This is a genomic window from Paraburkholderia solitsugae, assembly GCF_013177695.1.
GTDB lineage: Bacteria > Pseudomonadota > Gammaproteobacteria > Burkholderiales > Burkholderiaceae > Paraburkholderia > Paraburkholderia solitsugae.
On sequence record NZ_WOEY01000081.1, the window covers coordinates 1 to 42,879 of the forward strand.

Below are 42,879 nucleotides of genomic sequence, written 5' to 3' on the forward strand. Positions count from 1 at the left end.
GCGTGGTGCTGCTCGCGCTGGTCGGCATCATCGGTACGGACACCGGCCTTGCCGCGATGTCCTCGCTGCGGCCGACGCTCGGTGTGCGCGGCGCATCGGTGCCTGCCGTGCTGAACGCGGTGCAACTGGTCGGCTGGGGCTCGTTCGAGGTGATCGTGATGCGCGATTCCGCCGATGCGCTCGCCAAGCAAGCCTTCGGTTTCTCGATGCCGCTGATCTGGACCGTGGTCTTCGGCTTGCTCGCGACGCTGCTGGCGATCAGCGGCCCGCTGTCGTTCGTGCGGCGTTTTCTGCGCACGTGGGGCATCTGGCTGCTGCTGGCGGGCGCCGCGTGGCTCTCGTGGAATCTGCTGGCCAAGCATGATCTCGCCGCGCTGATGCGCCGTCCTGGCACCGGCGAGATGTCGTTCGGCGGCGCCATCGATCTGGTGGTCGCGATGCCGCTCTCGTGGCTGCCGCTGATCTCCGACTACACGCGTTTCGGCCGGCGCCCGGGCGAGACCTTCCGCGGCACGCTGCTCGGCTATGGCATTGCGAACATCTGGTTTTATGCGCTCGGCGCGATCTACGGTCTCGCGGCCGGCGGTGGCGACGCGCTGCTGACCGGCGCGCTGGCTCAAGCGGGCGGCGGCCTCGCCCTGCTGCTGATCCTGATCGACGAAGTGGACAACGCGTTCGCCGATATCCACTCGGCTGCGGTCTCGACCGGCACGTTCTGGACGCGCGGCAGTGTGCCGTTGTTGTCGGCGGCATTCGGCGCGTTGTGCACGGCGATCGCCTTGCTTGTGCCGATGGCGAAGTATCAGAACTTCCTGCTGCTGATCGGCTCGGTGTTCGCGCCGCTGTTCGGCGTGGTGCTCGTGGATCACTTCATCGTGCGCAAGCGTCGCATTGAAGCCGCCGTGCTCGGCGATGTGCGCGGCCGATACGGCTTCTCGGGCGGCTGGCATCTGAGCGCGTTCGCGTCGTGGGCAATCGGGATCGTGTCGTATCAGGCGATCAATCAATGGCTGCCGGATCTGGGCGCTACGTTGCCCTCGTTGGCGATTGGTGCGGTGTGCTATCTGGCGCTGGTGTCGGCCCGGAAGACGGCTTACGCGTGAGCTGAGCAAGGGTCATCGCAATACAGAAAAGGCCTGCAAATTGCAGGCCTTTTCTCTTGATGCGTCATCAACCTGAGTCAGTTCAACGCGCAGTCCACTGCGCAGTTCAACGCGTCGAAGCCCGATACTCGACGCCCGGCAACACGCACAGCAATTCGAACGCGAGATTCGCGCCGAGCAGCGCGGTCGTGCCAAACGGATCGTACGGCGGCGCCACTTCGACCAGATCGCAGCCGACGATGTTCAGCCCATGCGAGCCGCGAATGATTTCCAGCGCCTGCGGCACCGTCAAACCGGCGATTTCCGGCGTGCCCGTACCCGGCGCGAACGCCGGATCGATACCGTCGATATCGAACGTGATGTACACCGGACCGTCGCCCATGCGTTCCCGCACGCGCGCCATCAACGGCACCAGCGACTGGTTCCAGCACGCCTCGGCCTGCACGACTTCGAAGCCCTGATCGCGGCACCAGTCGAAATCTTCGGCAGCGTAACCCGTGCCACGCAGACCGATCTGAACGACGCGGTCGCAGTCGAGCAAGCCCTCTTCCACCGCGCGGCGAAACGGCGTGCCGTGTGCGATCTTCTCGCCCATCATCGTGTCGTTGACGTCGGCGTGTGCATCCACGTGAATCAGACCGACCTTGCCGTGCTTGCGATGAATCGCGCGCAGAATCGGCAGCGCGATCGTGTGGTCGCCACCGAGCGTGATCGGCTTGCAGTTGTGCTGGAGGATTTCGTCGTACGCGGTTTCGATGCGCTTGATCGAATCGTGCAGGTTGTACGGATTGATCGCGACGTCGCCGAGATCGGCCACGCGCAGCGAATCGAACGGCGCGGCGCGTGTCGCCATGTTGTACGGGCGAAGCAGCACCGATTCGCTGCGGATCTGGCGCGGCCCGAAGCGCGCGCCCGTGCGGTTCGAGGTGCCGAGATCGAACGGCACACCGACGAAGCAGGCGTCGAACCCTTCAGCCGAGCCGACGTTCGGCAGCCGCATCATCGTCGCAATGCCGCCGCAACGGGGCATGGCGTTGCCGGACAGCGGTTGCGGCCGTTCACCGGCCTCGGGGGAAATGAAGGAGGAAGTATTCATCGTGTCTCGGCAATGAAAAGGGGGACTGTAAGCAAAACCGTGCAACCGGCCGAGTGATCAATAGAAAAGCGCACCTTGCCGGACGAATCTCGATTCTTGAGCAGTTTCCCGCAAGTTAAAATACGAACAGAATAAACTTCACATTGATTCGTAGCGATGTATCCTGACGTATGTTCTCCCAACTCACCGATCTCGACCTGCGGCTAATCCGCGTCTTCCTCGCCATCGTCGACGCCGGCGGCGTCTCGCCGGCCCAGGCCACGCTCAACGTCGGCCAGTCGACTATCAGCACGCAACTCGCCACGCTGGAAACGCGCCTTGGCTATCGGCTGTGCGAGCGCGGCCGTGGCGGCTTCAGCCTGACCGCGCGCGGCGAACAATTCATCGTCGCAGCCCGCGCCCTGCTATCCGCCGTCGACACCTTCGGCATGCAGGCGCGCAATGTTGGCCGCAAGCTGGTCGGCACGCTCGATATCGGCATGATCGGCCACACGCCGGTGTCGGCGAGCGCGCGGATCAGCGACGCGATCGGCCGGTTTCGGGCGCGCGATCAATCGGTGCGGTTTTCGATTCTGGTGCGCTCGCCGGGCGAGCTGGAAGAACTGTTGCTGAACGGCCGGATTCAGGTCGGCATCGGCTATTTCTGGCATCGCGTGCCGTCGCTTGAATACACCGAGGTGTTCGCCGAAGATCAGTTCGCGTATTGCGCGAAGGGGCATCCGCTGTTCGATCAGGCGGGCGAGGTGTCGCCTGCTGAAGCTGCGGCTCACGAATGGGCGTGGCGCAGTTATCCGCTCCCTGAAGCCGAAAGTTCAACCACGCCGCAGAACGTGACCGCCGTCGCGGACAACATGGAAGCGGTCGCGATGCTGGTGCTCTCGGGGCATCATCTCGGCTATTTGCCGGGGCATTTTGCAGCGCCGTTCGTCAAACAAGGTCTGCTCGCGGCGGTGAATCCGGCACAGATGCGTTACCGCGTGGCGTTTCATATGGTCACGCGGGCGCGTCAGCATCGAACGGATATCGTTGAAGCGTTTATCGACGATATGAAGGCCGCGCATCCTGCGCAGGTGCTGGAAGTGGATGTGTAGGGGTTCGGCACACCCGGCGCGCGGCGCGATCGGCGGCCCATCGGCTCTCGATCAGCAATTGAAAAGGCCGCGCTCGATGACGCGGCCTGTCTGCCAATCAAACTGCTACAGCAATCAACTTACCCGTTGATCACATCCGCGCCTTTCGGCACCGTGAACTTGAACGCATCGGCCGGCAGCGGCGGGTTCTTCTGGATGTTCGAGAAAGTCAGCAGCGTCACGTTGCCGAACACATCGTGCAGTTCCATCGCTTCAAGATTGCCATCCTTGAAGCCGATGCCGATGCGCTGAAACTGCGTGTCTTTCGCCTTGGGCGTCAGTTCGAGCCAGTCGATGCCGGCCTTCACGCCTGCATCACGCAGCGTGAAGTTCTTTTCCAGATCGTTGCTGCCGAACAGGATCGCCGCCGGGCTTGCCCCAAGCGCGCCGCCGAGGCTGCGCACCGTCACCTGATTCAGATCCTTGTCATACACGTAGAGCTTGTCGCCATCGGCTTGCAGCAGTTGTGCATAAGGCTTCTCGTATTGCCAGATGAACTTGCCGGGACGCGCGAACGTGAACGTGCCGCTCGACGTGCCGGTCTTGCCAGCCGTGGACAGCGCGCCACTCGCGCCGCTTGCACCCGCCGCTTTGCTCGGCGCACGCACTTCCTGCTGCACGAACGTGCCGCGCGCAGAGTGGATTTGCGCGACGAACGCCTTCAGTTGCTCGGTGCCGCTCGCGAATGCCTGCGATGCGACAAGCATCGACGCACCGATCGCCACGCTGCCGATGCCACGTACGATTGTGCGAGCGAGTTTGCCGAAACGGCTGGGTTGAGCACTCTGTCGTGCGTGCTGCTGCGCGAATGGCTGCATGGTGTTTTCTCCCTTGATTGAATTTGTTGAGCGGTCACGGCGGCGGGATTTGGGGGCTGCGGCCGCGTGACCGTCGCGGTTAGCTTGAACCGCGAAGCCGAGGGACGCGCCCCCGGCCTTGGGTAACAGCTTAAGCAAGAAGCCTTAAACAGGACTTATGCGCGGGTCTTATACGCTGTGCTTTGCGGCTGGTTCGCCGCAATAGCCGTAGGGATGGCCTATTCCGCTTCCCGCGCCGGCGCCAGAATTTCGCGATTGCCGTTCGACGACATCGCCGATACCACGCCCGAGTTCTCCATCTGCTCGAGCAGGCGCGCCGCGCGGTTATAGCCGATGCGCAAATGCCGCTGTACCAGCGAGATCGACGCGCGGCGGTTCTTCAGCACCACGTCGACCGCCTGGTCGTATAACGGGTCCGACTCGCCGTCGCCCGAACCGCTTCCCCCTGCGCCCGCGGAACCTTCGTCGCCCTCACCCGTTACGCCGCCTTCGAGAATGCCCTCGATATAGTTCGGCTCGCCCTGCTCCTTGAGCTTGTCGACCACGCGGTGCACTTCCTCGTCCGACACGAACGCGCCGTGCACCCGCACCGGCAAGCCACTGCCCGGCGGCAGGTACAGCATGTCGCCCATGCCGAGCAGCGATTCCGCGCCCTGCTGGTCGAGAATCGTGCGCGAGTCGATCTTCGACGACACCTGGAACGCCATCCGCGTCGGCACGTTGGCCTTGATCAGACCGGTAATCACGTCGACCGACGGACGCTGCGTCGCCAGAATCAGATGGATGCCCGCCGCACGTGCTTTCTGCGCAATCCGCGCGATCAGCTCTTCGACCTTCTTGCCGACCACCATCATCAGATCGGCCAATTCGTCGATCACGACGACGATGTTCGGCAGGCGCGACAGCGGTTCAGGATCGTCCGGCGTCAGGCTGAACGGATTCGGCAGCTTCTCTTCGCGCTTGGCGGCTTCGTCGATCTTGTTGTTGTAGCCGGCAAGGTTACGCACGCCGAGCTTGCTCATCAGCTTGTAGCGGCGCTCCATTTCGGCAACCGCCCAATTGAGCGCGTGACCCGCCTGGCGCATGTCCGTCACCACCGGACAGAGCAGATGCGGAATGCCTTCGTAGACGCTCATTTCGAGCATCTTCGGATCGATCAGGATCATGCGGACCTGGTCGGCGCTCGCCTTGTAAAGCAGCGACAGGATCATCGCGTTGATACCCACCGACTTGCCCGAACCGGTCGTACCGGCCACCAGCAAGTGCGGCATTTTCGCGAGGTCGGCGCACACCGGCTTGCCGCCGATGTCCTTGCCGAGGCCCATGGTGAGCGGCGAAGCCGCGTCCGCATAAACCGCCGAACCGAGAATCTCCGAGAGACTGACGGTTTGACGGCGCTGGTTCGGCAACTCCAGCGCCATGAAATTCTTGCCCGGAATCGTTTCGACCACGCGAATCGACACCAGCGACAGCGAACGCGCGAGATCTTTCGCCAGACCGACGATCTGGCTGCCCTTCACGCCAGTGGCCGGCTCGATTTCGTAACGTGTGACGACCGGGCCCGGATACGCGGCGACCACGCTCACTTCGACGCCGAAGTCCTTGAGCTTTTTCTCGATCAGACGCGACGTGAATTCGAGCGTATCGGCGGAAATGGTTTCCTGCGCGGCGGGCGCCGCGTCGAGCAGCGAGATCGGCGGCAAGGTGGAGTCGCCCGGCAAGTCCGTGAACAGCGGCACTTGCCGCTCTTTCTCGACGCGCTCCGATTTGGCGGGCGTGACGACCGGCGGCACGATCATGACCGGCTCGTGCTCCTCGATCCGCACGCGGCCCTTTTCGACCTTGCCTTCGCGCTTCACGGCGGCGGCTTCGCCCAATTTACGGTCGCGGCCGGCCTCGCGGCGCAGCTTGGCGAACGTGACCGCGGAAATGATCGATTCGCCGACCTTTTCCGACACCGACAGCCACGAAAAACGGAAATACAGGGACAAACCAATGCCGAGCACGATCAGCAGGGCCAACGTACCGCCCGTGAAGCCGAGCGCATGGGACACCCCGCGCGCGACCGCCTCGCCGATCACGCCGCCCGGCGCACGCGGCAACTGCACTTTCAGCGACCACATGCGCAGCGCTTCGATGCCGTCGCAGGCGAGCAACACCAGCATGAACGCGAACGCGTCCGCGAGCCAGCCGGCATCGCGCGGCGCGTCGTCCTCTAGTTCCTCGTGACGGGTAATACGGCGGTAATTGGCGGAGATATGGCGGCCGAGCAGCACGATCCACCAGTAGGCGGACAGGCCGAACAGCAGCAACAGGATGTCGGATGTCCATGCGCCGACGCGGCCCGCCCAGTTGGCGATGTGGTCGACCTGCGCGGCATGCGTCCAGCTCGGATCGTGCCGGCTGTAGCTGACGAGCGCCATGAGCAGGAAGACGCCGAGCGCGACCTGCAAGATCCAGCGGATTTCGGTGAAGAGGCGCGACATACGGTGCGGCAATGCCTGCGCGCTCGCGGAATAGGGAGCTTTTGCCATTGATCCTGTTGCTTGTGTGGCCGATTTGCCGCCAGAGTCGCGGCCCGAAGCGGCGCTTAAGGCGGCCCCAGACCCGGTCCCGGCTGCCGGGTCCATCGATGCGGCCTATTGTAAACGCAGTGCCTCACGCGAGGCTGTAAATGACGGTAACTTAGCCAATTGACCTCACGAAAGGGTGCCGTGGCCCACGGCGACGCTATCGCCGCGATCAGAAAGCTTGATGGAGCAGGCCGGCGTGCCGCCCTTTATAATGCCGCTCTGATACCCATCTATAGTTTCAGCTCAAGTCGCGCGGCCTCGCATGGGCGAGCCGGGCGCCGTAAAAGGATTCGATCATGCCCGCAACTTCCACGAAACACGCCAAAGTTCTGATTCTCGGTTCCGGCCCCGCCGGCTACACGGCGGCGGTCTACGCGGCACGCGCCAACCTGTCGCCGGTGCTCGTCACGGGTCTGGCCCAAGGCGGCCAGCTGATGACCACGACCGACGTCGAAAACTGGCCGGCTGACGGCAACGGCGTGCAAGGCCCGGAGTTGATGCAGCGCTTCCTGGAGCACGCCGAGCGCTTCAACACCGAAATCATTTTCGACCACATCCATACGGCCAAGCTGGATGAGAAGCCGATTCGCCTGATCGGCGATTCGGGCGAATACACCTGCGACTCGCTGGTCATCTCGACCGGCGCATCGGCGCAGTATCTCGGCCTGCCGTCTGAAGAATTGTTCATGGGCAAAGGCGTGTCGGCTTGCGCCACCTGCGACGGCTTCTTCTACAAGCAACAACATGTGGCCGTGATCGGCGGCGGCAATACCGCAGTCGAGGAAGCCCTCTATCTGTCCGGCATCGCCAAGAAAGTGACGGTGATCCATCGCCGCGACAAGTTCCGTGCCGAACCGATCCTGATCGACCGTCTGCTGGCGAAGGAAAAGGAAGGCCTGGTCGAGATCAAGTGGAACAGCACACTCGACGAAGTGACCGGCGACCAGTCCGGCGTGACCGGCCTGCGTATCAAGAACACGCAAACCGGCGACACCACGGACATCGCGCTGCAAGGCATCTTCGTCGCGATCGGCCACAAGCCGAACACGGACATTTTCGAAGGTCAACTGGAGATGAAGAACGGCTACATCATCACCAAGGGCGGCCTGAACGGTTTCGCAACGGCAACCAGCGTGCCGGGCGTGTTCGCGGCGGGCGACGTGCAGGATCACGTCTATCGTCAGGCGATCACCAGCGCGGGCACGGGCTGCATGGCCGCGCTCGACGCGCAGCGCTATCTGGAAACCATCGAAGAGATTGGCGAGCACGTGATGAGCGCGGAAGCCGAGCGTTAAGCATCCCGAGAATCTGCGAGGGTAAGCACGACGGTAAAATGGCGGCTGGGCATGGCCTGGCCGCTTGCTTGAAAAAAGGCCGCGGCTGAGAAGCCAGCGGCCTTTTTTGTGTCGTCCCGGCGCCAGGCTGGTGCCGGTCCGCGCCCTTGCGTGTACGCTTGCCCAGCCCGACGGCCAGGCGTTGCGACGCGCCGTGGCCGGTTTCGGCGCCGCAACCGGCGTCGCGCGATCGATCTACTTTTCTGCGTGTATTACCGATATGCCGAAGAATCAGCCCCACCCTAGCGAACCGAAGCGCGCACGTGCCGTTGCCAGGTCCGCGCCCGAGACGGCCGCACCCGTGGTCAAACCGAAGATCGAACCGGCTGCGGGTCTAGCCGGCCTTGGCGCGTTGCGCGATGCGTTAAAGGGCGACACGCAACGGCGTGAGAGCGAACGCGTGGCGGCAGTGGCAGCGCAGCGCGAAGCGTCGGCGGATGCCGATCTGTTTCGCCGCGAGATCGGCGCAGTTGCGCCGCTGACGGTCCCGCAACGCGCCAGCCTGCCGCGCAATCCTCCTGCGCCGCTGCCGGTGCAAACCAAACTCGACGAAGAAGCCGTGCTTCACGAAGCGATCTCCGACGAGTTCGATCCCGAGATCCTGCTCGACACCGACGAAACGCTCTCCTATTGCCGGCCCGGCATAAGCCAGGAGGTCGTGCGCAAACTGCGGCGTGGCGATTGGATCGTGCAGGCGCAAATCGATCTGCACGGCATGCGTCGCGAGGAAGCGCGCGAGGCGTTGGCCGAGTTCATTCGTGAATCGGTGAAGCGTGGCCTGCGGTGCTTGCGCGTCATTCACGGCAAGGGCCTGGGATCGATCGGCAAAGAACCTGTCCTTAAGGGCAAAGTGCGCGCGTGGCTCGTGCAGAAATCCGAGGTCATCGCCTTCTGTCAGGCGCGTGCCCATGACGGCGGCGCGGGTGCGGTGGTCGTGCTGCTGCAGCCGGGTGCGTTGCCGGTTTCCCCCAAATACTGACGGAGTCCCGGTGATCCATCCGAGGCTGACGCTGGCGCTGACCATCATGGAGGCGCTGGCTCTGTTCGCGTACGCGATTTCCGGGTTTATCGAAGCCAGGACCCGACGGCTCGATGCGGTAGGGACCTTCCTCGTGGCGATCGCGACGGCCTTCGGCGGCGGGACGTTGCGCGACGTGCTGCTCGAACGGCGGCCCTTCTACTGGGTCGAACATCAGGCTTATCTGATCGCAATTTTCGTGATGTCGTTGTTTGCGCCGACGCTATTGAAAATGACGTCGCGCCTGCTCTCCGAGCGGGTCTTGCTGGTGGCCGATGCCGTGGGACTAGGCTTGTTCAGTATTTCCGGCACGTCGATCGCGCACGACGCGCAGATGCCGTGGTTTACGTCGGTGATGATGGGGGTGTTGACCGGCGTATTCGGCGGCGTGATTCGCGACGTGCTATGCAACGAGGTGCCGCTGATTTTGCGCGACTCGCGGCCGTATGCGACATGCGCTTTTGTGGGGTGTTGGCTGTACGTGCTGCTGGACTACATGAACGTCGATACGGTGTATGGCGTGTTGATCGCCACCGCCTTCATCCTGCTGGCGAGACTGGTGACGTTCAGGTTCAATGTCCGCCTGCCTCACTAAATTTGCTCAATGAGCTTGCTTCGCCAAGCCGGTTTCATCAAACCTGCCTCATCAAAAACGCGCCGCCTGGAGCCAGACGGCGCGTGCTTTGAAGGCTGCCTTACTTGTTGCTAGCCAACGCCCCCGCACTCTTCGGCCCGCCAAACAGCGCCGTCAGGTAGTTGGCGTTGTTGTTCATCGTCGCCATCAACGTGTTGAGCGCGGTGAACTGATTCTGGTACTGCTTCGTCAATGCCGCGCTGTAGTTGGCGAGTGTGGTCTGCTGCGCCGTGATGCTCTTAAGGTCGGCATTCAGCGCCGTGCTACGGGTGTCGATGATGCCGCCCGTCTTCACGAAGTCGGTAATGCTCTTGTTCAATTTGACGCCAAGGCCGTTGGTCGAGTTGAACAACGCGGCGACCTGCGCCGGGCTGCTGCTGAGCGACGCAGTCAGCTTCTTGTTATCGATCACCAGCGTGCCGTCCGCCGGATCGCCCTTCAGCGAGATGCCGATCGAAGCGAGCCCCACCGCTGACGTCCCCGTGCCGACGCCGCCGCCGCCGCCGATGATCGACGCCAACGTATTTTTGATCGTCGTCAGCGTCGAGTCGCCGAGCAGCGCGCCGCCGGTCTTCGACGACTTGTCGTACGAGGACAGCGAGTTGATGGTCGTGACGACAGTGTTGTAGAGATTAGCGAAGTTGGTGATGGCCGTATTCTGCGCGGTCGTGTCCGACGCGATCGTCAGCGTCTGCGTGGTGCCGACCGCGGCGCTCGACAGATTCAGCGTGACGCCGGAAATCGCCGATGTGACCGCGTTACTGGAACTACTCGCCTCAATCCCGCCGACGGTGAATAGCGCGTCCTGAGCGGCCTCGCTCTGCCGCCAGGCCTTGTTGGTATCCGACGACACGATCGAGGACGCCGCACCGTTCGCACCAGGCGTCGAGGTCACGCCGAGGCTCGACAGGCCATTGTCGTTCTGGACGTCGCCGGTGGACACGTTGATCGTGTTGGCCGCGCCGGTGGTGGTGGAGCGCAGCACCAGGTGGGCGCCGCCCGTGCCGGTCACGATCGTGGCCGTGACGCCCGGATTGTTGCCCGCTTTGTTGATCGCGTTGGCAATACCCGTCAACGTGTTGTTGGTGCTGTCGACCGTGACATCCATCGACTTGCCGCCGACCTCGATAGTCAACTTGCCGGTGCCCAGCTTGGCGGTGGCGTCGAACGCCGCCGACGACAGGCTCTGCGACGCGGCGATTTGCTTAACGTCGATCGTATAGCTGCCGGCGACCGCGCCGGGACCGGCCTTCGGGTCCATACCCTTGCCGCTCGCGGTGGCCCCGAAGGTTGACAGGGTGGTTCCGTCCGAGAGACTCTTGATTGCCGCCTGCAAGGCGCTCAACGCGGAGCTCAGGGCGCCGTAAGCCGACAGGACGGTGCTCTCGCTCGTCTGTTTGGCCTTCAGCGCCGCCGTCTGACCGGCCGTCTTCGCATTCACTAGGGCCGACACCAGCGATGCCACGTCCATGGTCGAGTTACCGGTGGAACCGCTGATGATCGATTGCGCCGCTTGCTGCAACTGGCTCTGCGCGTTGGAGGTCGCGCTGTTCACAGACGTCGTGGTGATCGTTGACATGCAAAGGCTCCGTGCGGCGAGTTATTCGTTATTCATTGCGTGACGCCCCGGTGGTCTTTCTGATTGCGGTGGCAAACCGGCTACGTCGCGGTCACGTCAGTTTTCTTACAATTTTTTCAAATGTTACACTATCTTTCTTGAAGAGTTTGTAGCGTTTTGTCGTAACAAATCACGGCGCATAAGCTTTTAGCGTCCGGTCATTAGCGAAAGCGGATGAATGCCTGTCTTCCGCTAAAATTTTTGCGGCGGTCGATTTCCTTCGCCGTCGTTCGTCGTCAGGTAAACGGCCCCCGGCCGTCATCGCGCCACAGCGCCCTTAGCAACCGCCATAGGTGAACTACGATGACCCTGAAGCTCTATGCCCACCCCTTCTCGTCCTACTGCCAGAAGGTCCTGACCGCGCTTTACGAAAACGGCACGCCGTTCGAACTGCGTCTGCTGTCACACGACGACGCACAGGTCATAGCGGAGCTCGCCGCACTCTGGCCGATCAAGCGCTTTCCGGTGCTGGTCGACGGTAGCCGGACCGTGCCGGAGGCGAGCATCATCATCGAATATCTCAGCTTGTATCACCCGGGACCGGTGCCGCTCCTGCCGGCCGATGCCCGCGCCGCGCTGGAAGTGCGCGCCATGGATCGCTTTTTCGACAACTACATCTCCACGCCGCAGCAAAAGATCGTGTACGACAGCCTGCGCGCCGAGCCGGAGCGTGACCCGCGCGCGGTGGCGGAAGCCCGCGACACGCTCGACACCGCCTACGGCTGGCTCGACAAGGTGATGGCCGGGCGCGAATGGGCGGCCGGTGATACGTTCAGCCTCGCCGATTGCGGCGCCGCGCCGTTCCTGTTCTATGCCGACTGGACGCATCGCATCGGCCCGGCTTTTGAGCACGTGCTCGCCTACCGCAAGCGCCTGCTGGCACGGCCATCGTTCGCGCGCGCGGTCGACGAAGCGCGCCCGTACCGCCCATTGTTCCCGCTCGGCGCGCCCGACCGGGATTGAACGCACGGACCCGACGCTGTCCGACGAATACGCCGGCAGACGCGCGGGTCAAACGGGTGGTCCGCTTGCGGGCCCGTCCCCATCGCGACAACACGATTTCCACCCTATACACTTCACTTCGAAACCCACTTCCGCCCATTCCTTACAAAAGGCAAAACATGGACCGTTTCGAAGCGATGGAGATATTTACGCGTGTGGTCGAAGCGAACAGCTTCACCAAAGTATCTGAATCGCTCGACCTGCCCCGCGCCAAAGTCAGCCGCACGATTCAGGCTCTGGAAGAACACGTCGGCGTGCGCCTCCTGAACCGCTCGACGCGGCAGGTCAGCGTCACCGAAGACGGCGCGCTGTTCTACGACCGCTGCGTGCGCATCCTCGCGGAAGTCGCCGAAGCCGAATCGTCGCTGTCGAACAAGCGCGAAAATCCGAGCGGCACGATTCGCGTCGATACGTCTGGCACGCTCGCCCGTGCGCTGCTGCTTCCCGCGCTCGACGATTTCTACCGGCAATACCCTGAGATCGACGTGCGGCTCGGGCTGGCGGATCGCAATATCGATCTGATTCAGGACGGAGTGGATTGCGTGATCCGCATGGGCACGCCGGAGGAGTCGAGTCTCGTCGCGCGGCACATCGGCCAGGCACGGATCGTGACCTGCGCGTCGCCCGCCTATCTGGAGAAATACGGCACGCCGACCACGCTCGAAGAGCTCAGCGAGCATCGTGCGGTCAACTACGTTTCCGCACGCAGTGGCAAGACCTTCCCGTTCGAGTACGAGGTGGATGGCGAGATCGTCAAGGTCACGTTGAAGAGCGTGCTCGCGGTGAACGACGGCAGCGTTTATATCGGCGCGAGCGCGCTCGGCCACGGCATCATCCAGCCGTCGCGCTTCATGGTCGCGGATCTGATCGCGCAAGGCGCACTCACGGAAATCCTCACGACCTACACGACCCCTGGCACGCCGCTATCTATTTTGTACGCGCATCGCCGCAATCTGAGTTCACGGCTTCGTGCCTTCACCGAGTGGGTCACCGAACTGGCGCGGAACAATCCGGATCTGCGCATCACGAACACCTGAACGTCACGGCGCGGAGACGACAGGTTCCAGGCATTGCGCAAAAAAACACTAGCAAACAACAAAAGAAAGCCCCATGCGTTTCTCAACGCATGGGGCTTTCTTCAACTCGAATGGCTCAGCGAATAATTTGCCTCAGGCAATCCGCTCTTCATTAGTCGGATCGAACAACACCGCCTTCGACGCGTCGAACAACAAGGTCGTTGTCGACAAGGGCTGCGGATTCGAAGCCGGGTGCACGCGACTCACAATGCGCTTGCCGTTGACCTGCGCGAACACCAGCGTGTCCGGCCCAGTCGGCTCGATCACGTCGACATTCACGTCGATCGACTGCAAGTTCGCGTGGTCGCCATGCGCACCGCGTGCGTCGGTGATCCGCTCAGGGCGCAAGCCGAGAATCACTTCGCGCCCAATGTGCGACTTCACTTTCGCCGAATCGAACGGCAGATTCAACACATTGCGCGCCGTGCCCGTATCCAGTTCGATGCCGACGCCCGAACCCTGCTCCACCAGCTTGCCCTGGATGAAGTTCATCGGCGGCGCGCCGATGAAGCCGGCCACGAACAGATTCGCCGGCGAGTCGTAGATTTCTTGCGGCGCGCCGAACTGCTGGACGATGCCGTCTTTCATCACCGCGATGCGATCGCCGAGCGTCATCGCTTCGATCTGATCGTGCGTCACATAGACGATCGTCGTGCCGAGGCGTTGATGCAGCAGCTTGATTTCCGAACGCATCTCGATCCGCAGCTTCGCGTCGAGGTTCGACAGCGGTTCGTCGAACAGGAACATCACCGGATCGCGCGCGAGCGCACGGCCCATGGCCACGCGTTGACGCTGACCACCGGAGAGCTGACCCGGCTTGCGGTCCAGCAAGTGCGTGATCTGCAGCGTGTTCGACACGCGATCGACGATCTGCGCCTGCTCCTGCTTCGGCACCTTGCGGATACCCAGGCCGAACGAGATGTTCTCGCGCACCGTCATCGACGGATACAGCGCGTACGACTGGAACACCATCGCGATATCGCGATCTTTCGGCGAGAGGTTGTTCACCGTCTTGCCGTCGATCTGGATCTCGCCCTTGGTCACGGTTTCGAGGCCGGCGATCATGTTGAGCAGCGTCGATTTCCCGCAGCCCGAGCCACCAACGAGAATCAGGAACTGGCCGTCTTCGATGTCGATGTTGACACCCTTCAGAACCGGCACCCCGTTCGGGTAAGTCTTGTACACGTCACGGATGGAAAGGCTTGCCATGCTGTGAATCCTCTTGTCTCTGGTACAGCTTGAAAACTCTGGTCGGATGACGGCGGCGCACTAACGACGCCCCGCCGCGATGCGTATGGTTTAGCCCCGGGTTTAGCCTTTGACTGCGCCAGCTGTCAGGCCGCGCACGAAATAGCGTCCGGCGACGATATAGACGAGCAAGGTCGGCAGTGCGGCGATGATCGCGCCGGCCATGTCCACGTTGTATTCCTTCACGCCGGTCGAGGTGTTCACGAGGTTGTTTAGCGCCACCGTGATCGGCATCGAATCGACACCGGAGAACACAATCCCGAACAGAAAGTCATTCCAGATCTGCGTGAATTGCCAGATCAGGCACACCATGAAAATCGGCAACGACACCGGCATCAGAATCTTCGTGAAGATCGTGAAGAAACCGGCACCGTCGATCCGCGCGGCCTTCACGAGTTCAGCCGGAATGCTCACGTAGAAGTTGCGGAAGAACATCGTGGTGAAAGCGATACCGTAGATCACGTGCACCACCACCAGACCGGTTATCGAATTGGACAGGCCGAGCAAGCCTTCGAAGCGCGCCATCGGCAGCAGGATCGCCTGGAACGGAATGAAGCAGCCGACCAGGATCATCGTGAAGATCGGATCCGCGCCACGGAAGCGCCAGTGCGTGAGCACATAACCGTTGAACGCGCCGATGATCGACGAGATCAGCACGGCCGGAATCACCATGCGCACGGAGTTCATGAAGAACGGTTGCATGCCGTCGCAACGCACCCCGGTACACGCACCGCTCCATGCCTTGATCCATGGATCGATAGTCCAGTGAGTCGGCGGAGTCAGCAGGTTGCCGGAGCGCAGCTGGTCGATGTCCTTGAACGACGTGGACAGCATCACGTACAGCGGAAACAGGAAATACAGGGCGAACAGTATCAGGGCCGCATAAATGACGGCACGGCTGATCGTCATCTTAGGCTGCATTGCGGGTGCTCCTCGATTCCAGATACATCAGCGGCACGAGCACGGCCACAACGGTAGCGAGCATCATCATCGACGATGCCGCGCCGACGCCCAGCTGCCCGCGATTGAACGAAAACGTGTACATGAAAATAGCCGGCAGCGATGAAGACGTACCCGGACCGCCCGCTGTCAACGCGACGACCAGGTCGAAGGTCTTGATCGTGATGTGGCAGAGAATCAGCAGCACGGAGAAGAACACCGGGCGCATGCTCGGAATCACGATCTTGCGATAGATGGTCGGCAAGCCCGCGCCGTCCATCTGCGCGGCCTTGAAGATTTCACCGTCGACACCGCGCAAACCCGCGAGGAACAGCGCCATCACGAAGCCGGTGGACTGCCACACGGCCGCGATCACGACGCAAAAAATCGCCTTATTGGGGTCGCCGAGCCAACTGAACGAGAAGCTCGTCCAGCCCCAGTCGTGGAACACTTTCTCGAGACCGACGCTCGGCGTCATGATCCATTGCCACGCCGTACCCGTCACGATGAACGAGAGAGCCATCGGGTACAGGAACACGGCGCGCAGCGCGCCTTCATTGCGGATCTGCTGATCGAGCAGGATCGCGAGGAACAAGCCGAGGCCGATACAGATACCGATAAACGGAATGCCGAACCAGCCGAGGTTGGCCGCCGAGGTCCAGAACACATCGTTATCGAACAGTTCGCGATAACGATCGAGACCGACAAAGTCATAACGTGGCATCAGTCGCGAATTCGACAGCGACAGAAAACCGGTAATAGCGATGAAGCCATACACGAAGATCAGGCTGATCACGACGCTGGGTGCGAGCACCAGCTTCGGAATCCAGCGATCGGCCAGGGCCGCCATCGGCGACGTGCGGCGGGTCACGGAAGCCGTGGTTTTCCCGTTTCCGCTAATAGAAGCAGTCACTACTCGACTCCTGCTGAAACTGTACCGCCGGGGCGCTCACGCATGGAACACGCGAGGCCGGAACGGCATAGGTGTGACTCGATGAAACCAGGGGTGAAGTCTCTCGCCCTAAGTAACGCAACGGCTGCAAGCAATCCGAAGAACGCGCCCGGCGCCCACGAGGGGAACCGCCAGGCGCACCACTTCGCTTACATCACTTACTTGGTCTTTGCTGCCTTCGCGAGCGCGGCAACCGCGGTCTTCGAATCTTCCTGCGAGTTCATGAACTTCGTGACCACGTCCGAGATCGCACCGGCTGCTGCATCCGGTTGCGCCATGCCGTGTGCCAGCGAAGGCACATAGCCGCCCGACTTGATCGCCACCTGTTCATCCGCGTACGACTTCTTCGCGCAGTCGTCGAACTTGGCCATCGACACGCCCAGACGAACCGGGATCGAGCCCTTGTACAGGCTGAACTGTTCCTGGAAGTCCGGCGACATGATCGTCTTGGCCAGTGCCAATTGACCCGGCGTTGCGGTCTTCTGGCCCTTCTGCTGGAAGAACACGAACGAGTCGACGTTGAACGTGTAAGCCTTTTCCGTGCCCGGCACCGCAGCGCAGATGTAGTCCGAACCGGCCTTCTTGTTGGCGTTGGCAAACTCGCCCTTCGCCCAGTCGCCCATGAACTGCATGCCGGCCTTGCCGTTGATGACCATGGCCGTTGCCAGGTTCCAGTCACGGCCCGTACGGCCCGCGTCGAAGTAACCCTGGATCTTGCGGACCGTGTCGAACACGCCGACCATCTGGTCCGACGTCAGCGTCTTCTCGTCGAGGTCGACCAGCGCCTTCTTGTAGAAGCCCGCGCCTTGCGACAGCACGACGTCTTCCCACAGCGTCAGGTCTTGCCACGGCTGGCCGCCCATCGCGATCGGCTGGATGCCCGCGGCCTTCATCTTGTCGGCCACCGCGAAGAACTCAGGCCACGTGGTCGGCACCTTGCCGCCTGCCTTGTCCAGCGCGGCCTTGTTGATGTACAGCCAGTTCACGCGGTGCACCGAGAACGGCGCCGCAACGTAATGACCGTCCGCGTGCATGATCTTGTCGATTTCCGGCGGCAGGTTCTTCTTCCAGTCGCCAGCGGCCGCATCGATTGGCACCAGCACGCCCTGCTCCGCCCAGTCCTGGATCAGCGGACCCTTGATCTGGGCTGCGGTCGGCGCATTACCCGAGATCACCTGCGTCTTGAGTGCCGTCATGGCAGCCGCGCCTGCGCCGCCAGCAACCGCGAAGTCCTTCCACGTGTAACCCTGCTTCGTCATGTCGTCCTTAAGGACGCCGACGGCTTTCGATTCACCGCCCGAAGTCCACCAGTGCAACACTTCGACCGACTCGGCAGCTTGCACAGCCGAGACGCCACACATCAGACCCGCGGCGCACAAAGCGCCCATGATCGCGCGAAATTTCATTGCTTATCTCCTCCAGACACCTGAACAAAAAACAAATGGCCCCTGATGTCGCCAGGGTGCTGTGGTTGGTTCAAACAGGCAAAACACTGGGCGATCGAGCACGGTCGGGCGCATGCTTAAGGCATGTGCCGGCGGACCGCTATCCGGCCGCTGGAAGCTCAAGAGATGAGTGGATCGGGATGCAACTGACTGTCTCCTCTTTTGATTTTTGCCTGCCCGCGTCGCGCGCGGCAGACTCGAGGTGTCTCACACGTTAACCCTGACGCCAGACCCGCCTTCCGGCTTTCCGTAAAGACCGCCGGGGGCATGCTGGCACGTGCTCGCACGCAATGTCCGTTAACATGCAGGGGACGCCTGCCGATTCGGGAAAACGCGCATCTAGCCTCACAGCGCACGCTTTTTTCATCGATTTAGCGCTACCTCTTGATTTGGATTGTAGTTAAACTACAATTCAGTGTCAAAAAATATTTTATCGGACTACGGTCGCCCTTTTCGGTCCCCACGGCGGCCCCAGGATATCGACGGAGACTCATGCAAACCGATTCAAGCTTCACCTTCGTTCTCTTCGGCGGAACCGGCGATCTGTCGATGCGCAAGATCCTGCCGGCACTGTTTGAAGCGCACCGTGCAGGTGGCATGCTGGCCGACAGCGGCAAGATCGTCGCGGTGGCTCGGCATGTGGCCGATCGGGCTGCCTACATTGACTGGGTCAATGAGCACGTCAAGCCGCACGTATCGAAGAACGGTGTGGATGAAACAGCATGGGCGAGCTTCCTCGACCGTATCGAGTTCGTGAAGATCGACCTCGGCAACCCCGAAGACTTCACGCTGCTGCGCGACGCCTTGAGCGGCCGGCCTGGCATCCGCGTGTTCTATCTGGCCACGGGTCCGTCGCTGTTCGTGCCGATCTGCCACGCGCTGGCCTCGGTGGGGCTCAACGAAAATTCGCGCATCGTGCTGGAGAAGCCGCTCGGCTACGACCTCAAGTCGTCCAACGCAATTAATGATGCAGTGGGTGAAATCTTCGCTGAAGAACAGATCTACCGGATCGACCACTACCTCGGTAAGGAGCCGGTGCAGAACCTGCTCGCGCTGCGCTTCGGCAATGTGCTGTTCGAACCGTTGTGGCGCCGTGAATGGGTGGAAAGCATTCAGATCACGATTGCGGAAGAACTCGGCGTGGAAGCGCGCGGCGACTTCTACGACAACACCGGCGCCTTGCGCGACATGGTGCAGAACCATTTGCTGCAACTGCTTTCCATCGTCGCGATGGAACCGCCGCATTCGATGGATTCCGACTCGGTCCGTGACGAAAAACTGCGCGTGCTGCGCGCGTTGAAGCCGATCGATCCGCGCGATATCGGCAAGGTCGCGGTGCGTGGCCAGTATCATGCGGGCGTGATCCGCGGCAACGCGGTGCCGGCGTATGCTACCGAGCCAGGCGTGAAGCCGGACAGCACGACTGAAACCTTCGTCGCGTTGAAGGTGGAAATCGAAAACTGGCGCTGGGCCGGCGTGCCGTTCTTCCTGCGCACGGGCAAGCGTCTCGCGGATCGTGTCGCTGAGATCGTGGTGAATTTTCGTGCGGTGCCGCATTCGGCATTGGGCGCGTCCGCGTTGCGCGGCGGTGCGAACCGTCTCGTGATCCGTTTGCAGCCGAACGAGACCATTCGCCTCTACTGTCTCGCGAAGCAGCCGGGCGAAGGCATGAACCTCGCCAGCGTCCACCTCGACCTCGCGTTCGACCGGTTCTTCCGCGAAGGGCAGATGGAGGCATATCAGCGCCTGCTGCTCGATGTCATCAATGGCCGCCTCGCGCTGTTTGTGCGGCGCGATGAGCAGGAAGCAGCATGGCGCTGGGTCGAACCTATCCTCAACGAATGGGCCGCGTCGAACAAGCCGCCCAAGCCGTATGCAGCAGGCACGTGGGGACCGGCCGCCGCGAGCGCGATGTTGGCGCAGCACGGCACCTGCTGGCTCGAAGAAGAGAATTGAACCAACTGAATGACGGCGCTGTGCCTTGCCTGATCCTGATCCTGATCGCGATCCCGATCGAAGCACCGCACAGCGCCTGCAAGACCCACCGACGAACTGAACGGAATGGCGCCGGTATCACGAAGGCGCCTGCAAGTCATCCCGCTTGCAGGCATCGCGTGAAAGCAGTACAGCACGTTCCGCAGATCTAACAAGAAAGCAGCACGGAGGAGAAGTGATCCAGCTTCACGCTTTCGACGATCAACGCGCCCAATCCGACGCGTTGGCGAAAGCGGTTGGCGACGCGTTACATGCGTCGCTCGCCGCACAGGCGGCCACGTCCGTCACCGGCACGTCCGCAACCGGCATGTCCGCAACCGGCGTGCGCCCGGCCATGCTTGCAGTGTCCGGCGGCACGAGTCCGCGTCCGTTCCTGCAGACGTTGTCCACGCAATCCTTCGACTGGGCGCGCATTGCCGTGACGCTGGTCGACGACCGCTGGGTGCCGGAAACGGACAGCGCGAGCAATTCGCAACTCGTGCATGACACGCTGTTGCAGAACGCGGCGAAGAACGCCGCTTTCTGGCCGCTGGTCGACACGACGCAAGACCTTAACGCGCACGTTGCCGCGCTGAACGCCGACTCGCGCTTTAGCGCCGTGCCGGACGTCGCGATTCTCGGCATGGGCGAAGACGGCCACACCGCGTCGATTTTCGCGGATGCGCCCGAATGGGACGATGCGATCATCACCCCCGAACGTTTCGTGGCCGTCCATCCGGGCAGCGCGCCGCATGCGCGCGTGAGTTGGTCGCTCTCCGCCTTGAAAGAAGTCAAGCACCTGTTTTTGCTGATCGCAGGACCGCGAAAGATGGACGTGCTGAATGCCGCCGCCGCTTCGCTACAAAAAAATGCCATCTCGCAGTTGGCAAACGACAAGGGAGTGAGACTCGATGTCTACTGGTGTGCAAACTAAGGCTGTGCCGGGCGCGGGCCAGCACGCCGATGGACCGAGGCTGCTGGCCGACATCGGCGGCACCAATGCGCGCTTCGCGCTCGAATACAGCCCGGGCGAAATCGGCTCGGTGCAGGTCTATCCGTGCGCGGACTATCCGGGCGTGGCCGAAGTCATCAAGAAGTACCTGAAGGACACCAAGATCGGCCGCGTGAATCACGCGGCGATTGCGATTGCGAACCCGGTCGACGGCGATCAGGTCAGCATGACCAACCATGACTGGAGCTTTTCGATCGAAGCCACGCGCCGTGCGCTCGGCTTCGACACGCTGCTCGTGGTGAACGACTTTACCGCGCTGGCCATGGCCCTGCCCGGCCTGACCGACGCGCAGCGCGTGCAGGTGGGCGGTGGTTCGCGTCGCCCGAACAGTGTGATCGGCTTGCTGGGTCCGGGCACAGGCATGGGCGTATCCGGCCTGATTCCTGCCGACGACCGCTGGATCGCGCTCGGCAGCGAAGGCGGCCACGCCACCTTCGCGCCGGCCGACGAACGCGAAGATATCGTGCTGCAATACGCACGCAAGAAGTGGTCGCATGTCTCGTTCGAACGTGTGGCAGCGGGTCCCGGCCTCGAAGTGATTTACCGTGCGCTGGCGGGCCGCGACAAGAAGCGCGTGGCGGCGAACGTCGACACGATCGAGATCGTCAAGCGCGCGATGGAAGGCGAGCCGCTCGCGGCCGAATCCGTCGACGTGTTCTGCGGGATTCTCGGCACCTTTGCGGGCAATATCGCGGTGACGCTCGGCGCGTTGGGCGGCATCTACATTGGCGGCGGCGTCGTGCCGCGGCTCGGCGAATTCTTCGCGCGTTCGTCGTTTCGCAAACGGTTCGAGGCGAAGGGCCGCTTCGAGGCGTATTTGCAGAACGTGCCGACCTACGTGATTACCGCTGAATACCCGGCGTTTCTGGGGGTTTCGGCGATTCTCGCGGAGCAGTTGTCGAACCGCGCGGGCGGTAGTTCATCGGCCGTGTTCGAGCGGATTCGCCAGATGCGCGATGCGTTGACGCCGGCCGAACGCCGCGTGGCCGATCTCGCGTTGAATCATCCGCGTTCGATCATCAACGATCCGATCGTGGACATCGCGCGCAAGGCCGACGTGAGCCAGCCCACGGTGATCCGCTTTTGCCGTTCGCTCGGCTGCCAGGGTTTGTCGGATTTCAAGCTGAAGCTGGCGACGGGTTTGACCGGCACGATTCCGGTGAGTCATAGCCAGGTGCATCTGGGCGATACCGCGACGGACTTCGGCGCGAAGGTGCTCGACAATACGATTTCCGCGATTTTGCAGTTGCGCGAGCATTTGAATTTCGACCAGGTCGAGCGGGCGATCGATCTGTTGAACGGCGCGCGGCGGATCGAGTTTTATGGACTCGGCAATTCGAACATTGTCGCGCAGGATGCGCATTACAAGTTCTTCCGATTTGGCATTCCGACGATTGCCTATGGCGATCTGTATATGCAGGCGGCTTCCGCCGCGTTGCTTGGCAAAGGTGATGTGATCGTTGCCGTGTCGAAGTCGGGGCGTGCGCCTGAGCTACTGCGTGTGCTGGATGTCGCCATGCAGGCGGGGGCTAAGGTGATTGCCATTACGTCTAGTAATACGCCTTTGGCGAAGCGGGCTACTGTTGCTTTGGAGACCGATCATATCGAGATTCGCGAGTCGCAGTTGTCGATGATTTCGCGGATTTTGCATCTCGTCATGATTGATATTCTTGCTGTTGGTGTGGCGATTCGGCGCGCCGTGCCTAGCGCGGATGTGGCGGAGACGGTCGCTAAGGCGCGACAGGGTGCGGATGATGATGCTACTGCTGTGCTTGATTGGTTGAGTCATGGGGCGGCTTCTTCGGCGCGGGATTAAGGTTTTTTGGGGCCTTCGCGGCGGCATTGTTTGTGTGCCTGCGGCGTTGGTCCTTCCTTGATTTGTTTGCCTGCGCGGCGCTTGTTTCGTCTGTTTGCTTGCGACGTTGGGCTTTGCCTGGTTTGTTTGCCTGCGCGGCGCTTTGTTGTCTGTTTGCCTGCGGCGTTGGCCTTTCCTTGATTTCTTATTGGTCTATTAGCGTTGCCCCTGTGCGGGGCGGCACTTACTTTCTTTGCCGCCGCAAAGAAAGATAAGCAAAGAAAGCGGCTCACACCGCTAGCTCATAAGCGGGTCCCCCGCGCAGCCACGGTAGTGGTGCATCTGGAATCTGTCACCTCGCACATTCGGCCTTAGTGACAAGGGCGTCATACTTCCGGCGGCGCTGCGCGCGCCGACGCGGTAGTTCTTCAAACCGCGCCCTGTTGCCGCGCTCAACGGTACTTGATCAAACCCTCCGTTGTTCCCGACACGCAGCGGAAATCCTACAAACCACCAGCGATCGCTTCGCCCACTGCCGCTTCATAGGATTACTAACTGCCTTCAGTGTTTGGAGGCTAGCGACAGCTAGCTACTTGACGCGCCCAGCGGCACAGCCAAAGCCAAAGCCAAAGCCAAAGCCAAAGCCAAAGCCATCCAGCATTTTCAGCGTATCGCCGAGGCGAAGCCAATGGTCTCCGTTGCGCGAAGCGAAGCCGTGGGTTTGCACGATGAACCCTTCCGGCGAGCACGTAGTGCGTGGCGGGAAGCATGACGGCCTTGTCACTAAGGTTGAATGTGCGAGGACACAGATTCCAGATGCACCACTACCGTGGCTGTGCGGGGGACCCGCTTATGAGCTGGCGGTGTGAGCCGCTTTCTTTGCTTATCTTTCTTTGCGGCGGCAAAGAAAGTAAGTGCCGCCCCGCACAGGGGCAACGCTAATAGACCACCAAGAAATCAAGGAGAGGCCAACGCCGCAGGCATACAGACAAGCGCCGCGCAGGCAACCAGCTAAAAAGGCGATAATTAACCCCCACCCGCCGAAGGCAAAAAACCAGAACCGAACTCTGATGATCATCCGCCCCCATCTCCATTGGTTCCGCATGCTGCTTGCGTGGAGAGGCTCCGTCCTCCCGCAGCTGCTGCCAAGGCTATCCCTGATATTCTGCATTGCGATCGTCGCCGTGGCCGCTCACGACCACCTGCTGCCGGTCTCCCTCAATCTCAACACCACCGCACCATTCTCGCTGGTAGGCATAGCGTTAGCGGTCTTTCTGGGCTTCCGGAACAACGCCAGCTACGACCGCTGGTGGGAAGCCCGCAAACTCTGGGGCCAGTTGCTGAACGAATCCCGCTCGCTCACCCGCCAGGCGCTCACGCTGCAAAACAAACAGCTGCCAAAGGAAGACATCAAGGCGTTCGTCGCCGCCCTCAGCGCCCTCCCCCATGCCCTGCGTCACCAGCTCCGCAACAGCGACCCGCATGAAGATCTCGCGGCACGCCTGCCCAAAGCGCTTTTCGACCGCGTCATAGCGTCGCGCTACAAACCGGCGACACTCCTGCTGTTTCTCGGCGAATGGGTGCAGCGCCACGCGCAAGCAGGCGCGATCGATCCGATGGCGGTGCTCGCCTTCGATCGAAACTTGAATGGTCTGTCGGATGTAATCGGCGGTTGCGAGCGCATCGCGTCAACGCCGCTGCCCTTCGCCTACTCGGTGATGATTCACCGCACGGTGTATTTCTTCTGCGCAGTCCTGCCATTCGGACTGGTCGACAGCATCGGGATCTTCACGCCGGTCTTCGCGGTGTTCGTCGCGTACACCTTCATGGCGCACGAAGCAATCGCCTCGCAGATCGAAGAGCCCTTCGGCACCGACGACAACGATCTCGCGCTCGAAACAATGTCGCTCAGTATCGAAGACGCCATGCGCGACCTGCTAGGGGAGCCGGCATTTGCGCGGCCCTTGTCGCAAACCGACACCCACGTGCTTACGTAAGCCGCGTGCACTCAGTCGTTGCCGACGGTCTCCGACAAACGTTTGAGCGTGGCCACCCGTGCGCCGATGATGTCGATGCGCCCATGCTCATCGATCACCGGCGTGGTGGCGTTGAGATACGCGGTCCAGGCCTTTTGTGCGCGCACGAGCGTCGGGCGCGAGCGCTCCGGCATCTTCGCTTGCAAGCGGCGGTAATAGCGGTTCAGATCGAACATCGCGTGTTCGCATTGCGCGTCCGCGGTACACACGCGCGGACGGCGCGGCGGGTCGCCGCCGGCGCTGATTCTGGCCACCGCGCTGCGTAGCGCGAGCGCGCGGTCACGCACCGGCTGCAACTGCATATCGGCTTCGGCCAGCACGTACATCGAGCCGTGCGTCGTCTCGAACACGGCCGCCAGCAACTCCTTCTCGACATCGCGCGAGGCCTGCCAGCTTGCCTGGCTCCTTTCCCACGGTTTGCGTTGCGCCTGCGGCAACTTCGCCTGAAGCTGCTGCCACGCACCGTCCAACGCGGCCTTCCAGCCGATCCGCGCGTTGTCCATGCACTGCACCTGCCCCGTCGTTGACGACATGTCGCTGCGCGCAAGACAGGCGCGCATCGACGCGTCGATCGGATCGGCGGCGGCGACTTCGGCATGCGCCTGAAGCGGCGCGACGCCAAACACCGCCGCCGACATCGCCGACGTCAGGGCGAGCGCGCCAAACGCGCGCCGCCAGACGTCAGCGCCCAACCGGGACGTCACTCCCCTCATCGTCAGGCGCGCACGCAATCGACGAAGTACTCGATGCGCCCGTTGATGGTTTCGCCGACCAGCCCATGGATATCCGTGTGGAAACCCGGGAAGCGCTCGTTGAACTCGCGCGCGAAACGCAGATAGTTGACGATGGTCTTGTTGAAGCGCTCGCCCGGAATCAGCAGCGGAATGCCCGGCGGATACGGCGTCAACAGGATCGACGTGACGCGGCCTTCGAGTTCGTCGATCGGTACCCGGTCAATCTCGCGGTGCGCGAGCTTGGCGAACGCATCGGACGGCTTCATCGCCGGCTCCATGCTCGACAGGTACATCTCGGTCGTCAGGCGCGCAATGTCGTTCGCGCGGTAGACGCTGTGGATCTGCTGGCACAGATCGCGCAGACCGACACGTTCATACATCGGATGATGCGCGACGAATTTGGGCAGCACGCGCCACAGCGGCTGGTTGTTGTCGTAGTCGTCCTTGAACTGCTGGAGTTCGGTGACCATCGAGTTCCAACGGCCCTTGGTGATGCCGATCGTGAACATGATGAAGAACGAATACAGACCGGTCTTCTCGACAATGATGCCGTGCTCGGCCAGATACTTCGTCACGATCGCAGCCGGAATGCCCGATTCGCCAAAGCCGCCGTCCATGTCCAGACCCGGCGTGACGATGGTCGCCTTGATCGGGTCGAGCATATTAAAACCATCAGCGAGCGCGCCGAAGCCATGCCATGCATCGTTCGGGCGCAGCATCCAGTCTTCACGCGAGCCGATGCCCTCTTCCGCGAACGTCTCCGGGCCCCACACCTTGAAGAACCAGTCGTCGGCGTATTCGTCGTCGACCTTGCGCATGGCGCGGCGGAAGTCTAGCGCTTCGGCAATCGACTCTTCAACCAGGGCCGTGCCGCCCGGCGCTTCCATCATGGCCGCGGCCACGTCGCACGAGGCGATGATCGCGTACTGCGGACTGGTGGACGTGTGCATCAGATACGCTTCGTTGAAGCGGTGCTTGTCGAAACGGCTATTCTTCGAATCTTGCACGACGATCTGCGATGCCTGCGAAATGCCGGCCAGCAGCTTGTGCGTGGAGTGCGTCGCGAACACCAGTGCGCCGATGCGCGGACGACCGGCGCCGATCGCGTGCATGTCCTGATAGAACTCGTGGAACTCGGCGTGCGGCAGCCAGGCTTCGTCGAAGTGCAGCGTATCAAGCCAGTCGCCCAGCATTTCCTTGATCATCTCGACGTTGTAGATCACGCCGTCGTAAGTGCTCTGCGTGATGGTCAGGATGCGCGGCTTGAGGTTCGGGTTTTTCGCCAACGCCTCGCGCGCGAACGGATTCGCCAGGATCTTCTTCTTGATGTTCTCCGGTTCGAATTCGCTGCGCGGAATCGGACCGATGATGCCAAAGTTATTGCGCGTCGGCGTGAGGAAGACCGGAATCGCGCCGGTCATGGTGATCGCGTGCAGGATCGACTTGTGGCAGTTGCGGTCCACCAGCACGATGTCGCCCGGCGCCACCGTGCCGTGCCAGACAATCTTGTTCGAGGTCGACGTGCCGTTGGTCACGAAGAACACGTGGTCGGCGCTGAAAATACGCGCGGCATTGCGCTCGGACGCCGCAATCGGGCCGGTGTGGTCGAGCAGTTGACCGAGTTCGTCGACGGCATTGCAGACGTCGGCGCGCAGCATGTTCTCGCCGAAGAACTGGTGGAACATCTGGCCAAGCGGGCTTTTCAGGAACGCGACGCCGCCCGAGTGCCCCGGGCAGTGCCATGAATACGAGCCTTCGTCCGCGTACTGCACCAGTTCCTTGAAGAACGGCGGCGCGAGCGAATCCAGATACACCTTGGTCTCGCGGATGATGTGGCGCGCAACGAACTCCGGCGTGTCCTCGAACATGTGGATGAAGCCGTGCAGCTCGCGCAGGATGTCGTTCGGCAGGTGGCGCGAGGTGCGCGTTTCGCCGTACAGGAAGATTGGAATGTCAGCGTTGCGGCGGCGCACTTCGGTCACGAACCCGCGCAGCGCGATGATCGCGGCCGCCAGTTCCGGCGTCTCGCCTTCCACGACGACGTTATCGGCGTACGGCAGCAGCTCGTCGTCGTCGATCGACAGGATGAAGCACGACGCGCGGCTCGACTGCTGCGCGAACGAAGTCAGATCGCCGTAGCTCGTCAACCCGAGCACTTCCGCGCCTTCTTTCTCGATAGCTTCGGCCAAAGCCCGGATGCCGGAACCCGAGATGTTCTCGGAGCGAAAATCTTCGTCGATGATGACGACGGGAAAACGAAACTTCATGGGCGATTCTCCAAAAAGAACGACCGCTGCATTTGACTAAGCAGCGGTCACCCGAATAGCTGGTGGGTCAGTGCGCTGCCGACGTCACGTCTTAGGCAACGTGACGCCGTGCTGACCTTGATATTTGCCGCCGCGATCCGCGTACGACGTTTCACAAATTTCGTCGCTTTCGAAAAACAGCACCTGGGCGACGCCTTCGTTCGCGTAGATTTTCGCAGGCAAAGGTGTCGTATTCGAGAATTCGAGCGTGACGTGCCCTTCCCATTCCGGCTCGAACGGCGTGACGTTGACGATGATCCCGCAACGCGCATACGTGGATTTGCCCAGACACACGGTCAGGACGCTGCGCGGAATGCGGAAATACTCAACCGTGCGAGCCAGCGCGAACGAATTCGGCGGAATGATGCAGACATCACCCTTGAAGTCGACAAACGACTTCTCGTCAAAGTTCTTCGGATCGACGATCGTTGAGTTGATATTGGTGAAAATCTTGAATTCGTCGGCGCAGCGGATGTCGTAGCCGTAGCTCGACGTGCCGTAGCTGACAATCTTCCGGCCGTCTTCGGAAACGCGGACCTGATCGGGTGCAAACGGTTCGATCATGTTGTGCGACTCGGCCATGCGCCGGATCCACTTGTCGGATTTGATAGTCATAGGTGAACGCTGCTCGACTTGAGTGACAGGTGTGTGACGGGTAACAACCCGGTGGATACCGGGCAACTTTCGGCAAACTCGCGGGGACGGGCCTGAGCGGAACGCCGTTCAAACGGACGACGCCCCCGGCTACGCGCCCCGGACTAGGCGTCCCCAGCTAGGCGCCCCCGGCTACGCGCCCCGAACGAAAGGCGCTTATTTTACGCGATCGGGAAAATGCTGCTGCGGGTATAGCCCGAGCGCGGCCCGCGGTGCTCGTGCAGAAGCCGTTGCGAGGCGGTCAAGCGGCCGCGCCGCACGCAGCCAACACACACGGCGCGTAGGCGCTCATTGGCGAATCAGCCCGCATGCGAGCGCGGGGCCTGCGCCATGCTGCGGATACGCGTAAGGGTCGCTCGCGTCGTGATGCAACAGCACGGCGCGTTGCAACACCGAGCGGATACCGTCAAGCGACACGTCTGGCGCAACGATGAAGCCGGTGGCCACACCGTTTGCGTCCGCGTGGATGTTGCCAAGGTCGCCTTCGACCCGGGCGCCTGCTTTGAGACGCTCGGCGGCCGGCGAGAACACCTGGCCGGCGCTGGAGCCGTCGGCGGCATTGCAGTCGCCGCGCTCATGCACTTGCAAGGCGTGGTCGCTATCGGGCGGCAAGCCCGCGAGATTGTAGGTGACCTGCACGCCGTCCGAACGCTCGATGAACGTTACGAGGCCGCGCGCCTGATTGCCCACGGTGGGCAGCAACTGCGCGTCGGCACGCTTTTCCTGTGGTCTCAGGAACGTGCTACAGCCGCATAACAGCACGCTGCTGGCAGCCAGGACGATGAACGCATGCACCGCCTGCCCGTCGATTCGTTTTCCCATGCGATCCTCTTGCCGGCCTGGCGGCCGCCCCTGCGGCCGCTGAGCCGAACTTGTGAAGTCGACATGATACCGCGAGACCAGGCGCAAATTGACGCCTTGGCCCCGCTTTGACCCCTTGTCCGAATGGCTACTCAGGTGTTCTGGACAACGATGTTGGGAAACTTGGAGGTCATGTCGCGAGCCCGCTCGGCGATATGGATCGCAACCTTGCGCGCGATCGACCGATAGATCTCCGCGATACGCCCTTGCGGATCCGCCACGACGGTGGGTGTGCCGGAGTCGGCCTGCTCACGGATGGCGATATCGAGCGGCAGGCTGCCGAGCACGTCGACGCCATACTCCTTGCCCATCCGCTCGCCGCCGCCCGCGCCGAAGATATGCTCTTCGTGGCCGCAATTCGAGCAGATATGCATCCCCATATTCTCGACAATGCCGAGGATCGGAATGCCGACCTTCTCGAACATCTTGAGGCCCTTCTTCGCGTCGAGCAGCGCGATGTCCTGCGGTGTCGTGACGATCACGGCACCCGTCACCGGCACGCGCTGCGACAAGGTCAGTTGAATGTCGCCGGTACCCGGCGGCATGTCGACGATCAGGTAGTCGAGATCTTGCCAGTTGGTCTGCCGCAACAGCTGTTCGAGTGCTGAGGTCGCCATCGGGCCGCGCCACACCATCGGGTTGTCCTGCTCGATCAGAAAGCCGATCGAGTTAGCCTGCAAGCCGTGGCCGGTCATCGGGTTCATCGACTTTTCGTCGGGCGATTCGGGACGGCCGGTAATCCCGAGCATCATCGGCAGCGAGGGGCCGTAGATGTCCGCGTCGAGGATGCCGACCGACGCGCCTTCGCTCGCCAGCGCCAGCGCGAGGTTCACGGCGGTCGTGCTCTTGCCGACCCCGCCCTTGCCCGATGCCACCGCGACGATGTTTTTAACGTTCGGCAATAGTTTGACGCCGCGCTGCACGGTGTGCGCCGCGATGGTCTGGGACACCTCGACGCGTGCGTTTGCCACGCCGGGTACGGCTTTCAGCGCGTCAGCGAACTGTGCGCGGATCGTTTCGAACTGCCGTTTGGCCGGATAGCCGAGTACCACCTCGAGGCTAACCGTGTCACCCTCCACGGCCACGTTCCTGATGTTCTTGGCAACCGCGTAGGGCTTGCCCGTGTTGGGGTCAGTGACGGCCGCGAGGGCAGCGTCGACCAAAGCCCGATCGATACTCATTGACACTCCGTGGGGAACACTTGCGGGGCGGCGGAATCCAAGCTTCGGCCACACGCCGGATTTTGAAAAAAATTGTTAGACAGCATTGCTAAAACCAGGCTTGCCGTGCACCCTTCGGGCAGGCGGAACGCCATGGGGTCGCATCGCTGCGTACTTCAGTCATCATTGTAGTGGCTGGCGCCAAGCCTTGCCGGAAGACCCTTCTCCACTGTCGGACCGGGACCAGGGAAGACGCAGGATTCTCGTATTGTCGACTTGCGCACTTTACGGCTGTCACGTCCGGCGGATAGATTTATCGCTTCCACCTGCTTCACTCAAGAGGAATCAAAAAATGAATGCAAAAATCATGACTCGCTTTGCCGTTTTCGCCGTGGCCGGTTCGCTGCTGGCAGGCTGCGCAACCCAACAAGGCACTAATACGGCCGTCGGCACGGGCGTGGGCGCCGCCACCGGCGCGGCGATCGGCGCGATCTTCGGCGGCGGCAAGGGCGCGGCGATCGGCGCGGGCGCCGGCGCGGCGGTCGGCGGCATCACCGGCTACAACTGGCAAGCCATTCACAACAAGCTGTCGGGCGCCACCAAGGGCACCGGCACGCAGATCACCGAGCAGCCGGACGGCTCGCTCAAGCTGAACATCCCGAGCTCGGTCACGTTCGACACCAACAGCTACGCGGTCAAGCCGTCGTTCACGCCGGTACTGGATCAGCTGACGCAGACCATGCAGCAGAATCCGGAACTGATCGCCCAGGTGATCGGCTACACGGATAGCACGGGTCAGCCGGCTTATAACCAGACGCTGTCGGTCAACCGCGCGGAAAGCGTGACGGGCTATCTGGGGCAACGCGGCGTCGCGCCGCAACGCCTGTCGGCATCAGGCATGGGCCAGAACCAGCCGGTCGCTGACAACAACACCGAAGCCGGCCGTGCAGCAAACCGCCGCGTGGAAATCTATCTGCGCGCCACGGCTCAGCACGCCACGCAATAAGGGCACAGCCTGAAAGAGGATGATGCCACCGGGCGTCAGGCTTTTGCCGCTGGCGTCCGGTACGTCGTAAAAAGCGGAGGAAAGAGAATCTCGCATGAGAACGAAAAAAATTTCGAACTCTGCCGAAAATCCGCGGTCTGTCTTTACGGTACGTGGCTGGCGAAGCCGGCGCGTCACCATTCTCCTCTTGTCGTTGTTGCTCCGGGGTTAATAGCCCCGGTTTTTTTTGGGCGCTCGCTTTTCGCCCCCGAGGAAGTCCCCTTGCGGGACAAAGCTGCCCACGCCAGCAACCGCCCAGCCGAGGCGCCCCAGCCCGCGCAGGGTGCCTGCCCTGCTAGAATCAACGTTTCGTCCCACCGCAGGCTCCCACCATCCTTATGTCAGCACCCGCAACCGATCTCTCCGCAGGCGCGCCGTCAGGCCGTCGCCAGGTTCTCGTCACGTCGGCCCTTCCGTATGCGAACGGGCAAATCCATATTGGCCATCTGGTCGAATATATCCAGACGGACATCTGGGTCCGGACGTTGCGAATGCACGGGCACGAGGTCTACTACGTGGGCGCTGACGACACGCACGGCACGCCGGTCATGCTGCGCGCGGAGAAGGAAGGTCTGACGCCGAAGCAGCTGATCGACCGCGTCTGGCAAGAGCACAAGCGCGATTTCGACAGCTTCGGGATTTCGTTCGACAATTACTACTCGACCGATTCCGAAGAGAATCGCGTGCTGAGCGAATCGGTCTACCTTGCGCTCAAAGACGCCGGCCTGATCGAAGCGCGCGACATCGAGCAGGCATACGACCCCGTCAAGGAAATGTTCCTGCCGGATCGCTTCATCAAGGGCGAATGCCCGAAGTGCGGCGCCAAGGATCAATACGGCGACAGCTGCGAAGTATGCGGTTCGACTTACCTGCCGACCGAACTGGTCAATCCGTATTCGGTCGTTTCGGGCGCCACGCCGATTCGTAAGACCTCGACGCACTACTTCTTCCGCCTGTCCGATCCGCGCTGCGAGAATTTCCTGCGCGCGTGGGTCAGTGGCCTCGCGCAGCCGGAAGCCACCAACAAGATGCGCGAATGGCTCGGCGACGCCGGCGAAGCCAAGCTCGCCGACTGGGACATCTCGCGCGACGCGCCGTATTTCGGCTTCGAGATTCCAGGCGCGCCGGGCAAGTATTTCTACGTGTGGCTGGACGCACCGGTCGGCTACTACGCGAGCTTCAAGAACCTCGCCGAAAAGCGCGGCCTCGATTTCGACGCGTGGGTTCGCAAGGGTTCCACCGCGGAGCAGTACCACTTCATCGGCAAAGACATTCTGTATTTCCACACGCTGTTCTGGCCGGCCATGCTCGAATTCTCGGGCCACCGCACGCCGACCAACGTGTTCGCGCACGGCTTCCTGACGGTAGACGGCGCAAAGATGTCGAAGTCGCGCGGTACCTTCATCACCGCGCAAAGCGTGATCGACACGGGCCTCAATCCGGAATGGCTGCGCTACTACTTTGCCGCCAAGCTGAACAGCACGATGGAAGATCTCGACCTCAACCTCGACGACTTCCAGGCGCGCGTAAACAGCGATCTGGTCGGCAAATACGTGAACATCGCGAGCCGCGCGGCCGGCTTCCTGATCAAGCGTTTCGACGGCCGCGTGCAGGACAGCGCGATGCAACACCCGCTGCTCGCCACGCTGCGTGCCGCCGTGCCGCAAATCGCCGCGAACTACGAAGCGCGCGAGTACAACCGCGCGCTGCGTCAGACCATGGAACTGGCCGACGCGGTCAATGCATACGTCGATACCGCCAAGCCGTGGGATCAGGCGAAAGATCCGGCGAACGCAGTCGCGTTGCACGAAACCTGCAGCGTGAGTATCGAGGCGTTCCGTCTGCTGTCGCTGGCGCTTAAGCCGGTGTTGCCGAAGCTGGCGGAAGCCGTCGAAGCCTTCCTCGGCATCGAGCCGCTGGTCTGGGCCGACGCGAACGTGCCGTTGAGCTCCACCCGTCCGATCAACGCGTACAAGCATCTGATGACGCGCGTCGATCCGAAGCAGATCGAGGCGCTCGTCGCAGCGAATCGCGACTCGCTGCAAGCCACGCCGGAAGCTGCGGCGCCGGCGGATGCAAAGGCCAAGTCGAAGGCAGCGAAAGCAGTCGTCGCCGACAAGGACGAAACGCCGGACATCATCTCGATCGACGACTTCGCCAAGATCGATCTGCGCATCGCGAAGATCGTCGACTGCAAGGCGGTGGAAGGCTCGGACAAGTTGCTGCAACTGACGCTCGACGTCGGCGAAGAGAAAACGCGCAATGTGTTCTCGGGCATCAAGTCGGCTTATCAGCCGGAGCAACTGGTCGGCAAATTGACGGTGATGGTCGCGAACCTCGCACCGCGCAAGATGAAGTTCGGCCTGTCCGAAGGGATGGTGTTGGCGGCCTCCTCGACTGACGAGAAAGCCGAACCGGGCCTGTACGTGCTCGAACCTGATAGCGGCGCGAAGCCGGGCATGCGCGTGAAATAAAGCGCGCGGCGTCGAACGCTGCAGGCATCAACAAAAACGGCATGCTCTAAAAGGCGTGCCGTTTTTTTATGCCGTGGCGCTGCTCAGACCGCTCTAACCAACGCCGCCACGATCACCACCGGACCCGATCGAAGCGCCGCGTATAAAGCAGCTCGAGCCCGTCGAATGTGCCTCCATACGCCGCGACCGACCAATAGCGCGTCAGGTTGACGGTCGCCTTGATCGCATTGCTCGCCGACTGCAGACCCTGTTCGTAACCGATCACGAGCCACTCGTTGATCGCCTTCGACACCATCACCACTTGCGGATCGGTCAGCCCGACTTCGCTTCGGCCGATCGAAAACTCATCGAGCCCGAAGGTCTGCGCAATCCGTTTACCGCTTGCACTGCCGAGCAACGCGAGCGCCGTCGTCATAGTGCTTTGCTGACCGAGGTTATTGCCCTGATCCGTGCCGTGTCCAAACAGCAGCCACGAGAGCTTTTCGTTATCCGGCACGTTTGGCTCGGAGATCAGCTTCGCCACCGGGAACTGAACCGTGCCCGTGACCTGCACGCCCGCCTCGACCTGCTGATTGCGGCGCATTGCCAGGATGTTGATGCCCGGATTGGCGACCGGACCGTTGAACGTGAAGAAGCCGTTCTCGATGTTGAGCTTGCGGCCGAACGCGGTATAGGTCGAGCCCTGCGTCACGCGGACATTGCCGACCGCGCGCAACGGCAGGTTCGGCGCGCTCATCGCGGTGATCGTGCCGCTCAGGCCGAGGTCCGCGCCCATGCCGCGGAAACGGAAGCTGTTGCCGAGACTGATGTCGATATTGGCGCGTGGCGCAAACGGGCCGATCGGCTTGTTCGTGCCCGCCACCTGCGGCGGTGGCCGCTCGCCTGCCACCGTACCGTCCGGACGCACCACCACCACATCGTCGCCGAGTTTCGGCGCGGACTGCTCCGGCATATCGAACAGCGCGTGATCGACCACGAATTTGCCGTTGATCGCCATGCCGCCCTCTGCCCCGCCGTTTGCCACGCTCGCGCTACCGGACAGCGACAGATTGCGGTCCGGCGCCGCGAACAACTCCAGCTTATCCGCGACGATGCTAGCGGACAGATTCGGCTGGTCACCATCCAGACGCACACGGCCGGTTGCGCGCAGCGTGCCGCTCGCGCCGTGAAACTCGACCTGCTGGAAATCCACCAGATTTTGCGAGAGCGCGATGCGCACCACGCCGTCCTTCAACTGCACGCCCTGGTCGACCATCGTCGCCGACAAACCGTCGCCGAGCAGCGACCCCGTCAGGTTGGGCTTGGCGACCGTGCCGCCGAGCGCGAGCTTGAGCGCGAGGTGGCCGTCCAGCAGATAACTCGGGCCGAACAGGCCGCCGGTCGTTTTCAGCGATGGCACGTTCGCAATGATGTTGCCGCTCACCACGCCCTCTTCGTTGACGCTCAGGAAGCCGTCACGCATCACGAGCGTGGTATGCGCGTCGGCGTCGATCACGCCGATCCGGCTGGCCTGCGCGTGAATGGTCGCATTCAGCCGGTTGCCACCACTGAATTCGGCGCGCGCGCTCATATCGGTGATGCCCAGCGAGGCCAAACCGCGACCGATTTCGACTGTGACATCGCCGCCGCGACGCTTCAACTGAATGTGGCCGCTCGCGGTGCTGCCAAGCGCGAAATCCCAGTCGCCGTCGAACACCAGATCGGTTTTGACGGCCGGCGGCGCGCCGGTGATCTCGTGCCGCAAATCCTGCAGGCGCGCGAGCGAAACGTCGGTCAAGGTGCCCGCGGACTGGATCTTGCCATGGTCGAAAGCGAACGATTTCAGGCTCAGCACCGCGCCTTCGAGCGTGAGGCGTGTCGCGCCGAGCGTCAGGCGGCTCGGCCCGGCGCTCACGGCGAGCGGTGACTCGAGATTCAGCGCCGGTGTACCGCGGTTCTGCAGGCGGGTCACGGTGCCGTCCCAGCGCGTGCCGTCGCGTGCTTCGGTCAGCTTGCCGTTGGCCGCGAGCGTCAGATCGAGCGGACGGTCCTGCAGTTTGCCGGTGGCCGCCGCCTCCAGCGTATGGTTGGCGCGCGTGCCGGACAGGCGCGCGGTGAGCGTGGTGAGATCGGCGCCGCCGGCGCTGAGATTGCGCGCGTCAGTCGTGAAGACGAGCGCGCCGTTCGCGCCGTCGCGCAATTCGGCGTGGCCTTCCGCATGGCCGATGCGGTTACTGCTGAACACCACACTGTCTGCCTTGTAGTTCAGCACGACATTCGGATGCGCAAACGAGCCGGTGACGTCGCCATCCGCGGCGATGAGACCGGCGAGGCCAAAACCGAGGCGCTCGAGTTCCGGCGCATCGACGCGAAAACGCAGCCGGTCGCCGCGCGCGCCGAAGCTGCCCTGCAAATCCACCTGATTGCCCGCCACCGAGAGATTCGCGCGGCTCGGCAGAATCCGCGAGCCGGCTAGCTGGACCACGCCGCCGCCCGTCAACGGCAAGCCGTCGTAGACGCTCGGACCGAGTTTGAATTCGGCCTTGGTGGTAAAGACCGGACCGAGCATGCCGGCCGCGGTAAGCGTGCCGTTCACGCGCGCCTCGATCTTGTGGGCCGGCGGCGCGGCACGCATGGGCGGCGGCGCTTTGCGTTGAACCACTTCAGTCCGCACCGCGGCCTTGGCCGTGTTTTTTACTGCGGCGGCGGCTTGGTCGCCAGGGGACGCGCTTTTCGCACCGGCCGTACTGCCCGCTTCTGCCACGCCTTGTGCGGCTTGCTTGCTTTTGGCCTTGTTCGCCTTGGGCGCCGGGCCCGTTACCGGCGTGCGCGACGGCATCTGCGAAGTCAGCGTCAACGGATCGAAATCGGTCAGTTGCGCTTTCAGGTTGTAGGTGGAATTGGCGTCGTGCTTGAGTGCGCCGGACAGATCGATGCGGCCTTTACCCGACGTGACACGAACGTCGTTGAAGCTCATTCGCGCGGGGTCGAAGGTCACCTTGCCTTGCGCGCGCAATCCTGCTTTCGGGTCGGCGAGATCGAGGGTCAGGCTTTGCACGTCGTCGTTCAGACGGATGCCGATCGGACCGGAAAACTGGGTGGGCCGCACGGTTGCTTCGAGGGCGTTCAGGTCGAGCCCGGCGACTTGCAGATCGAACTGGCCGCGCTTGCCGGTCAGCGCGCCGCCGCCGGTGAGCGTGGCGCTCTTCACGAGCCGCACCTTCAGGTTCGAGATGCGTTGCGCCTGGGCGTCGAGGCGCACGTCTGCGTTGGCATCGATCACAGGCAGCAGGTTCTGGTCTATCGCACCCGGTTTGGCGTTGACGATCGAAACATGGCCGGCGACAGCGAACCCCGCTGCGGTTTTTGCTGCTGCATCGGTGTTGACGCCGCCTTTGCCGTTTTTGACAACGTGCGGCTCGGCTATACCGGTAGCGCTGCTGGCACCGCCGGTGCTCACGGCGCCGGAAGCGCTGGCGGAACTCGCCGTATTCGACGCGCCGGCAACACTCACCCCGCTGGCCCCACTGGCAGCACCCAACGTCACCGCACCAGTTGCGTCCTGCCCCACCGGCTGCAGTTCAGCGCGCACCGCCAGATCCGCCAGCGGCGCGCCCGGCGCAAACGCCTGCGGATTGATGTGGTCGAAAGTCAGCGTGGCGCGTTGCAACGGCACGTCGCCGAACGGCGTGGCCTCGACCCGGGCATGGCCGGCGAGCTTCAGGCCGCTGGCATCGAGTTCGGCGACGAGATTCTCCAGCGAGCCGCTCAGATGGCCACCCACCTGCACCGCCTCGTTGTTAACCTTGCCGGAATAGCCAACATCGCCGCTCAGCGGAAACGGCCGTACCCCGTCGAGCTTCGCCGCCGCCGTCACTGCGCCGAACGGCGTGTCCAGCCGCTCGATCGCGGCCTCATGGTGCCGGCCGTCGCTGCGGCCATGAAACATGAAACGGGACAGCTCGGTCGTCGACCCGCCCTCGCGCAACAGCAGTTTGTCGACCTGCACGTCACGCACTTCAAGTTGCATCGGCAAGCGCAAGTCTTGCGGCAGTGTCAACGGTCCGCTGCTGCTCGACGACGAAGCACCGACACGGGCGTCGATCGTACCGATATGCAGATAATCGATCGTGAAGCGCCAAGGCCGGTGCGTCAGTTCCCAGCCGCCGGCCACACGGTCGATCTGGATGTCAGTGCCGCTTCCATCGAGACTGCGCCAGCGCACCTGCCGTAGCTGCACGCCCTTCGAGAGCGCGCCGCTCTCCAGCGTGCCGGTCAGCTTGCCGCCAAGCAGTTTGACGGCAGCCTGCCACGCGTAAGCCGTCCCGCGCTCCGTCGTCAGCGCGCCGTACAGCAGGCCGAGCGCCACAGCCACCAGCAACACCAGCACGGCGAGCGTCCACGCAAGCGTTTTCAGCAGCAATCGGCCGCGACGGCGCTGCGGTTGCGGCGCGTCGGGCGATGGCTGCTGTCCGGGCGGGGGAGCGCCGGGCGGCTGCGTGGGTGGCTGGGCGGAAGCGTCCGTGGTCATGCGTGGATCATGTCAAGGCAGGTTTCCATCAGAAGGCGATACCGAGCGTCAAATACGGCCGCACGCTCCTGTTGCGGATCCCGTAGGCGACATCGACATTGACCGGGCCGACCGGGCTGCGCCAGCGCGCCCCGACACCGACGCCGGGATAAAAGACTCTCTCGCTCCACGTATCCGTAGCCGTGCCGACGTCGAAGAACGCCGCTGCACCCCAGTCGTGACTGAACCAGTGCTGATATTCGGCCGCCGCCGTCACGAGATATTTTGTGGGCAGCACCGAACCGTCGACGTTATTACCAATGCTCTGATAGCTGTAGCCACGTATCGAATTCGAGCCACCCGCGCGGAACAGCAGCGAAGCCGGAATACCGCTCGAACTGCCGCTCGTGAACACGCCGCCGAGTTCGGCACGGAACAGCACCAGGTCTTCCTTGCCGATCGGCAGGTACTGCTGGCCACGCGCGTAGCCGCGCGCGAACGTCTGATCGGTCAGCAGGCCTTTGACCGCGAAGCCCGCTTCAACGTGAATCAGGTTGCCCGAGCGTGGGAACAGCGGGTCGTCGGTATCGCGGCGGGTCCACGACCATGACGGCACCAGCGCGCGGCTGGTGGTCGGCGCGGCCGCGTTCTGGTCGAGCCGGTCCTGGTAATAAAGGATCGAGTAGTTGTAGTCGATGAATTGCGACGTCCGGGCCCGCTGCACACCGCCGCGGATACTGTAGATGCGTGTGTCGGACACGTCGGTCGTGGTGTAGGAAGCCAGCACGCTATTGGTCCACGCGCGCGGCCCCGGCGGCATCGCGAGCTGAATTTGACCGTACTGCTGGATCTGGTCGAGACGACCCTCGACCGTGAACGGCCACGCTTTGCCGAATGTGTCGAGATACGAATACGAACCCTGGATCAACGGGCCGTTGTCGGTCGAATAACCCACCCCGCCGCGGATGCTGTTGTACGGATACTCGGACACCTTCACGTGCACCGGCGTCTCGACCGGCTTGGCCGGATCGCTATCCACGTCGATCGCAACGCTCGCGTAGTACGGCGTGTTCTGCAACTGCCGCTGCAATTCCGCGACGCGCTGCACGTCGTAGACATCGCCGGCCGAAATCGGATTCACGTCGTCGACGATCTGTGCTGGATAGCGCCGCGTGCCGGATACGTCGAGTTTGCCCATCGTGAATGTCGGGCCACTGTCATACGTCACCGACAGTTTCGCTTCGTGCGTACGCGGGTCAATCCGCGCCTCGGAGTGGTAGATCTTCGCGCCCAGGTAACGGCGTGCCTGCAACGCCTTGAGCGACGCGTTTTTCGCGTCGTCCCAGCCGCCTTGCGAAAACGGATCGCCTTCATGCAGCGAAAACGCGAAGCGCGTGGCGTTTTCCTGCGCCGGGTCTTCGGTCAGCACCGGGCCGCGAAACGACAGCGAAATCGACGTGATGAGGGTTTGCGGGCCGGGATCGACGCTCACTGTCACGCGTTTCTGGTCGTCGACGGTTCGCACGTCGGTACGCACGACCGGCGTGAAGTAGCCCTGCGTGGCGGCCAGATCGCGCACCTGCTGGGGGATGGCGGTCATCAGAAATTCGAACTGGTCGTCGCTGATGTCGGGACGCTTGGCGAACCGCGCCACATCCAGGTGCGCTTCGAGCAGCTTGCGAAGCGAGCGCGGCGTGGCTTCGATATCGACCTTGTAGCTGGCGGCCGCGCGCCGCGCCGCGTGTGCGTCGACCGTGGCAAGCATGAGCATGACGATGCCGAACGCCAGCCACGCGCGCAGCCAGCGCCGAATGGGCGTCATAGGCCCGCGCTCGTCACCGGTTTTGCCGAGCCGCACACGCGGCGCTTCGATCGCACACCCCGCCAAACAGGACCTCCGGCCGTGGTTGATGAATTCTGTCGCTCAGGCTCGCCGTGGCGGCCGAAGCTCGCTATTTGACCACATCGGCGAAGCCGCGATATCTCAAAAAAGGGAGGGACCGCCGACGCAACCGGCGAATCCGAAACCGCCCCGCCGGCCACGCGCCCGCCTTTGACGCATCGCAGCAATGCGGGTTCCGGGCATTTTTGCATGCCGGCCGCTCATGCCGGCCTCCGTTTTTCGACCACGCGCGGCGCATGCGGTAAAATTATGGAATAGCAGCGATGCCGCGCGGGTTTCCGCCTGTTCCCGCCTGGCAGCCGCCATTCCCCAAACCACGGACGTCTAGCCATGTATCAATCGGACATCACGCAGTTCCTGAACCAGCTCAAGCAACAAAAACCGAACCTGGAAGCTGAGCAGCGCCGTGGCCGGTCGCTGCTGTGGGACAAACAGCCGATCGACCTCGAAGAACGCGCCGAGCAGAAAGCCTCGCGCGTTGAGCAGACGCCTTACTCGTACTATCAAAACTTCTAAGCGCGTGAGTCACGCCGACGAGGCGAAGGGCGCCACGCCGGGGCCCGACGCCGCGCTTGCCGCGCCCGCCACCGATTCCACGCCGGACACCGTTGACGGCATTGCTTTCGCACGCCTGTACGGGGAACCGCTCTTCAAGCTGCCGACGGATCTGTACATTCCGCCAGACGCGCTCGAGGTGTTTCTCGAAACGTTCGAAGGCCCGCTGGATCTGTTGCTGTACCTGATCCGCAAGCAGAACTTCAACGTGCTCGACATCCCGATGGCGGACGTCACGGTCCAATACCTCGGCTATGTCGACCAGCTGCGTCAGACCAATCTCGAACTCGCGTCCGAGTATCTGCTGATGGCCGCGATGCTGATCGAGATCAAGTCGCGCATGCTGTTGCCGGTCAAGAAGGCCGATAGCGGCGACGAAGCCGAAGATCCGCGTGCAGAACTGGTCCGCCGCCTGCTCGAATACGAGCAGATGAAGCTCGCCGCCCAGCGTATCGACCATCTGCCGCAGCTTGGCCGCGATTTCCTGCGCGCCGAGGTGTATATCGAGCAAAGCATCACGCCGCGCTTTCCGGATGTGGATAGCGAAGACCTGCGCGCCGCGTGGGCCGACGTGATCAAGCGCGCCAAGCTCGTCCAGCATCACAAGATTTCGCGCGAGGAATTGTCCGTGCGCGAGCATATGAGCGCGATCCTGCGGCGACTGCAGAACGCGCGCTTCGTGGAGTTCTCGGATCTGTTCGACACAAGCAAGGGCGTGCCGGTGGTCGTGGTCAATTTCATCGCCATGCTCGAGTTGTGCCGCGAGTCGCTCGTCGAAATCACCCAGGCCGAGCCGTTCGCACCGATCTATGTGCGCCTCGCCTATCTGCCGGCCTGAAGCCGCCAAATGGGGTTTGCGTGCACCATTGCTACCGCAGCCTCCCCGTTTCGGTGGGTGCGCCCCGGGAACAAATCCACTACAATCCGGCGCTCCGAACCTGTCATCACCGGTGAGGCCGCGGGTCACGCGAAAATCTGAGTTTTTGCGCCAACCGGGTCTCGCGCCGCGCGAGGAAATCCCTGTCCGATCATGAAAGTCATCAGCTCGATCCATGAATTGCGCGACCAGTTGCGCGGCCAGAATCGCACCGCCTTTGTGCCGACCATGGGCAATCTGCATGAGGGCCATCTGTCGCTGATGCGCCTCGCGCGCCAACACGGCGATCCGGTGGTGGCGAGCATCTTCGTCAACCGCCTGCAGTTCGGCCCGAACGAAGATTTCGACAAATACCCGCGCACGCTCGAAGCCGACATCGACAAGCTGCAGAAAGAAGGCGTCTACGTGCTGTTCGCGCCGACGGAACAGGATCTGTACCCGCAGCCGCAGGAGTACCGCGTGCATCCGCCGCACGATCTGGGCGATATCCTCGAAGGCGAATTCCGGCCTGGGTTCTTCCAGGGCGTGTGCACCGTGGTGATGAAGCTGATGTCGTGCGTGCAGCCACGCGTCGCGGTGTTCGGCAAGAAGGATTACCAGCAGTTGATGATCGTGCGCAGCATGTGCCACCAGTTTGCGCTGCCGACCGACATCATCGCCGCCGAAACCGTTCGTGACACCGATGGCCTCGCGCTCAGCTCGCGCAACCGCTTTCTGGAGGCGGCCGAGCGCGCTGAGGCGCCGGTGCTGGCCGCCGAACTCAATCGCGTACGCGATGCGGTGCTCGCCGGCAATCGCGACTTCGCAAAACTCGAACAGGCGGCGATGGCGACGCTCGCTGCGCGCGGCTGGCAGCCGGATTACATCGCCGTGCGCAAGCGCTCGAATCTGCTGCCGCCAGGCCCGCAAGACGCGAACGCGGAGTTGGTCGTGCTGGCGGCCGCCAAGCTCGGCACCACCCGTCTCATCGACAACCTCGAAATCTGAAGCCGTCTTAGGCTGCGCAAACACGCATTAG

32 protein-coding genes are annotated in these 42,879 nt (G+C 62.5%); 16 read left to right on the plus strand and 16 right to left on the minus strand.

Annotated features, from left to right (window positions below; all coding sequences use genetic code 11):
• On the plus strand, positions 1–1,103 hold a 1,103-nt coding region (cytX, locus tag GNZ12_RS20390), incomplete at its 5' end, for a putative hydroxymethylpyrimidine transporter CytX (protein WP_172312995.1).
• A gap of 106 nt (positions 1,104–1,209) precedes the next feature.
• Here the strand turns inward: cytX and speB are convergent.
• Positions 1,210–2,199, minus strand: coding sequence for an agmatinase (gene speB, locus GNZ12_RS20395; protein WP_172312997.1), 990 nt, complete (start codon positions 2,197–2,199; stop codon positions 1,210–1,212).
• Between the two features lie 170 nt (positions 2,200–2,369).
• Here speB and GNZ12_RS20400 point away from each other — a divergent pair, with 170 nt between their 5' ends.
• On the plus strand, positions 2,370–3,290 hold the full coding sequence (locus GNZ12_RS20400; RefSeq protein WP_172312999.1) for a LysR family transcriptional regulator: 921 nt from the start codon (positions 2,370–2,372) through the stop codon (positions 3,288–3,290).
• A 119-nt stretch (positions 3,291–3,409) separates the two neighbouring features.
• Here the strand turns inward: GNZ12_RS20400 and lolA are convergent, their stop codons facing one another.
• Positions 3,410–4,147 (minus strand): outer membrane lipoprotein chaperone LolA, encoded by a 738-nt coding sequence (lolA, locus tag GNZ12_RS20405; RefSeq protein WP_172313001.1) that lies wholly within the window; start codon positions 4,145–4,147, stop codon positions 3,410–3,412.
• Positions 4,148–4,365: 218 nt separating this feature from the next.
• Positions 4,366–6,681 carry a DNA translocase FtsK gene (locus GNZ12_RS20410; protein ID WP_172313003.1) on the minus strand — a complete coding sequence of 772 codons (2,316 nt, stop codon included), beginning with the start codon at positions 6,679–6,681 and terminating at the stop codon, positions 4,366–4,368.
• Positions 6,682–7,016: 335 nt separating this feature from the next.
• Here GNZ12_RS20410 and trxB point away from each other — a divergent pair, with 335 nt between their 5' ends.
• From trxB to GNZ12_RS20425, 3 genes are all read left to right on the plus strand, one after another.
• Positions 7,017–8,015, plus strand: coding sequence for a thioredoxin-disulfide reductase (gene trxB, locus GNZ12_RS20415; protein WP_172313005.1), 999 nt, complete (start codon positions 7,017–7,019; stop codon positions 8,013–8,015).
• A 259-nt stretch (positions 8,016–8,274) separates the two neighbouring features.
• Positions 8,275–9,033, plus strand: a complete 759-nt coding sequence (locus GNZ12_RS20420) for a Smr/MutS family protein (protein WP_172313052.1) — start codon at positions 8,275–8,277, stop codon at positions 9,031–9,033.
• Positions 9,034–9,046: 13 nt separating this feature from the next.
• Positions 9,047–9,667 carry a trimeric intracellular cation channel family protein gene (locus GNZ12_RS20425; RefSeq protein WP_172313055.1) on the plus strand — a complete coding sequence of 207 codons (621 nt, stop codon included), beginning with the start codon at positions 9,047–9,049 and terminating at the stop codon, positions 9,665–9,667.
• A gap of 100 nt (positions 9,668–9,767) precedes the next feature.
• Here the strand turns inward: GNZ12_RS20425 and fliD are convergent, their stop codons facing one another.
• A complete protein-coding gene (gene fliD / locus GNZ12_RS20430; RefSeq protein WP_172313007.1) occupies positions 9,768–11,285 on the minus strand; it encodes a flagellar filament capping protein FliD in 1,518 nt (505 codons plus the stop codon).
• A gap of 342 nt (positions 11,286–11,627) precedes the next feature.
• Here fliD and GNZ12_RS20435 point away from each other — a divergent pair, with 342 nt between their 5' ends.
• Together GNZ12_RS20435 and GNZ12_RS20440 are read left to right on the plus strand one after the other, a co-directional pair.
• The gene (locus GNZ12_RS20435) at positions 11,628–12,287 is read left to right on the plus strand and encodes a glutathione S-transferase family protein (protein ID WP_172313009.1); all 660 of its coding nucleotides are present in this window, start codon (positions 11,628–11,630) and stop codon (positions 12,285–12,287) included.
• A 158-nt stretch (positions 12,288–12,445) separates the two neighbouring features.
• Positions 12,446–13,363: a LysR family transcriptional regulator gene (locus tag GNZ12_RS20440; protein WP_172313011.1), complete on the plus strand. Its 918-nt coding sequence runs from the start codon at positions 12,446–12,448 to the stop codon at positions 13,361–13,363.
• A gap of 132 nt (positions 13,364–13,495) precedes the next feature.
• On the opposite strand, the gene GNZ12_RS20445 is transcribed toward GNZ12_RS20440, so the two are convergent.
• From GNZ12_RS20445 to GNZ12_RS20460, 4 genes are all read right to left on the minus strand, one after another.
• A complete protein-coding gene (locus tag GNZ12_RS20445) occupies positions 13,496–14,611 on the minus strand; it encodes an ABC transporter ATP-binding protein (RefSeq protein ID WP_172313013.1) in 1,116 nt (371 codons plus the stop codon).
• Between the two features lie 102 nt (positions 14,612–14,713).
• Positions 14,714–15,571, minus strand: a complete 858-nt coding sequence (locus GNZ12_RS20450) for a carbohydrate ABC transporter permease (protein WP_148662094.1) — start codon at positions 15,569–15,571, stop codon at positions 14,714–14,716.
• Positions 15,561–16,502 carry a carbohydrate ABC transporter permease gene (locus GNZ12_RS20455; protein ID WP_172313015.1) on the minus strand — a complete coding sequence of 314 codons (942 nt, stop codon included), beginning with the start codon at positions 16,500–16,502 and terminating at the stop codon, positions 15,561–15,563. The genes GNZ12_RS20450 and GNZ12_RS20455 overlap by 11 nt, the downstream gene beginning before the upstream one ends.
• A 197-nt stretch (positions 16,503–16,699) precedes the next feature.
• Positions 16,700–17,947 carry an ABC transporter substrate-binding protein gene (locus GNZ12_RS20460; protein ID WP_172313017.1) on the minus strand — a complete coding sequence of 416 codons (1,248 nt, stop codon included), beginning with the start codon at positions 17,945–17,947 and terminating at the stop codon, positions 16,700–16,702.
• Between the two features lie 531 nt (positions 17,948–18,478).
• Between GNZ12_RS20460 and zwf the strand changes: the two genes are divergently transcribed.
• The 3 genes from zwf (at position 18,479) to GNZ12_RS20475 (ending at position 22,788) form a co-directional block, all read left to right on the plus strand.
• Positions 18,479–19,942, plus strand: coding sequence for a glucose-6-phosphate dehydrogenase (gene zwf / locus GNZ12_RS20465; RefSeq protein ID WP_172313019.1), 1,464 nt, complete (start codon positions 18,479–18,481; stop codon positions 19,940–19,942).
• A gap of 214 nt (positions 19,943–20,156) precedes the next feature.
• Positions 20,157–20,894, plus strand: coding sequence for a 6-phosphogluconolactonase (gene pgl, locus GNZ12_RS20470; RefSeq protein WP_172313021.1), 738 nt, complete (start codon positions 20,157–20,159; stop codon positions 20,892–20,894).
• The gene (locus GNZ12_RS20475) at positions 20,872–22,788 is read left to right on the plus strand and encodes a bifunctional transcriptional regulator/glucokinase (protein ID WP_172313023.1); all 1,917 of its coding nucleotides are present in this window, start codon (positions 20,872–20,874) and stop codon (positions 22,786–22,788) included. Before pgl ends, GNZ12_RS20475 begins: the two co-directional genes overlap by 23 nt.
• A 568-nt stretch (positions 22,789–23,356) precedes the next feature.
• On the opposite strand, the gene GNZ12_RS20480 is transcribed toward GNZ12_RS20475, so the two are convergent.
• Positions 23,357–23,494 (minus strand): hypothetical protein, encoded by a 138-nt coding sequence (locus tag GNZ12_RS20480; RefSeq protein ID WP_172313025.1) that lies wholly within the window; start codon positions 23,492–23,494, stop codon positions 23,357–23,359.
• 343 nt (positions 23,495–23,837) lie between these two features.
• Between GNZ12_RS20480 and GNZ12_RS20485 the strand changes: the two genes are divergently transcribed.
• Complete coding sequence (locus GNZ12_RS20485; RefSeq protein WP_172313058.1) at positions 23,838–24,764, plus strand: bestrophin family protein; 927 nt, start codon at positions 23,838–23,840, stop codon at positions 24,762–24,764.
• An 11-nt stretch (positions 24,765–24,775) separates the two neighbouring features.
• Here GNZ12_RS20485 and GNZ12_RS20490 read toward each other — a convergent pair whose 3' ends face one another.
• The 5 genes from GNZ12_RS20490 to apbC all read right to left on the minus strand — a co-directional run bounded on the left by GNZ12_RS20490 (position 24,776) and on the right by apbC (position 30,539).
• Positions 24,776–25,516: a lysozyme inhibitor LprI family protein gene (locus tag GNZ12_RS20490; protein WP_172313027.1), complete on the minus strand. Its 741-nt coding sequence runs from the start codon at positions 25,514–25,516 to the stop codon at positions 24,776–24,778.
• A 2-nt stretch (positions 25,517–25,518) separates the two neighbouring features.
• Positions 25,519–27,804 (minus strand): arginine/lysine/ornithine decarboxylase, encoded by a 2,286-nt coding sequence (locus GNZ12_RS20495; RefSeq protein WP_172313029.1) that lies wholly within the window; start codon positions 27,802–27,804, stop codon positions 25,519–25,521.
• Between the two features lie 84 nt (positions 27,805–27,888).
• Positions 27,889–28,458 (minus strand): dCTP deaminase, encoded by a 570-nt coding sequence (gene dcd, locus GNZ12_RS20500; RefSeq protein WP_028200499.1) that lies wholly within the window; start codon positions 28,456–28,458, stop codon positions 27,889–27,891.
• 327 nt (positions 28,459–28,785) lie between these two features.
• Positions 28,786–29,319, minus strand: coding sequence for a superoxide dismutase family protein (locus tag GNZ12_RS20505; RefSeq protein WP_172313031.1), 534 nt, complete (start codon positions 29,317–29,319; stop codon positions 28,786–28,788).
• 131 nt (positions 29,320–29,450) lie between these two features.
• Complete coding sequence (apbC, locus tag GNZ12_RS20510; protein ID WP_172313034.1) at positions 29,451–30,539, minus strand: iron-sulfur cluster carrier protein ApbC; 1,089 nt, start codon at positions 30,537–30,539, stop codon at positions 29,451–29,453.
• 331 nt (positions 30,540–30,870) lie between these two features.
• Between apbC and GNZ12_RS20515 the strand changes: the two genes are divergently transcribed.
• Together GNZ12_RS20515 and metG are read left to right on the plus strand one after the other, a co-directional pair.
• Entirely contained in the window at positions 30,871–31,524 is a 654-nt protein-coding gene (locus GNZ12_RS20515) for an OmpA family protein (protein WP_172313037.1), read from the plus strand.
• A gap of 377 nt (positions 31,525–31,901) precedes the next feature.
• The gene (metG, locus tag GNZ12_RS20520) at positions 31,902–34,037 is read left to right on the plus strand and encodes a methionine--tRNA ligase (protein WP_172313040.1); all 2,136 of its coding nucleotides are present in this window, start codon (positions 31,902–31,904) and stop codon (positions 34,035–34,037) included.
• Positions 34,038–34,149: 112 nt separating this feature from the next.
• Here metG and GNZ12_RS20525 read toward each other — a convergent pair whose 3' ends face one another.
• The gene (locus tag GNZ12_RS20525; protein WP_172313042.1) at positions 34,150–38,547 is read right to left on the minus strand and encodes a translocation/assembly module TamB domain-containing protein; all 4,398 of its coding nucleotides are present in this window, start codon (positions 38,545–38,547) and stop codon (positions 34,150–34,152) included.
• A gap of 28 nt (positions 38,548–38,575) precedes the next feature.
• Complete coding sequence (locus tag GNZ12_RS20530) at positions 38,576–40,414, minus strand: autotransporter assembly complex protein TamA (RefSeq protein WP_172313045.1); 1,839 nt, start codon at positions 40,412–40,414, stop codon at positions 38,576–38,578.
• Between the two features lie 345 nt (positions 40,415–40,759).
• On the opposite strand from GNZ12_RS20530, the gene GNZ12_RS20535 reads away from it, so the two are divergent.
• From GNZ12_RS20535 to panC, 3 genes are all read left to right on the plus strand, one after another.
• Positions 40,760–40,945: a DUF3460 family protein gene (locus GNZ12_RS20535; RefSeq protein ID WP_054035105.1), complete on the plus strand. Its 186-nt coding sequence runs from the start codon at positions 40,760–40,762 to the stop codon at positions 40,943–40,945.
• A gap of 4 nt (positions 40,946–40,949) precedes the next feature.
• A complete protein-coding gene (locus GNZ12_RS20540; RefSeq protein WP_172313047.1) occupies positions 40,950–41,822 on the plus strand; it encodes a segregation and condensation protein A in 873 nt (290 codons plus the stop codon).
• Positions 41,823–42,014: 192 nt separating this feature from the next.
• Positions 42,015–42,848 (plus strand): pantoate--beta-alanine ligase, encoded by an 834-nt coding sequence (panC, locus tag GNZ12_RS20545; RefSeq protein WP_172313050.1) that lies wholly within the window; start codon positions 42,015–42,017, stop codon positions 42,846–42,848.
• Positions 42,849–42,879 lie beyond the last annotated feature (31 nt).

Bases quoted from the DNA above. Each gene is read 5' to 3' on its own strand.
- speB (WP_172312997.1), bottom strand. From the start codon at position 2,199: ATGAATACTTCCTCCTTCATTTCCCCCGAGGCCGGTGAACGGCCGCAA.
- GNZ12_RS20400 (WP_172312999.1), top strand. From the start codon at position 2,370: ATGTTCTCCCAACTCACCGATCTCGACCTGCGGCTAATCCGCGTCTTC.
- lolA (WP_172313001.1), bottom strand. From the start codon at position 4,147: ATGCAGCCATTCGCGCAGCAGCACGCACGACAGAGTGCTCAACCCAGC.
- GNZ12_RS20410 (WP_172313003.1), bottom strand. From the start codon at position 6,681: ATGGCAAAAGCTCCCTATTCCGCGAGCGCGCAGGCATTGCCGCACCGT.
- trxB (WP_172313005.1), top strand. From the start codon at position 7,017: ATGCCCGCAACTTCCACGAAACACGCCAAAGTTCTGATTCTCGGTTCC.
- GNZ12_RS20420 (WP_172313052.1), top strand. From the start codon at position 8,275: ATGCCGAAGAATCAGCCCCACCCTAGCGAACCGAAGCGCGCACGTGCC.
- fliD (WP_172313007.1), bottom strand. From the start codon at position 11,285: ATGTCAACGATCACCACGACGTCTGTGAACAGCGCGACCTCCAACGCG.
- GNZ12_RS20435 (WP_172313009.1), top strand. From the start codon at position 11,628: ATGACCCTGAAGCTCTATGCCCACCCCTTCTCGTCCTACTGCCAGAAG.
- GNZ12_RS20440 (WP_172313011.1), top strand. From the start codon at position 12,446: ATGGACCGTTTCGAAGCGATGGAGATATTTACGCGTGTGGTCGAAGCG.
- GNZ12_RS20445 (WP_172313013.1), bottom strand. From the start codon at position 14,611: ATGGCAAGCCTTTCCATCCGTGACGTGTACAAGACTTACCCGAACGGG.
- GNZ12_RS20450 (WP_148662094.1), bottom strand. From the start codon at position 15,571: ATGCAGCCTAAGATGACGATCAGCCGTGCCGTCATTTATGCGGCCCTG.
- GNZ12_RS20460 (WP_172313017.1), bottom strand. From the start codon at position 17,947: ATGAAATTTCGCGCGATCATGGGCGCTTTGTGCGCCGCGGGTCTGATG.
- zwf (WP_172313019.1), top strand. From the start codon at position 18,479: ATGCAAACCGATTCAAGCTTCACCTTCGTTCTCTTCGGCGGAACCGGC.
- GNZ12_RS20475 (WP_172313023.1), top strand. From the start codon at position 20,872: ATGTCTACTGGTGTGCAAACTAAGGCTGTGCCGGGCGCGGGCCAGCAC.
- GNZ12_RS20485 (WP_172313058.1), top strand. From the start codon at position 23,838: ATGATCATCCGCCCCCATCTCCATTGGTTCCGCATGCTGCTTGCGTGG.
- GNZ12_RS20490 (WP_172313027.1), bottom strand. From the start codon at position 25,516: ATGAGGGGAGTGACGTCCCGGTTGGGCGCTGACGTCTGGCGGCGCGCG.
- GNZ12_RS20495 (WP_172313029.1), bottom strand. From the start codon at position 27,804: ATGAAGTTTCGTTTTCCCGTCGTCATCATCGACGAAGATTTTCGCTCC.
- dcd (WP_028200499.1), bottom strand. From the start codon at position 28,458: ATGACTATCAAATCCGACAAGTGGATCCGGCGCATGGCCGAGTCGCAC.
- GNZ12_RS20505 (WP_172313031.1), bottom strand. From the start codon at position 29,319: ATGGGAAAACGAATCGACGGGCAGGCGGTGCATGCGTTCATCGTCCTG.
- apbC (WP_172313034.1), bottom strand. From the start codon at position 30,539: ATGAGTATCGATCGGGCTTTGGTCGACGCTGCCCTCGCGGCCGTCACT.
- GNZ12_RS20515 (WP_172313037.1), top strand. From the start codon at position 30,871: ATGAATGCAAAAATCATGACTCGCTTTGCCGTTTTCGCCGTGGCCGGT.
- metG (WP_172313040.1), top strand. From the start codon at position 31,902: ATGTCAGCACCCGCAACCGATCTCTCCGCAGGCGCGCCGTCAGGCCGT.
- GNZ12_RS20525 (WP_172313042.1), bottom strand. From the start codon at position 38,547: ATGACCACGGACGCTTCCGCCCAGCCACCCACGCAGCCGCCCGGCGCT.
- GNZ12_RS20535 (WP_054035105.1), top strand. From the start codon at position 40,760: ATGTATCAATCGGACATCACGCAGTTCCTGAACCAGCTCAAGCAACAA.
- panC (WP_172313050.1), top strand. From the start codon at position 42,015: ATGAAAGTCATCAGCTCGATCCATGAATTGCGCGACCAGTTGCGCGGC.